The sequence below is a fragment of the Deinococcus seoulensis genome, from assembly GCF_014648115.1.
Classification (GTDB): Bacteria; Deinococcota; Deinococci; order Deinococcales; family Deinococcaceae; genus Deinococcus; species Deinococcus seoulensis.
This window is the reverse complement of the sequence record NZ_BMQM01000013.1, coordinates 1-55473: the sequence shown is the minus strand read 5'-3', so window position 1 is coordinate 55473 and position 55473 is coordinate 1. Positions and strand designations below refer to the sequence as shown.

General features: G+C 70.9%; 54 protein-coding genes and 1 tRNA gene (1 of these 55 only partly in view). 34 read left to right on the top strand and 21 right to left on the bottom strand.

Annotated elements, in window-relative coordinates; genetic code table 11:
* Positions 1-488, top strand: partial view of a CAP domain-containing protein gene (locus IEY70_RS10735; RefSeq protein WP_229777839.1) — the final stretch only. The gene continues 526 nt to the left of window position 1, outside the view; only the last 488 of its 1014 coding nucleotides appear in the window; its start codon lies off the left edge, out of view; it ends in the stop codon at positions 486-488.
* Between the two features lie 175 nt (positions 489-663).
* Here the strand turns inward: IEY70_RS10735 and IEY70_RS10730 are convergent, their stop codons facing one another.
* Positions 664-1269 (bottom strand): RNA polymerase sigma factor, encoded by a 606-nt coding sequence (locus IEY70_RS10730; protein ID WP_189065009.1) that lies wholly within the window; start codon positions 1267-1269, stop codon positions 664-666.
* A gap of 136 nt (positions 1270-1405) precedes the next feature.
* Here IEY70_RS10730 and IEY70_RS10725 point away from each other — a divergent pair, with 136 nt between their 5' ends.
* Positions 1406-1780 carry an FUN14 domain-containing protein gene (locus IEY70_RS10725; RefSeq protein WP_189065008.1) on the top strand — a complete coding sequence of 125 codons (375 nt, stop codon included), beginning with the start codon at positions 1406-1408 and terminating at the stop codon, positions 1778-1780.
* Positions 1781-1849: 69 nt separating this feature from the next.
* On the opposite strand, the gene IEY70_RS10720 is transcribed toward IEY70_RS10725, so the two are convergent.
* Entirely contained in the window at positions 1850-2851 is a 1002-nt protein-coding gene (locus IEY70_RS10720; protein ID WP_189065007.1) for a LacI family DNA-binding transcriptional regulator, read from the bottom strand.
* Positions 2852-3140: 289 nt separating this feature from the next.
* On the opposite strand from IEY70_RS10720, the gene IEY70_RS10715 reads away from it, so the two are divergent.
* The 6 genes from IEY70_RS10715 to IEY70_RS10690 are packed head-to-tail and all read left to right on the top strand — an operon-like array spanning position 3141 to position 7762.
* On the top strand, positions 3141-3752 hold the full coding sequence (locus tag IEY70_RS10715) for a copper chaperone PCu(A)C (protein WP_229777837.1): 612 nt from the start codon (positions 3141-3143) through the stop codon (positions 3750-3752).
* A gap of 30 nt (positions 3753-3782) precedes the next feature.
* The gene (locus IEY70_RS10710; RefSeq protein WP_229777836.1) at positions 3783-4466 is read left to right on the top strand and encodes an SCO family protein; all 684 of its coding nucleotides are present in this window, start codon (positions 3783-3785) and stop codon (positions 4464-4466) included.
* The gene (locus IEY70_RS10705; RefSeq protein WP_189065006.1) at positions 4463-5356 is read left to right on the top strand and encodes a cytochrome c oxidase assembly protein; all 894 of its coding nucleotides are present in this window, start codon (positions 4463-4465) and stop codon (positions 5354-5356) included. Before IEY70_RS10710 ends, IEY70_RS10705 begins: the two co-directional genes overlap by 4 nt.
* A gap of 47 nt (positions 5357-5403) precedes the next feature.
* Complete coding sequence (locus IEY70_RS10700; protein WP_189065005.1) at positions 5404-6666, top strand: NAD(P)/FAD-dependent oxidoreductase; 1263 nt, start codon at positions 5404-5406, stop codon at positions 6664-6666.
* Positions 6663-7298: a VOC family protein gene (locus IEY70_RS10695; RefSeq protein ID WP_189065004.1), complete on the top strand. Its 636-nt coding sequence runs from the start codon at positions 6663-6665 to the stop codon at positions 7296-7298. Before IEY70_RS10700 ends, IEY70_RS10695 begins: the two co-directional genes overlap by 4 nt.
* Complete coding sequence (locus IEY70_RS10690) at positions 7295-7762, top strand: NUDIX domain-containing protein (RefSeq protein WP_189065003.1); 468 nt, start codon at positions 7295-7297, stop codon at positions 7760-7762. Before IEY70_RS10695 ends, IEY70_RS10690 begins: the two co-directional genes overlap by 4 nt.
* Here IEY70_RS10690 and IEY70_RS10685 read toward each other — a convergent pair.
* Positions 7738-8373, bottom strand: a complete 636-nt coding sequence (locus IEY70_RS10685) for a rhomboid family intramembrane serine protease (RefSeq protein WP_189065002.1) — start codon at positions 8371-8373, stop codon at positions 7738-7740. The genes IEY70_RS10690 and IEY70_RS10685 overlap by 25 nt on opposite strands.
* A gap of 217 nt (positions 8374-8590) precedes the next feature.
* On the opposite strand from IEY70_RS10685, the gene IEY70_RS10680 reads away from it, so the two are divergent.
* A complete protein-coding gene (locus IEY70_RS10680; protein ID WP_189065065.1) occupies positions 8591-9496 on the top strand; it encodes an aldo/keto reductase in 906 nt (301 codons plus the stop codon).
* Positions 9497-9624: 128 nt separating this feature from the next.
* Here the strand turns inward: IEY70_RS10680 and IEY70_RS10675 are convergent, their stop codons facing one another.
* Positions 9625-10644, bottom strand: a complete 1020-nt coding sequence (locus IEY70_RS10675; protein WP_189065001.1) for an aspartate-semialdehyde dehydrogenase — start codon at positions 10642-10644, stop codon at positions 9625-9627.
* Between the two features lie 258 nt (positions 10645-10902).
* Between IEY70_RS10675 and IEY70_RS10670 the strand changes: the two genes are divergently transcribed.
* Positions 10903-11439 (top strand): hypothetical protein, encoded by a 537-nt coding sequence (locus IEY70_RS10670; protein WP_189065000.1) that lies wholly within the window; start codon positions 10903-10905, stop codon positions 11437-11439.
* Here IEY70_RS10670 and IEY70_RS10665 read toward each other — a convergent pair.
* Complete coding sequence (locus tag IEY70_RS10665) at positions 11422-11721, bottom strand: hypothetical protein (RefSeq protein ID WP_189064999.1); 300 nt, start codon at positions 11719-11721, stop codon at positions 11422-11424. The two genes, IEY70_RS10670 and IEY70_RS10665, sit on opposite strands and share 18 nt — an antisense overlap.
* A gap of 96 nt (positions 11722-11817) precedes the next feature.
* The gene (gene plsY, locus IEY70_RS10660) at positions 11818-12429 is read right to left on the bottom strand and encodes a glycerol-3-phosphate 1-O-acyltransferase PlsY (RefSeq protein WP_189064998.1); all 612 of its coding nucleotides are present in this window, start codon (positions 12427-12429) and stop codon (positions 11818-11820) included.
* 110 nt (positions 12430-12539) lie between these two features.
* Here plsY and IEY70_RS10655 point away from each other — a divergent pair.
* Both IEY70_RS10655 and IEY70_RS10650 read left to right on the top strand, forming a co-directional pair.
* Positions 12540-12629, top strand: a tRNA-Ser gene (locus IEY70_RS10655).
* A 285-nt stretch (positions 12630-12914) separates the two neighbouring features.
* Positions 12915-14204 carry a hypothetical protein gene (locus IEY70_RS10650; RefSeq protein ID WP_189064997.1) on the top strand — a complete coding sequence of 430 codons (1290 nt, stop codon included), beginning with the start codon at positions 12915-12917 and terminating at the stop codon, positions 14202-14204.
* Between the two features lie 235 nt (positions 14205-14439).
* Here IEY70_RS10650 and IEY70_RS10645 read toward each other — a convergent pair whose 3' ends face one another.
* Positions 14440-15645, bottom strand: a complete 1206-nt coding sequence (locus tag IEY70_RS10645; RefSeq protein WP_189064996.1) for an MFS transporter — start codon at positions 15643-15645, stop codon at positions 14440-14442.
* A gap of 197 nt (positions 15646-15842) precedes the next feature.
* Positions 15843-16268, bottom strand: a complete 426-nt coding sequence (locus IEY70_RS10640; RefSeq protein ID WP_189064995.1) for a cobalamin B12-binding domain-containing protein — start codon at positions 16266-16268, stop codon at positions 15843-15845.
* A gap of 203 nt (positions 16269-16471) precedes the next feature.
* Here IEY70_RS10640 and IEY70_RS10635 point away from each other — a divergent pair, with 203 nt between their 5' ends.
* Positions 16472-17674: an META domain-containing protein gene (locus IEY70_RS10635; RefSeq protein ID WP_189064994.1), complete on the top strand. Its 1203-nt coding sequence runs from the start codon at positions 16472-16474 to the stop codon at positions 17672-17674.
* Between the two features lie 71 nt (positions 17675-17745).
* Here IEY70_RS10635 and IEY70_RS10630 read toward each other — a convergent pair whose 3' ends face one another.
* Both IEY70_RS10630 and gltX read right to left on the bottom strand, forming a co-directional pair.
* Positions 17746-18099 carry a DUF1304 domain-containing protein gene (locus IEY70_RS10630; protein ID WP_189064993.1) on the bottom strand — a complete coding sequence of 118 codons (354 nt, stop codon included), beginning with the start codon at positions 18097-18099 and terminating at the stop codon, positions 17746-17748.
* Complete coding sequence (gene gltX / locus IEY70_RS10625) at positions 18096-19517, bottom strand: glutamate--tRNA ligase (RefSeq protein WP_189064992.1); 1422 nt, start codon at positions 19515-19517, stop codon at positions 18096-18098. Before gltX ends, IEY70_RS10630 begins: the two co-directional genes overlap by 4 nt.
* A gap of 92 nt (positions 19518-19609) precedes the next feature.
* Here gltX and IEY70_RS10620 point away from each other — a divergent pair, with 92 nt between their 5' ends.
* Complete coding sequence (locus IEY70_RS10620; RefSeq protein WP_189064991.1) at positions 19610-20203, top strand: flavin reductase family protein; 594 nt, start codon at positions 19610-19612, stop codon at positions 20201-20203.
* Positions 20204-20264: 61 nt separating this feature from the next.
* On the opposite strand, the gene mutL is transcribed toward IEY70_RS10620, so the two are convergent.
* The 4 genes from mutL to mutS all read right to left on the bottom strand — a co-directional run bounded on the left by mutL (position 20265) and on the right by mutS (position 26364).
* Positions 20265-21905: a DNA mismatch repair endonuclease MutL gene (gene mutL / locus IEY70_RS10615; protein ID WP_189064990.1), complete on the bottom strand. Its 1641-nt coding sequence runs from the start codon at positions 21903-21905 to the stop codon at positions 20265-20267.
* Positions 21906-21978: 73 nt separating this feature from the next.
* A complete protein-coding gene (locus IEY70_RS10610) occupies positions 21979-23370 on the bottom strand; it encodes an FAD-binding oxidoreductase (RefSeq protein WP_189064989.1) in 1392 nt (463 codons plus the stop codon).
* A 37-nt stretch (positions 23371-23407) separates the two neighbouring features.
* Positions 23408-23809 (bottom strand): hypothetical protein, encoded by a 402-nt coding sequence (locus tag IEY70_RS10605; RefSeq protein WP_229777834.1) that lies wholly within the window; start codon positions 23807-23809, stop codon positions 23408-23410.
* A gap of 14 nt (positions 23810-23823) precedes the next feature.
* Complete coding sequence (mutS, locus tag IEY70_RS10600) at positions 23824-26364, bottom strand: DNA mismatch repair protein MutS (RefSeq protein ID WP_229777833.1); 2541 nt, start codon at positions 26362-26364, stop codon at positions 23824-23826.
* A gap of 586 nt (positions 26365-26950) precedes the next feature.
* On the opposite strand from mutS, the gene IEY70_RS10595 reads away from it, so the two are divergent.
* Positions 26951-27283 (top strand): 4a-hydroxytetrahydrobiopterin dehydratase, encoded by a 333-nt coding sequence (locus IEY70_RS10595; RefSeq protein WP_189064986.1) that lies wholly within the window; start codon positions 26951-26953, stop codon positions 27281-27283.
* Entirely contained in the window at positions 27280-27768 is a 489-nt protein-coding gene (locus IEY70_RS10590; RefSeq protein ID WP_189064985.1) for an acyl-CoA thioesterase, read from the top strand. The genes IEY70_RS10595 and IEY70_RS10590 overlap by 4 nt, the downstream gene beginning before the upstream one ends.
* Positions 27769-27787: 19 nt before the next feature.
* Here IEY70_RS10590 and IEY70_RS10585 read toward each other — a convergent pair whose 3' ends face one another.
* Positions 27788-28447, bottom strand: a complete 660-nt coding sequence (locus IEY70_RS10585; protein WP_189064984.1) for a cyclase family protein — start codon at positions 28445-28447, stop codon at positions 27788-27790.
* A 114-nt stretch (positions 28448-28561) separates the two neighbouring features.
* Between IEY70_RS10585 and IEY70_RS10580 the strand changes: the two genes are divergently transcribed.
* From IEY70_RS10580 to IEY70_RS10570, 3 genes are all read left to right on the top strand, one after another.
* Complete coding sequence (locus IEY70_RS10580) at positions 28562-30988, top strand: AfsR/SARP family transcriptional regulator (RefSeq protein ID WP_189064983.1); 2427 nt, start codon at positions 28562-28564, stop codon at positions 30986-30988.
* A gap of 59 nt (positions 30989-31047) precedes the next feature.
* Complete coding sequence (locus IEY70_RS10575) at positions 31048-32742, top strand: S8/S53 family peptidase (protein WP_189064982.1); 1695 nt, start codon at positions 31048-31050, stop codon at positions 32740-32742.
* Between the two features lie 92 nt (positions 32743-32834).
* Positions 32835-35201: a hypothetical protein gene (locus IEY70_RS10570; RefSeq protein WP_189064981.1), complete on the top strand. Its 2367-nt coding sequence runs from the start codon at positions 32835-32837 to the stop codon at positions 35199-35201.
* A gap of 63 nt (positions 35202-35264) precedes the next feature.
* On the opposite strand, the gene IEY70_RS10565 is transcribed toward IEY70_RS10570, so the two are convergent.
* The gene (locus tag IEY70_RS10565; RefSeq protein ID WP_189064980.1) at positions 35265-37280 is read right to left on the bottom strand and encodes a DNA gyrase subunit B; all 2016 of its coding nucleotides are present in this window, start codon (positions 37278-37280) and stop codon (positions 35265-35267) included.
* 287 nt (positions 37281-37567) lie between these two features.
* Here IEY70_RS10565 and IEY70_RS21295 point away from each other — a divergent pair, with 287 nt between their 5' ends.
* The 3 genes from IEY70_RS21295 to IEY70_RS10550 all read left to right on the top strand — a co-directional run bounded on the left by IEY70_RS21295 (position 37568) and on the right by IEY70_RS10550 (position 41708).
* Positions 37568-39589, top strand: coding sequence for a vWA domain-containing protein (locus IEY70_RS21295; RefSeq protein ID WP_189064979.1), 2022 nt, complete (start codon positions 37568-37570; stop codon positions 39587-39589).
* 42 nt (positions 39590-39631) lie between these two features.
* A complete protein-coding gene (locus IEY70_RS10555) occupies positions 39632-40114 on the top strand; it encodes a hypothetical protein (protein WP_189064978.1) in 483 nt (160 codons plus the stop codon).
* A 226-nt stretch (positions 40115-40340) separates the two neighbouring features.
* The gene (locus tag IEY70_RS10550; RefSeq protein WP_189064977.1) at positions 40341-41708 is read left to right on the top strand and encodes a LysM peptidoglycan-binding domain-containing protein; all 1368 of its coding nucleotides are present in this window, start codon (positions 40341-40343) and stop codon (positions 41706-41708) included.
* Positions 41709-41892: 184 nt separating this feature from the next.
* Here the strand turns inward: IEY70_RS10550 and IEY70_RS10545 are convergent, their stop codons facing one another.
* The gene (locus tag IEY70_RS10545) at positions 41893-42048 is read right to left on the bottom strand and encodes a hypothetical protein (RefSeq protein WP_189064976.1); all 156 of its coding nucleotides are present in this window, start codon (positions 42046-42048) and stop codon (positions 41893-41895) included.
* Between the two features lie 196 nt (positions 42049-42244).
* Between IEY70_RS10545 and rbfA the strand changes: the two genes are divergently transcribed.
* The 10 genes from rbfA (at position 42245) to IEY70_RS10495 (ending at position 50547) form a co-directional block, all read left to right on the top strand.
* Entirely contained in the window at positions 42245-42532 is a 288-nt protein-coding gene (gene rbfA, locus IEY70_RS10540) for a 30S ribosome-binding factor RbfA (RefSeq protein ID WP_189064975.1), read from the top strand.
* Between the two features lie 32 nt (positions 42533-42564).
* Positions 42565-42966: an acyl-CoA thioesterase gene (locus tag IEY70_RS10535; RefSeq protein WP_268243909.1), complete on the top strand. Its 402-nt coding sequence runs from the start codon at positions 42565-42567 to the stop codon at positions 42964-42966.
* 33 nt (positions 42967-42999) lie between these two features.
* Positions 43000-43476 carry an NUDIX domain-containing protein gene (locus IEY70_RS10530; protein WP_189064974.1) on the top strand — a complete coding sequence of 159 codons (477 nt, stop codon included), beginning with the start codon at positions 43000-43002 and terminating at the stop codon, positions 43474-43476.
* Positions 43477-43488: 12 nt separating this feature from the next.
* Positions 43489-45027, top strand: a complete 1539-nt coding sequence (locus IEY70_RS10525; RefSeq protein ID WP_229777832.1) for a M1 family metallopeptidase — start codon at positions 43489-43491, stop codon at positions 45025-45027.
* A gap of 114 nt (positions 45028-45141) precedes the next feature.
* The gene (locus IEY70_RS10520) at positions 45142-45879 is read left to right on the top strand and encodes a LysM peptidoglycan-binding domain-containing protein (RefSeq protein WP_189064973.1); all 738 of its coding nucleotides are present in this window, start codon (positions 45142-45144) and stop codon (positions 45877-45879) included.
* Positions 45880-46002: 123 nt separating this feature from the next.
* Positions 46003-47736, top strand: coding sequence for a sensor histidine kinase (locus IEY70_RS10515; protein ID WP_189064972.1), 1734 nt, complete (start codon positions 46003-46005; stop codon positions 47734-47736).
* On the top strand, positions 47733-48761 hold the full coding sequence (locus IEY70_RS10510; RefSeq protein ID WP_229777831.1) for a DUF4097 family beta strand repeat-containing protein: 1029 nt from the start codon (positions 47733-47735) through the stop codon (positions 48759-48761). Before IEY70_RS10515 ends, IEY70_RS10510 begins: the two co-directional genes overlap by 4 nt.
* Positions 48758-49426 carry a response regulator gene (locus tag IEY70_RS10505; RefSeq protein ID WP_189064971.1) on the top strand — a complete coding sequence of 223 codons (669 nt, stop codon included), beginning with the start codon at positions 48758-48760 and terminating at the stop codon, positions 49424-49426. The genes IEY70_RS10510 and IEY70_RS10505 overlap by 4 nt, the downstream gene beginning before the upstream one ends.
* Before the next feature lie 40 nt (positions 49427-49466).
* A complete protein-coding gene (locus IEY70_RS10500; RefSeq protein WP_189064970.1) occupies positions 49467-50033 on the top strand; it encodes a helix-turn-helix domain-containing protein in 567 nt (188 codons plus the stop codon).
* A 4-nt stretch (positions 50034-50037) separates the two neighbouring features.
* Positions 50038-50547, top strand: a complete 510-nt coding sequence (locus IEY70_RS10495; protein WP_189064969.1) for a GNAT family N-acetyltransferase — start codon at positions 50038-50040, stop codon at positions 50545-50547.
* Between the two features lie 55 nt (positions 50548-50602).
* Here the strand turns inward: IEY70_RS10495 and IEY70_RS10490 are convergent, their stop codons facing one another.
* The 3 genes from IEY70_RS10490 to IEY70_RS10480 all read right to left on the bottom strand — a co-directional run bounded on the left by IEY70_RS10490 (position 50603) and on the right by IEY70_RS10480 (position 53208).
* On the bottom strand, positions 50603-51349 hold the full coding sequence (locus IEY70_RS10490) for a chlorite dismutase family protein (protein WP_189065061.1): 747 nt from the start codon (positions 51347-51349) through the stop codon (positions 50603-50605).
* Positions 51350-51453: 104 nt separating this feature from the next.
* Entirely contained in the window at positions 51454-52491 is a 1038-nt protein-coding gene (locus IEY70_RS10485) for an aldo/keto reductase (RefSeq protein WP_189064968.1), read from the bottom strand.
* Between the two features lie 51 nt (positions 52492-52542).
* Positions 52543-53208, bottom strand: a complete 666-nt coding sequence (locus IEY70_RS10480) for a hypothetical protein (RefSeq protein WP_229777830.1) — start codon at positions 53206-53208, stop codon at positions 52543-52545.
* 25 nt (positions 53209-53233) lie between these two features.
* Between IEY70_RS10480 and IEY70_RS10475 the strand changes: the two genes are divergently transcribed.
* Positions 53234-53590, top strand: a complete 357-nt coding sequence (locus IEY70_RS10475) for a VOC family protein (RefSeq protein WP_189064967.1) — start codon at positions 53234-53236, stop codon at positions 53588-53590.
* A 610-nt stretch (positions 53591-54200) separates the two neighbouring features.
* A complete protein-coding gene (locus IEY70_RS10470; protein ID WP_189064966.1) occupies positions 54201-54767 on the top strand; it encodes an RBBP9/YdeN family alpha/beta hydrolase in 567 nt (188 codons plus the stop codon).
* Positions 54768-54984: 217 nt separating this feature from the next.
* On the opposite strand, the gene trxA is transcribed toward IEY70_RS10470, so the two are convergent.
* Complete coding sequence (gene trxA / locus IEY70_RS10465) at positions 54985-55338, bottom strand: thioredoxin (protein WP_189064965.1); 354 nt, start codon at positions 55336-55338, stop codon at positions 54985-54987.
* Positions 55339-55473 lie beyond the last annotated feature (135 nt).

Here is a 55473-nt window from a genome sequence, read left to right as displayed (position 1 = left end):
GCACCGGGCAGACCGTGGACCGCCGCGTGACCTTCACCGTGCCCGCCCAGCCGTGGCAGACCAGCCTGCCCTTCGACAGCGAGGTGCTGCGCCTGACCAACCAGGCCCGCGCGCAGGGCTGGAACTGCGCGACCCTCCGCACCGGCGGCCCCGCCCTGCCACCCCTGAAACAGCACCCCACCCTGGACCTCGCCGCGCAGGCCCAGTCGGTCGCCATGGCCCTGTACGGGTACTTCGATCACACCAGCGCCCTGGACGGCAGCACCCCCGCCCGCCGCCTGAACGCCGCCGGGATGATCCCCACCAGTTCCGCCGAGAACATCGCCGCCGGGCAGGAAACACCCGCCGAGGTCGTGGACGGCTGGCTGCGCAGCCCCGGCCACTGCCGCAACATCATGGGCAACTTCACCCTGATCGGCCTGTCGTACGTGAACCGCCCCGGCAGCCCCTACGGTCGCTACTGGACGCAGGTGTTCGCGCGCCCCTGAACGGAGGGGGCCGTGCCAGCGAAACCAACGGAGTCGGTATCATACGGATTCCGTTTGTTTCGTTAACAGATCGGAACACCACCGATCTGTTAACTCCACGTCCGGAACCCGCTTCGACTCCTACTCGCTCCGCTCGGATTGAACGGCTTTATAAGCCATTCAATCGGAGTCGGTATCAGTTCACATCTGAAACGCCGGCCAGCAGTTCGGCCAGTTGCTCCTTGGCGCGGAACACGCGGCTCTTGGCGGTGCCGAGGGCCACGCCCTGCACCTGCGCGATCTCGTCGTAACTGAGGTCCTCTACAAAGCGCAGCACGACCGCCTCGCGGTACTCGGGCGGCAGGCGCAGCAGGGCGCGCTGCACGCGGTCCTGCGCGTCGGCGCTCTCGGCCGCCTGCACCGGGGAGCGTTTCTCGCTGGTGACCTCGAACCCCACGTCCTCACGCGCCTGCTCCAGCGAGAAGCGCTGCAACTGCTTGCGGCGGTGAGATTCGATCTGCGTGTTCCTGGCCACCTGATACAGCCACGGCAGCACCCGCTCGCCGGGCCGGAACGTGCGGATGCTGCGCCACGCGCGGTAGAACACCTCCTGCGTCAGGTCCAGCGCGTCCTCGCTGTTGCCTTCCAGGCGGTACAGGTAGCCGTACATGCGGCCCTCGTACTCCTGCACGAACTCGAACCACGCGGCTTCCTCGCCCGCCGTGAGCCGCGCCAGTAACTCCGGCGAGATCAGGTCGGCGGGAACGGGTTCAGGAGAGGCAGGCTCGGTCGGAAGGTCCACGGTGCTCCTACCATAGCGCCCGCAGGCCGCCCGCGCCGCCCAGGTCCGGGCCGCACCGGCGCGCGAACAGCGGAAAACTGCGCTACCATGCGCGAACTGACCGCCGCGCGGCCCCTGCGCCCGGCGCTTTCTGCCGATGACCACACCTGCCCCCGTTCCCACCCCCCCGCCCGCAGACCCGACCGGCAGTCCGCTGGGCGACGCCCTGCACGCGCTGCTGCCGGACCTGAGCGTGGGGGCCGTGCTGGGCTTCGCGACCGGCGTGGCGATCCGCTACGTGGGCCGCGTGGCGCTGATCGTGCTGGGCGTGCTGTTCATCACGCTGCAACTGCTGGCGTACTTCGAACTGATCAGCGTGAACTGGTTGCGCGTGCAGGCCATCACCGAGCCGTGGCTGCGGCAGGGCAGCGAGCAGGGCGGCGCGTGGCTGACCCGCCTCCTGACCGCGAACCTGCCGTTTGCCGGGGCGTTCACAGCCGGACTGCTGCTGGGCCTGCGAGTCCGGGTGTAGACAGTGAACGGTTGACAGTTGATAGACGCACCCCCTCTATCAACCGTCAACTTTCAACCATTGACTTCTTTACGCGCTGCCGCGGACGATCAGGCGCGGCTCGAAACGGCGCGCGCGGGGCGGTCCCTTGTAGCCGTTCAGGCGCGAGAGCAGCAGTTGCGCGGCCTCGTAGCCCATGCTCTCGACCGGCTGGTGCAGGGTGGTCAGCTCGCGCTCGGCGGCCCAGGGTTGATCGTCGAAGCCGATCACGCGGACGTCCTGCCCGATCTTCAGGCCGCGCAGGCGCACCTCGTCGAGCAGCGCTCCGGCGAGCATGTCGGCGGACGCGAACACCGTGCAGGGCAGCCCGGCGGCCTGCGCGTCGTCCAGCAGGGTCGCGGCGGTGTTGCGGGCCGTCAGGGAATCGAAACTGGACGTGAACTCGCGCTTCACGCTGCGTCCGGCGGTCTGCACGGCGCTCAGGAAGCCGCTGCGGCGGTCCTCGAACACGCGGGTGGTGAACAGGTGATCGAGTTCCGTCTCGACCCACACGGCGTACAGGTTGCCGGGCAGGCTCACGGCGTACTCTCCGGCGAGGCGGCCGCCGCTGACGTTATCCATGAACGAGGAATCCACGGCGTCCGAGAAGGCGTCGACCAGCACGGTGGGCTGCTGGGTGCGCAGGCGCCGCTCGTGGAACATCTGCGTGAGGTTGTACGTCGCCATGACCAGTCCGTCCGCCTGGTACGCCAGGGTGTGCGACCCCAGGTACCGTTCCAGCCGCGAGCGGTCCAGCAGCGGGAAGATCGCCACGTCGTACCGCGCTTCCTGGAACGCGCTTTCCAGTCCGTCGAGGAGGCGCACGTAGAATTCGGTGGTCAGGACCGGCAGCAGCACGCTGATGGTGTAGCTCTTGCCGCCGGCGATGCGGCGGGCGTGCGGGTTGGGCGTGTACTCGAGGTCGGCGATGGCCTTGAGGACGGTTTCGCGGGTGGCACCCTTCACGGCCACGTGATTGTTCAGCACGCGGGACACGGTGCCGACGCCGACCCCGGCCTGCCGGGCAACATCCTGAATGGTGGGTTTACGCATGGTCTCTGCCTCACCATACCCTGTTTTTGGAACGGGTTCCACAAACGGGTTTCACAGAGGCGACCGTGAACCGCGCCCCACGCCCGACCGGTCACGGCGGCGCGGCGTCCGGCGGACCGGGCCGGGAACACTGCCGGAACACTGCGGGGACAATGCGGCCCGCCGCGCGGCCTAGACTGCCCTCTGAACGCCGCCGGACCCGTCCACACAACCGGCCAGCCGGCAGGGAAGGGGCCGCCCCGGCGCCCCACCCACCGACCCCCGAGACACGACACCTGAAAGGAGCGTCATGACTTCAACCTCCAACCCGCGCCGGATGCGGACCGTGCTGATGGTCGCCCTGGGCGCGATGATCCTGCTGGGCGCCTACCTGTACCTGAATCCCGCCCCGGACCCACAGACCACCACCCAGACGAACACCACGCCGACCACGGCCGGGCAGCCCATGAGCAGCGACATGGACCACACCAGCATGCCCGACCACACCCCCGGCAGCGCGGCGGGCACGCAGGCCGCCGCCCCGGCTGGCAGCACGCTGCCGCTGACCGTCTGGGACGCCTACGCGGTCGCCGTGCCGCCCGGCATCCGCGACACCAGCGTGTTCGGCACGCTGGAGAACACGGGCGCGGAGCCGCTGATGATCACGGGCGCGGCCAGCAGCGACGCCACGAGCGGCATGCTGATGGTCACGCACACCGACGCGCAGGGCCTGACCGGCATGAGCATGACCGACACCCTGACCGTGCCCGCCGGGGGCCGCCTGACCCTCAGCGACACCGGCGACCACGTGATGCTGATGGGCCTGCGCGCCCCCGCCGACGACGGCGGCACCCTGAACCTGACCCTGACCGACTCGCAGGGCCGCCAGCTGACCCTGACCGTGCCCGTCCGCAAACCCTGAGGGTCCCCTCACCCACTGCCGGAGGTCACCTTGACCGCACCCACCCCACCTGAATCCACCCACCCGGAATCCGGCCCGGCCGCGCGCCCCTGGTACGTCTCGGCGCTGCTGGCCGTGGCCGCCGTGACGCTGCTGCTGCTGGCCGCCTGGGGGTACGCCCGCCTGCGCAGCCCCTACCCGTACTACGGGACCAGTTACCCCGCCGGGACGGCCGCCCAGCCCTTCAGCGGCACCGACCAGCGCGGCCAGCCGTTCACGTTCACGCCCGGCGCGGGCGCCGACGCCGGGCAGGTCACGGCCGTGTTCTTCGGGTTCACGCACTGCCCGAACATCTGCCCGCTGAGCCTGACGTACCTGAACAGGGTGCGCGCCGCCCTGACCCCCGAACAGCAGGCCCGCTTCCGGATCGTGCTGGTCAGCGTGGACCCCGACCGCGACACGCCGGAGCGCCTGAACGAGTACGTGTCGTTCTTCGGGAAAGGCAGCGCGGGCGTGCGCATTCCCGAACCGGCGCTGGCCGCCGTGGCCCGCGATTACGGCGTGGGATACCAGAAAGCCGACGTGAAAGGCCCCGACGACTACCAGATCAACCACACGACCGCCACGTACCTGATCGGCGCGGGCGGCCAGCTGATCCTGGTCTGGGACTACACCCAGCTGACCGACGTGCGGCGCGTGCAGACCGACCTGGAACACGTCCTGGAGGCCTCATGAGCGCCCCGGCCCCCCTGACCACTGCCGGGACCGCCGCCGTGAACACTGCCGGGAACCTGAACCCCACCCTGGCCGACCTGCTGGCCCCCACCCCGGACCCCTGGCTGCTGATTCCCACGCTGCTGGCCGCCGGCGTGTACCTGTGGCGGTTCAGCGCCTCACGCGGCACGCCCGCAGGCCGGGCGGGCTGGCCGGTCTGGCGGGCCGCGCTGTTCGCGCTGGGGACGGTGCTGCTGCTGATCACCACCCAGAGCCGCGCCGCCACCATGACCCAGAGCAGCATGGCGCTGTACATGGGCCGCCTGATGATCCTGGCGGAACTCGTGCCGCCCCTGCTGGTGCTGGGATTGCCGCGCAGCCTGCACCTGAACGCCCGCACCGGCCTGGGCCGCGCCCTGAACGTCCTGCTGGACCCCTGGGTGGCGCTGGCCGTCTGGACGGCCGTGATCGTCTTCTGGAACGTTCCCGCCGGATTCAACGCCAGCGTCGTCTCGAACACCGCCGGGGCGCTGCTGCCCGCCCTGTACCTGCTGAGCAGCCTGATGGTCTGGAGCGTCATCCTGCGCCCACTGCCCAGCGTGCAACCCTCCGGCATCGGCTCGCGCGGCTGGTTCGGGCTGCTCGCGGCGCTGCCCATGATGGCCGTCGCCAGCGTGTGGCTGTACTCCCCCCAGGTGCTGTACACGCCGTACGTGAGCGCCCTGTGCCTGTGGAACTACACGCCGCTGCAGAACCAGCAACTGAGCGGCTGGATCATGATGCTCGCCGGACTGCCCGCCCTGGCCCTGGCGTTCATTCAGCTGTTCGCGTGGCTGATCAAACTCTCCGAGGGACAGGGCATGCCGCCGCAACCTCCCACCCGGCCGCCCGCGCCGCCCACCCGACCCTGAATCCCCTCCACCCCGCCTGTCCGTCCGCCCTGCGGTAGCCTGCGCGCATGCATGACGCAGTGGTGATCGGCAGTGGGCTGGCAGGACTCACGGCGGCGCGGGTTCTGGAGCGCGCCGGGCAGCGGGTGCGGGTGCTGGAGGCCGCGCCGTTCGTGGGGGGCCGCGTGCACTCGCGCGCCGTGAACGGATTCACGCTGGACGCCGGGTATCAGGTGCTGTTCCCGGCGTACCCGGCCGTGCGGCGGCACCTGGACCTGGGCGCGCTGGACCTGGTGCCCGTGCCGTCGTCGGCGGTCGTGCGGCGCGGCGCGCGGACCGACACGCTCGGCAGTCCCCTGAGCGACCCGGCGGCGCTGCCCTCGACCCTGCTGAGCGGCGTGCTGAGCGTGCCCGACAAGGCGCGCGTGGCGGCGCTGGCCCTGAAGCTGCGCGCCCCGGCACCCCACACGCTGCTGCGCGGCGAGGACCAGTCCACCGAGGCGTTCCTGCGGGAGTTCGGGTTCAGTGAGGGCGCGCTGGACCGCTTCTTCCGGCCGTTCTTCGGGGGGATCTTCCTGCGGCGCGAACTGGACACCAGCGCACGCCTGTTCCGTTACTACTTCCGGATGCTGATGGACGGCGGCGCGGCCCTGCCCCGCGCGGGCATGGGCGAGGTGGCGGCGCAACTGGCGGGCGGGCTGGACGTGGTGACCGGCGTGCGCGCCACGCACCTGAAATCCCACGCGTCGCACGTGACCGTGACCACCAGCGCCGGGGAACTGGACGCGCGGCAGGTGATCGTCGCGACCGACCCGGACGGCGCCGCCGCCCTGACCGGCCAGCCCACCGGGCGCGGCAGCCTGGGCAGCACGTACCTGCACTACGCCGCGCCGCACGGCCTGGACCGCGAGACGCGGCTGCTGCTGAATGCCGAGGCGGGCTTCATCAACAACGCGCACTGGCTGTCGAACGTGATCCTGCAGCGCGCCCCGCAGGGCCAGTCGCTGCTGACCGTGACCGTCCTGGGCCTCCCGGACCTCGACGACGACGCCCTGGACGCCCGCGTGCGCGGCGAACTGGACCGCTGGTACGGCCCGCAGACCGCCACGCTGCGGACCCTGCTGGTCGAACGCATCCGCCACGCGCAGTACCCGCAGCCTGCCGGGTACGCCGCCACGCTCGCCGGTCACGCCACGCCCCTGAGCGGCGTGATCCTGGCGGGCGAGGCGACCTCCATGAGCGGCATCCAGGGCGCCATGGAAAGCGGTGAGAAGGCCGCCGCCATCGTCCTGAACGACCCGGCTGGCATGAGCCGCCCCAGGGGCGCATGACCGCCCGCCCCGCCCCGACCCGACCGGGTGCGCGACTGGATCATCTGGTCATCGCCGCCCGCACCCTGGAGGAAGGCCGCGCGTGGCTCGAAGGCCGCCTGCGCTGCCCACTGGAACCGGGCGGGGAGCACGAGCTGTTCGGCACGCACAACGCCCTGCTGTCCCTCGGCCCCGACGCCTACTTGGAAGTGATCGCCGTGAACCCGCACGCACCCGCCCCAGGGCGCCCCCGCTGGTTCGGCCTGGACACCCCCGACATGCAGCGGCGCCTGTCGCACGGCCCGGCCCTGATCCACTGGGTGGCGGGCGTGCCGCACCTGCCGGCCGGGCCCGACGTGCTGGCCCTGTCACGCGGCGCGAACCGCTGGACCCTGACCGTCCCCGCCGACGGTCACCTGCCCGGCGGCGGCCCCCACCCGTCCCTGATCTGCTGGGAGACCCCGCCGCCCCCCACCCGCCTGCCCGACCGGGGCGTGCGCCTGGGCACCCTGCACCTGGGCACGCCCGACCCTGACGCGCTGCGGGCCGCGCTGGACACCCTGAACTTTATAGGCGAGGTCGAGGTTCAAAGGGGCCCGCAACCCGAACTGCGCGCGGTCCTGACCACCCCCGGCGGCCCGGTCGAACTGTGAGTTCTCAAGGGCCACTGCCACCCCCGGACGCCACCCACTACCGCCGCCCGGACGGTGTGCCACCGCGCCCCAGCGTGGGCGGGGTCATCCTGCGCCCCGTCGCGCTGGTCGTGGAACCCGGCCCCTACCCGCAACTGCCCAAGGGTGGTCTGGAAGGCAGCGAAACCCACCGGGACGCCCTGCAGCGCGAACTGCGCGAGGAGGCCGGACTGGAGGGCGTGCAGATCCTCCGCGAACTGGCGACCCTGGAACGCCTGAACTACGCCCGCACGAAGTGGCAGGTCACCCGCTACTACCTGGGGATCAGCACCCAGTCGGTAGTCCTGCCCCCGCTGGAGCCGGGCTACCGGCTGGAATGGCACCCCCTGCTGGGCGGGCAGGTGCCGGACCTGTTCTGGCCCGAGCAGACGCAGTTACTGCGGCAGGTGGCCCGCCAGCTTCAGCGGAACGGCACGCCGTTCTGACCTTCCGCCCGGCGGGGCCGCCGCCCGTGCAGCAGCGCCGCCGCCAGCAGGCCCGCCAGGAACCCGAACAGGTGCGCCTCCCACGACACGTACGGGTTGCCGGGCAGCACGCCCCACAGGATGCCCCCGTACAGCGCGAACGCCGCGACCGCCACGCCAATGGCGACCGGCGTGCGCTCCCACCAGCCCACGCCCAGCAGGTACGCCAGGAACCCGAACACCAGTTCGCTGGCGCCCAGGTGCACGCTGCCGCCCCGCCCGAACAGCCACACCAGCGCGCCCCCCACCAGCACGATGATCAGCGTGGCCGCCACGAAGCGCGCCACGCCGCGCACGGCGCCCATGAACGCCAGCACCGCCAGCGGCACCGTGTTCGCCATCAGGTGCCCGAACCCCGCGTGCAGGAACGGTGCGGTCAGGATGTTCCAGAACGACCCCCCGTCGCGCGGGAGGATGCCGTAGCGGTCCAGCGACCCGCCGAACAGCAGCTGATCGGCCACCTCCTGCCCCCAGATGCCCGCCACGAGCGCCGCCGTCAGGCCTGCCGCCGGTCCCAGCTGACCCACGCGGGAGGGAGGGCGCGCAGAGCGGAACCGGTCGGGTCGGGTCATGCGTCCAGTGTGCCGCATGTGGGCCGGGCGGGGCATCCACCGGAGGGTGCAGGCGGCAGGCTCACCCGGCTCCCTCCCGGCCTTCATGAGCTTCGCGGTCAGCCTCACGGACCGCGCGTTACCCTGACCGCATGACCAACCCGGAAGCAGGCGCCCACGCGGCAGGCACCCAGGCGGCAGGCAGCACCCCGCCCACAGAACCCTCGGGCACAGCGGACTGAGCGTCTCGGCAGTCGGACTGGGCTGCAACAACTTCGGCGGTCGCCTCGACCAGACCGCCACCACCGCCGTCGTGCGCCGCGCACTCGATGCGGGCATCACGCTGTTCGACACGGCCGACATCTACGGCAACCGGGGCGGCAGCGAGGAAATGCTGGGCCGCGCCCTCGGCCCGGAACGCCGGAACATCATCCTGGCCAGCAAGTTCGGCATGGACATGGGAGACGGCCAGCAGGGCGCGCGGCCCGACTACATCCGACAGGCGCTGGAGGCCAGCCTGCGCCGCCTCGGCACGGACTACCTGGACCTGTACCAGCTGCACCGCCCGGACCCGAATACGCCCATCGAGGACACCCTGGGCACCCTGAACGACCTCGTGCAGCAGGGGCTCGTGCGGGCTGTCGGCGTGAGCAACATGCCCGCCGCCGACGTGCGCGCCGCCGACGCCCTGGCCCAACAGCACGGCTGGGCACGCTTCACGTCCTGCCAGGACGAACACAGCCTGCTGGTCCGCGACATCGAAACCGACCTGATCCCCGCCGCCCGCGACCTGAACCTGGGCCTGCTCCCGTACTTCCCGCTCGCCAGCGGCCTCCTGACCGGCAAGTACCACGCCGGGCAACCCCTCCCGGACGGCGCACGCATCACGGGCAGCCAGGGCGCGCAGGACCGCTACCTGACCCCGCAGAACTGGACGGTCGTCGAGAACCTCCGGACCTTCGCGCAGGCCCAGGGTCACACGCTGCTGGAACTGGCGTTGGGCTGGCTGCTGTCCTTCCCCGAAACCAGCAGCGTCATCGCCGGGGCGACCCGACCCGAACAGATCGACGCGAACGTCGCTGCCGCCACCTGGACCCTGAGCGCCGACGAGCGGGCCGAGGTGGACCGCATCACGCGCGCGTAGGCAGTGGGGGGTGGGTGGGGGAGAGTTGAATCCCCGCCGACTGGACGCCAGCAGAAAAGCCGGGGCATGACGCTCCGGCTTTCCTGGGCCTGGGTCGAGTCGGGAAGCAACCCGCCCCCACTTCCCGCTTACGCCCGCTGCCTGGCTGTCAGCGCACCTTTCTGCTGGAGGTACTCGGCGATCTGCACGGCGTTCAGGGCCGCGCCTTTCAGGAGCTGGTCGCCCGCCACGAACAGGTCGATGCCGCCGTCGAACACCAGCGACTCGCGGATGCGGCCCACCTCCACGTCGTACTTGCCGCTGGCGGTCAGGGGCATGGGGTACAGCTTGCCTTCCGGGTTGTCGCGCACCTCGACCCCGGCAGCCCCGGCCAGCAGCTCACGCACGGCCTCAGGCGTGGCGGGGCGTTCGAGTTCCAGGGTGATGGCCTCGCTGTGCGTGCGCAGGGTGGGAATGCGCACGGCGGTGCAGCTGATCTTCAGGCTGTCGTCCCCGATGATCTTGCGGGTCTCCCAGGCGACCTTCATCTCTTCCTTGGTGTACCCGTTGTCCTGGAAGGAATCGATGTGCGGAATCACGTTGAACGGGATCGGGTGCGCGAACACGCTCGCCTGCGCCTGCTCACCGTTCAGTTCCGCGCGCGTCTGGTCCAGCAGTTCCTCCATGCCCTTGGCCCCGGCGCCGCTGGTGGCCTGATACGTGCTGACGATCATGCGCTTCACGCCGTACGCGCGGTGGATGGGCGCCACGGCGACCACGGCGATGGCCGTCGTGCAGTTCGGGTTGGCGATGATGCCCTTGTGGCCCAGCGCGGCGTCGCCGTTCACCTCGGGCACGACCAGCGGCACATCCGCGTCGTACCGGAAGGCGCTGCTATTGTCGATCACGACCGCGCCGCCCTCCACCCACCTGGGCGCCAGCGCCTTGCTGATGCTGCCGCCCGCCGACGCCAGGATCACGTCCGCGTCGATCGCCCCTTCCGGCGTGACCTGCACCGTCAGGGATTGGCCCTTGAAGGTCAGCTGCGTGCCCGCGCTGCGCGGACTGGCAAACAGGAGCAGCTCATCGAATTGCAGGCTGCTGCCCTCCAGCACCTTGAGAAGTTCGTGCCCCACCGCTCCGGTCGCCCCGACAATCGCTACGCGCATACCCGTCTCCTTCCCACAAAAAAACCGCCCGGCGTGTCTCGCGGGGCGGCTGCCATCAGGACACCGCCCTCACGGGGTAATGGTGGTCATGACGGCGTTCATGCCCCCCAGCGTAGGCGCTGCCCCTCCGGGGGTCAAGGCTGCCTGCCTAGCGTGAAGGGACCGTGGGGGGCCAGTCCAGTGGAGACGCAGGTGCCACGCAGTCTGCGGAACGAACCTGATCTCCGCCGCCTGAAACCGATTCAGTATCCTCTGACCATGTCACACCGCTGCCATGTCGCGCTGATCTCGGACGGTCAGGTGAGCTTTCATTCCGACAGGTGGGGTGCGCTGGGTCTGGCTGACATCCTGGTTGCTGGCCCGGCAGTCTTCGTGGCCTGGTTCAAGGAACAACGTGACATCTGGCCAGACGCCGTCGGCCCGAACACCATGCGGCTGATTCCTGAAGACTTCGCTGTCGTGTACATGGATCACCGGCAGTTGAAGATTTCAGAGTATGCGGGCTTCGGGCACTGGGCAGAGCGGGCGAAGGGCCGGGCACCTGAACTCCGCGAGCATCTGTCCCGCATGACCCCGCCGTTGAGGGGGGCGGCCCTGGAACTTCTGAAGGAACGGTGGCCGGGATGGGAGGTCTCTTACGCGGATTCGCCGCAGCCGCAGGTGGACTGGGGGCATCTGCCGGAGGCATCAGCGGATGAGGTGTGGTCGGCCTTCGAGGTGACTCCACTGCCTGACCTGCCGGACGCCGTGATTCGGCGACTCGTGCGGAGCCTGACGTTACTTGCGCTTGCGTAGGAAGCTCAGCCATCCGGCGCGTTCGGGTTGCCGGGCCGGGGCGAAGTCCTCCATCTTGATTTCCGCTTCCGGGTGCGGCGCGGCTTCCCAGCCGTACTCGGTGGCGATCAGGCCCCCGAAGCGTCCGGCGGCGTACAGCGCGTGCGTGCGCTCCTGCTCCTCGGTGACGGCGCGCGGGTCGGCCAGCGCCTGCAGCATCGCCTGGAGGCTCTCGTCGTCGCACTGCCACGCGCCCTGCGTGAACACCGCTTCCTTACCGTAAACGCGAATCCTGGCCGACATGCACTCCTCGCAACGTGACGGGGCCGGGGTCCCGCCGTTCAGTTGTCTTGACCCGCCCAGCATAGCGCACGGACGGCCCCCGCCGGTGCGCGGGGCTCAGCTGGCCTTCTCGCCGCCGACTTTCTCGCCGAAGCGGCGTTCGTTCCCGGCGTGCAGTTTGCGGATGTTCTCGCGGTGCTGCCACACGATCAGCGCGGCCAGCGCCGAGACGACCAGCGACAGCCACAGCGGCGCGCCCAGCAGGTACGCCGTGAACGCGCCCGTCAGCGCGCCCAGGATGCTGCCCGCCGACACGAACCGCGTGAGCCACACGGTCGTGATGCCCATCAGGAAGAAACCCAGGCCCGCCACGGGCAGCAGCGCGCAGATCGTGCCGAACGTGGTCGCCACGCCCTTGCCGCCCTTGAAGTTCAGGAACGGACTGAAGTTATGGCCGATCACGGCGGCCACCCCGCACGCCGCCTGCATGGGCGCGTCCAGGCCCAGGGCGCGCGCCAGCCAGATTGCCAGCGCGCCCTTGAGGATGTCGAAGATCGCCACGACAATCGCCGGTCCCTTGCCCAGCGTGCGCAGGACGTTCGTGGAACCGCTGTTGCCACTCCCGACTTTCAGGATGTCCACGCCACGCGTGCGCGCCACCCAGGCCGCCGCCGGAATCGCCCCGACCACGTAAGAAATCAGCACCGCCAGCACGGCAAGAAAGGTCACAGTTGCATTCTAGGGCATCGGCGGGCCGCGCATCCCTCCGGGCCGGACGGCACACGGGTCGGCACCCAGATTTGATTTTCCTGCCCTGACCCGCTAATCTGCTGTGCGCTGGAACGGTGCCCGAGTGGTTGAAGGGGCACGCCTGGAAAGCGTGTGTACGGGCAACCGTACCGAGAGTTCGAATCTCTCCCGTTCCGCCAGCCAGAATCAGAGCGTCGCAGTCGGCCCCAGGCCTGCTCGGCGCTCTTTTCATTGCTTCGATGCCTCTGCCGCCCCCCACACCGGGGGGTTTTTTCATGGGCCGGGATTGTTGAACTGCGGGGACTGTTTTCAGGCCAGCAGGGTGACGTATGGTGCCGCTTGCACCTACAACTTCAGTTTCCGGCCGGCGCGCCGTTGCCCGGCCCATCCCTGTTCGGCCTATCCCTCTTCGGCCTATCCCTGTTCGGCCCGCCGTGTTCCGCTCTGCCCGGAGGAAGTCCCGTATGCCCAGATCGTTCCTGTCGTCTGCCCGTCTGCCTGCCGCCCTGATCCTGAGTGCCGTGCTGGCGGCCTGCTCGTCTGCCCCGCAGCCGCAACTGGCGGCCACTGCCGGCCTCCCGGCGGGGTTCAGTGAGGCGCAGACGGCGCTGCTGGCCGAGGGTGGCCGGGGCGGTGTCCTGAGTGCCCAGGCGGCCTCCTGCGCCACGCAACTGGCCCTGCCGTTCGGTCAGAGCGGCCTGGATACCGGCGTGTACTGGTACGCCAGGGGCGAGAGCGGCAGCCCCGGCGGGGTGGGCTGCAAGGCCCGCGCGGACGGCGCGGCCATCAGCGGCTACTACGACCCGGCAAAGCCCGTGATGCTGTTCGTGCACGGCTGGCAGGACGGCAGCACGGTGGCGGGCGTGCGAGACAACTTCTACTTCAGCGACGGCAAACTGAACGTCGCGGACGCCTGGATCAACGCCGGGTGGAACGTGGCGCTGTTCCACTGGACGCAACTCGCCGACGACGAGGGCACCGTCAGCGTCCCGTACCACTCGCAGGCGAAGATCTGGACGGCCGGGTACTCGTACCGCGACACGCTGGGCCGAACGCAGAACATCGGCATGCGCTACCGCACCCCGACCGGCGCGTACTCGGTGACGGGCGCCCCCACCGTCAGTGCCGGGCAACTGTTCTACAACGCGTACCGCAGCGCCCTGAGCCAGTGGACGTACAGCGGCGCCGAGGGTGTGCGCGTCATGGGGCACTCGCTGGGCGCGCAGATGGCCCTCGCCATGACCGAGAAAGCCTACGCCGACCCTGCCCTGAGCGCCGCGAAACGCCCCCGGCGCGTGATCCTGGCCGACCCGTTCTGGTCGCCCGCCACCGCCGACTACGGTCACTCGTACGCCTACCTGAGCCCCGACGCGAACCCCGCCGCCCGCAGCGCCCGCATCGCGCAGACCCTGAAAAGCAGCGGCGTGGCCGTCGAATGGATCAAGACCAGCCGCCTGCTCGACCTGGGCGGCGACAACAACCTGAACATGGCGAAATTCATCAGCCGCACCGAGGTCTTCCCGGACTACGTGTTCGACCTGAACCCCGCCAGCGGACTGGCCCGCAAGCACGGCGCCGCGCCCCGCTGGTACCTCTGGAGCCGCTCGTTCGCCGCGAACGGCGCCGTCAGCGCCGCGAACACCCAGTCGGTCGCCGTGACCCGCATGAACAGCGGCGTGCGCTACGACCAGAACGGCGGCAAGAGCAGCGCCACGCCCGGCGACGACACCTTCGTCAGCGCCCCCAACCCCTGACCACTCCAGAAACATGACCGGTGGGGAAGAGGGAGTTGACCCTCGCCCCCTGCGGGAGAGGGTGCCCCGAAGGGGCGGGTGAGGGGGCCGGTCACGGGTCATACGGGTTCCGTTTGTTTCGCTGACAATCCGGAACTTCACCGGATTGCCAACTCCACGTCCGGAACCCGTTTTGCTCCTACTCGCATCCGCTCGGATTGAAGGGGCTGCAAAGACCCTTCAATCGGAGTCCGTATCAGGCAGCCCGGACCCGCCACGCGCTGATCAGCGGCAGCAGTGCCAGGACGGCGCAGCCTGCGGCCAGCACGGGGAAACCGGCGCGGGCGATGATCACGCCGCCCAGCGCGGTCCCCACGCCCGCCGCGACGTACCCCAGGCCGTCCGTGACGCCCTGCGCGGCCGGGAAGCGGGTCAGGGCCTTGCTGCCCGCCACGAACGCGAGGTTCCAGCCGAGGCCCAGCCCGAACATGCTGACGGCCAGCCACGCCGCGCCGCTCAGGGGGGCGCACAGGGCGGCGGCGGCCAGCAGCAGCGCGCCGCCCACGTACCCGAAGCGCAGGCCCAGGCGGTCGATCAGGGGTCCGGTCAGCCAGCCGAAACCGAACATGCCCAGGATGTGCCCGCTGATCAGCGCGGCGACCGCGCCGTGATCCATGCCCATGTGGTGCGCCCGCAGCGGCGTGAGGCTCATCAGGGTGACCATCAGGCCCTGCGCGGTCGCCAGGGCCAGCGCGGTGCTGCGCACGCCGGGAATGGCGAAGGCCGCCCGGACTGTCAGTTTCGCGGGGGCGGCGGTCTGGGCGGGCAGCGTGGCGTGCGCAGGGAAGGAAGCAGTGATGGAAGCAGTGGTGGGTCGCCACAGGCGGATCAGCAGGGCCGCGACGCCCAGCAGCGCGCCGCCCACCAGCCACCCGGCGACCTCCGGGGTGCTGCCCAGCGCCGCGCCCAGCGCCTCGATGGGCCGGGACGCGCCGGTCATCAGGAACGACCCGAGCACGCTCATGAGCATCAGGGCGCCCAGCGCCGCGCCGCGCCGGTCGTCGGGCACACTCTCGGCAGCGGCGTAACGGGCCTGCTGGTAGCCGCCCTGCGCGGCGCCCATCATGCAGGCTCCCAGCAGGAACACCGGCAGCAGCGCCCAGCGGGCACCCACGAAGCCCACGGCGGCCCCCACGGCGCCCAGCACGAAGGCGGCACTCAGGCCGGTGCGGCGGCCCCGGCGGATCATCAGCGCCCCGAACGCCCCGGCCGACAGCGCCGCCGACGTGCTGATCAGGGTGCTGGGCAGGCCCACCAGCGCCTCGAAGTGCAGGCCGCTCATGATCAGGCTGGCCAGCACGGTGCTGACGGTGGTCGCGCCGGTCGCCAGTGCCTGCGCGGAGTACAGCGGCGCCAGTCGCCCGATGTCCAGGGCCGGGCGGGGCAGCGCGGCGTCACTCATGGGCGGGTCCGGGGGCAGTCATACGGACTCCGGTTGAAGGGCTTACAAGGCCTTCAATCCGCGCGGATGCGACTCGTAGAGCTGCGCCGCAGAGGAGGAGCGAAACGGGTTCCGGACGTGGAGTTGACGACCCGGCGCCCTTCCAGGTTGTTAACGAAACAAACGGAATCCGTATCATGCCCGGCATCATGACAGGCTCACGCCTCGCCCTGCGCCTGCCAGCGGGCCTGCACGGCGCCGCGCAGGTACGTGGCGGCGTCCTCGGTGCTGGCGCCGGGCGTGAACACGCGCCCCACGCCCAGTTCCGCCAGGGTCGGCAGGTCCTGATCGGGGATGATGCCGCCCCCGAACACGATGATGTCCTGCGCGTCCTGCTCGCGCAGCAGGGTCATGACCTCCCGGAAGTAATGCATGTGCGCGCCGGACAGCACGCTCAGGCCGATGGCGTCCACGTCCTCCTGCACGGCGGCGCTGACGATCATCTCGGCCGTCTGGCGCAGCCCGGTGTAGATGACTTCCATGCCGGCGTCCCGCAGGGCGCGCGCCACGACCTTCGCGCCCCGGTCGTGGCCGTCCATGCCGGGCTTGGCAATCAGTACTCGAATTCGGCGGTCCTGTGTCATGTCGTTCCTCCTGCCCCCGTCCCGGACAGGCCGGGCGGCGCACACTTGCATTCAGAGGGGCCGGAGGACGGTTCGCGCCGCACCTCCCGGACCCTAACGGGCGTTTGGGTGCCATTCTACGCACTGCCGCACCCGACTGTCCCGCCCCGCCGTCCTGACCGCCCGTCACGCGCCCATCAGGAACGCGGTGTACAACCGTTCTCATGAGCGCCCTGCTGCCCCTGACCCTGGCCGTCCTGACCTCGCTGCCCGCGCCCACCCCGGCCTCTCCCGCGCTGGTCGGCACGACCTGGACCCTCCAGACCGTGCAGCCCGCCGGGAACGCACCCATCACGCCCGGCGCGCCCCTGACCCGCCCCACCCTGACCCTGACCGGCAGTGGCCCGGACCTGACCGTGGGCGGCAGCACCGGATGCAGCGCCCTGACCGGCGCGGCCCGCCTGGGCGCTGCCGGCCCGCTGAAAACGGCCACGCTGCTGCTGCGCGGCGTGCAGGGCGGCGACACCGACCACTGCACCGACGCCGCCCTGGCCCTGCGCGAGGATTACCTGAACCTGCTGCGCGCCACCACCCGCTACGCCCTGAACGGCGACACCCTGACCCTGAGCGCCGGGAAGGGCCGCCTGACCTTCCGCGCGCTGGAGGCCCGTCCCGCGGCCCCTGTGAACATCAGCCTGAACGGCGCCTGGACCGTCACGCGCCTGAACGCCGCAGGGCGCGACCTGCCCACGAGCAGTCTGCTGAACGTCAGCTTCGACGGCCCGAAAGTCACGCTGGGCGGCGCGGTCGGCTGCAACGCGCTGCGCGGCACCGGGGCGCTGCTGGGCGGCCCGGCGCGCGTGACCTTCGGGCCGGTCAGCTCGACCCGCATGGCCTGCCCGGTCCCCCAGGCGCAGGCGGAAACGGCCCTGCTGGCCCTGCTGCGCGCCCCCCTGAGCGTCACGCAGGCAGGCAGCAGCCTGACCCTCAGCGGCGCGGGCGGCACCCTGACCCTCACGCGCGGCCCCCAGCCTGCCGCGACCCCGGCGACCACACCCACTGCGCCCGACCCGGCCGCCACGTACACCCTGACCCGCGTGAACGGTGCGCCCGCCCCCGCCACTGCGCGGCCCGTCAGCCTGACCTTCCGGGACGGGCGGGTGGGCGGTGTGGACGGCTGCAACAACGTGGGCGCCCCCTACGCCCTGCGCGGCGCCGTGTCGGGCGGCGCCGTGCTGACCCTGACCGGCCCGGCCTTCACGACCCGCGTGGCCTGCCCGGAAACCGGCGTGAACCTGATCGGCCTGCTGGACCGCGCGCCCACCCTGACCGTGCAGGGCGCCGCCGGACGCGGGCAGACCCTGACCCTGACGGTGCCTGCCACGGCCGACGCGCCCGCCGAACGCTGGGAATTCCAGGCCCGCTGAAGGCAGGCCCCATACAACCGGAAGGGCGGCGCTCCCCGTTGAGGAATGCCGCCCTTCCGGTTGTGCCGTTTTCAGCGGGCCAGCAGGACCGCCAGGATCGCCAGCGCAGCGGGCACCGTCTGAATGAACAGGATGCGGCGGTTCGCGGTCGCCGCGCCGTACAGGCCCGCAACCGCCACGCACGCCAGGAAGAACAGCTGAATGGCCGCCGAACCCGTGATCAGGCCCCAGATCAGGCCCGCCGCCAGGAAGCCGTTGTACAGGCCCTGGTTGCCCGCCATGACGCGGGTCTGCGCCGCGAGTTCCGGCGTGGTCCCGAAGGCCTTCATGGCGCGCGGGGTGGTCCACAGGAACATCTCCAGCACCATGATGTACACGTGCAGCAGGGCAATCAGGCCCACCAGCATGGGGGCGATCAGCGTCATGCGCCCAGCCTAGCGATCCGGGCGACCACGCGCTCGCGGCCCAGCGTGGCGAGCAGGTCCGGCAGGTCCGGGCTCTCCATCGTTCCCGCCACCGCCGCGCGCACGGGCGGCATGACCTTCCCGAGCTTCAGCCCGCGCCCCTCGGCGAACGCCGCGAAGGCCGCCTTGATGGACGCCGCGTCGAAGGTCGGTACGTTCTTCAGCGTGGCGGCCAGCTCGGGCAGCAGCTCCCGCGCGCCGTCGATGGCGGCCTGCGCCTTCTCGGTCACGGGGTACTCCTCGGACCAGAAGTAGGGCGTCTTCTCCATGAACTCGCTGAATACCTCGATGCGCGGCGTCATCAGGCGCACCACCGAGCGGAAGTAGTCGTCGTTCGGCAGATCCACCTTCTGATCGGCCAGGAAGGCGTGCAGGCGCCGGGCGACCTCGTCTGTGCCCAGCACCTCGCGCAGGTACTTGCCGTTGTACCAGCGCAGCTTCGCCTGATCGAACACCGGGCCGCCCAGCGTCACGTCAGAGAGGCGGAACACCCGCTCGAACTCGGCCAGATCGAACACTTCCAGGCCGTCCGGGTGCGTCCAGCCCATCGTCGCCAGGAAGTTCAGCATCGCCTCGGGCAGGAAGCCCTGCCCCTGGTACCACTCCACGCTCGTGGGGTTCTTGCGCTTGCTGATCTTGGACTTGTCCGAGTTGCGTAGCAGCGGCATGTGCGCGAACACCGGCTCAGGCCACCCGAAGGCGCGGTACAGCAGAACGTGAATGGGCGTGCTGGTGATCCACTCCTCGGCCCGGACGACGTGCGTGACACCCATCAGGCGGTCGTCCACCACGTTCGCCAGGTGGTAGGTGGGGAACCCGTCGGCCTTGAGAAGCACCTTGTCGTCGATCTCGCGGTTCTGGAAGTGAATCGGGTCGCGCAGCAGGTCGTTCACGACCGTCTCGCCCTCACGCGGCACCTTCAGGCGGATCACGGCCGCCTCGCCCGCCTCCACCCGCGCCTGCGCCGCCGCCGGGTCCAGGTCACGGCTGGGCACGGCGATCACGCGGCCCTCGGCCTGCGCCGCCTCGCGCAGCGCCGTGAGCTCATCGGCCGTCTCGAAGGCGTAGTAGGCGTGCCCGCCCGCCACGAGCTGGCGGGCGTAATCGCCGTACAGGTCGAAACGCTCGGACTGACGGTACGGGCCGTTCGGGCCGCCCTGAAGCGGCGACTCGTCCGGCGTCAGGCCCAGCCACGCCATCATCTGGAAGATGCGCTTCTCACTGTCCGGCACGTAACGGTTACGGTCGGTGTCCTCGACGCGCAGGATGAACTTCCCGCCCGACTGGCGGGCCAGGGTGTGGTTGAACAGCCCGATGTACGCGGTCCCCACGTGCGGGTCACCGGTCGGGCTGGGAGCAATACGGGTCACGACAGACATGCCGCACAGCATACGAGGCGGCGAGGTGTTCCTGCCTTCCCGCACGTCCCGCCGCCCGCCCCCTCGGCTGCCAGGACCTATGCTGCGAGGGCATGTCCCCGCACTCCCACCCGTCCCTGACCGATCACCCGGCCCCCGCCACGCGGCTGACGCAGACCACCACCCGCCTCTTCGGGTACTACCCCGGCACGGTCGCGCTCGTCACGGCCGCGCACGCCGGAACGCGCAACGTCATGGCGGCCGGCTGGCACACCGCCCTGAGCGAGACGCCCCCCCTGTACGGCGTGTCGCTGGGCCGCGAGCGCGCCACGTACCCGCTGATCCGCGCGTCCGGGGCGTTCGGCGTGAACTTCCTGCCGCTGGCCCGCGCGGACGCCATCCACGGCAGCGGCCTGCACAGCGCCCACGACGGCACCGACAAGCACGCCCTGCTGAACCTGCCCACCCTGGGCGAGCAGCCGCTGGCGCTGAGCGGCGCGTACCTGCACTACACCTGCCGGGTCACGCAGGTCATCCCGGTCGGGGATCACGACCTGATCGTCGGGCACGTGCAGCAGGTCCGCTTCGACCCGGACGCCTTCGACGCGCGCGGCCTGCTCGCCGCCCCGCCCGCCCTGTACCTGGGCCGCAGCGTGTACGCCACCCTGGGCGCCGACCGCCACGACACCCGCCCGGACGGAACGTAGCCCGCAGCCGCTACACCCGGCCACACCCGGCGCCGCGCCCCTCCGGTCAGCGGTCCCCCGGTCAGCGGCTCACGCCGGGCGCCGCGTCCCGCCCGCGCGGCACGTCCCGCACGCCGCGCCGCCCGAACGAGTGCGCCAGATCACGCTCACTCAGGCGCAGCGCGGTCGGGCGGCCGTGCGGGCAGGCCCACGGGTGCTCGCAGGCCGCCAGTGCCCGCAGCACCCCCTCGCCCCGCGCGTGATCCAGCATCCCGGCCTTCAGGGCGGGCGCGCAGGCCAGCCGCGCCAGCACGTCCCGGCGCGGGTCCGGCCCGTCACCCAGCGCGGCCTCCACGATCTGCTCGTGCAGGCGCGGCACGCCCAGCGCCGCCAGCGTGGCCGGCACGGTCCGCAGCCGCGCCAGTCCCGCCCCGAAATCCTCGATGGTCAGGCCCCAGCCCTGTAACTCCGGGGCGCGTTCGTGCAGGCGGGCGGTCTGCTCGGGTGTCAGGTGCAGCAGTTCCGGCTCGGGCAGTTCAGTGGGCGGCCCGGCCAGGGTGCGGGTCAGGTGCTCGAACAGGGCGCGTTCGTGCGCGGCGTGCGCGTCCACGATCCACAGGTCACCCTCGCCCTGCGCCAGCAGGTACAGTTCCTGGTACACGCCCAGCAGACTCAGCGCCGGGAAGGACTCGTTCGCGGTCACGGCAGGTTCCGGCGCGGCCGTCAGGGCCGGAACCGCCCGCGCCAGCGGATGTGCGGCCAGCGCCGTCGCGACCGCCGCACGCACCCGCGCCGCCACGCCTGGCAGGTCCGCCAGCGCCACCACCTGCTTGGCCGGATGCACGTTCGGATTGTGATCCTCCGGCGCGACCGTCAGGTCCAGCACGCACAGCGGCGCCGCGCCCGCCGGGAGCAACTCCGCGAAGCCCTCGATCACGGCGCGTTCCAGTTCCGGCGGGGCCAGCACGGGCCGCCCGTTCACGCTGAAATGCATCCGGTCGCGCCGCGCGCGCGTCAGCTCCGGGCGGGACACCACGCCCCGCACGCCGTCGGCCATGACGGTCAGCACCCGGTTCGCGCTGAGCGGCCCGTAGACGCTCGCCACCGCGCCCCGGTGATCGCCCGGCGCGTGCGTCAGGCGCACCTCGCCGTCCACCGACAGCCGCCAGTACAGGCCCGGATGATGCAGCACGTACCGGCCCAGCAGCGCCGTGATCTCCCGCACCTCCGAGGCCGCCGGAACCTGCGTCCGCAGCCGCGCCGGAAGCCCCGCGAACAGACCACGCACCGACACCGTCGTGCCCGCCGGAGCGGACGTGCGCGACACCAGCACCTCGTCCCCGCAGGCCAGCACCTCGCACGCGCCCACCTGCGCCGCCGGACGCGTCACCAGATGCACCTCGCCCGCCTGCGCCGCCGCCCACAGCGCCTCGCCCCGGAAGCCCAGCGTCGTCACCGCGTCCACCGACGCCGCGTCCGGCGCCAGCTTGCTCGTCGCGTGCCGCCGCGCCGCCAGCCCCGCCGAGCCTGCCGGAATGCCCGACCCGTTGTCCCGCACCCGCACCAGCCGCAACCCCCCGCCCTCCACCTCGACCTCAAGGCGGGTCGCCCCGGCGTCCAGCGCGTTCTCCACCAGTTCCCGCACCACGTCCAGCGGCCGCGACACCACCTCACCCGCCGCGATCAGACGCGCAACGTGAGGAGGCAACACATGAATCGTCATCGTGCCCCGAGGCTAGCGCAGCCCCGCCCCACCAATCCCGCCCCGCACCGCTTTTTCAGGGACGACCGGGTGTTCAGCGTTCGTCCGGCAGCACCTTCCCTGGATTCAGGATGTTCAGCGGGTCCAGCAGCGCCTTGATCTCGCGCATCAGGTCCAGCGCCTCGCCGTGCTGCGCCCGCAGGAATCGCCGCTTGTGCAGGCCCACGCCATGCTCGCCGCTGCACGTGCCGCCCACCCGCAGCGTCTCGGCCACCATCCGGTCGTACGTGACCCCGATCCGCTCCCAGGTGCCTGTGTCACCAGCCGGGGCGTGGAACAGCACGTGAAAATTCCCGTCCCCCACGTGCCCCAGCACGCTCGCGTCCAGCCCGGCCTCCTGAAGCTGCGCCCCGGTGAACGCGATCACGCCCGCCAGCTCATGCAGCGGCACGCACAGGTCCGTGCTCAGGAACACCTCGCCCGGATACAGCGCCCTGAGCGCATAGAACGCCTGATGCCGCGCCTCCCACAACCCCTCCAGTTCAGCCGCGCCGCGCGCCACCTGCACGTCCCGCGCGCCCGCATCCCGGAACAGCTCCGCGCACAGCGACAGCGCCTCCTCCAGCGCCGCCCCGGACGGCCCGGTCAACTCAGCCCACAGGGTCGGCACCTCCGGGAACGCCCGGCCCAGGTGCCGGTTCACGGCCCGCAACCCCTGCGCGTCCATCAGTTCCAGCCGCTCGGGTTGCAGGGCCGCGCCCATCACCCGCGCCGCTGCGTCCGCCGCCGCCGTCACGTCCGGGAACGCCCCGCGCAGCGCCGCCCGGTGCGCCGGAAGCGGCCACAGCCGCACCGTCAGCTGCGTGATCACCCCCAGCGTGCCCTCCGCGCCCAGGAACAGGTGCCGCAGGTCGTACCCGGCGCTGCTCTTGCGCGCCCGGCTGCCCAGGCTCAGCACCCGCCCGTCCGCCAGCGCCACCCGCAGCGCCAGCACGTTCTCGCGCGTCGTGCCGTACCGCACGGCCGCCGTGCCACTCGCGTTCGTGGACGCCATGCCGCCCAGCGTCGCCTCCGCCCCCGGATCCACCGGAAAGAACAACCCGTGCGGCCGCAACGCCCGGTTCAGCTGCGGGTACGTCACGCCCGGCTCCACCACCGCCAGAAACCCGGCCGGACAGACCTCCACGATGCCCGTCAGGCCGCTCAGGTCCAGGCTCAACGCACCGGGCGGCGGAATCAGCTGCCCCTCCAGGCTGCTGCCCGCCGCGAACGGCACCACCGGAAAGGCGAACTCGCGCGCCAGCGCCAGCAGCCGCACCACGTCCTCCTCGCCCCGCGCGAACAGCACCGCGCCGGGCCGCGCGAACTCCAGCCCGCTCTCGTCGCGGCCGTGCGCGTCCAGCACCGCGCCCGCCGTACTCAGGGACTCCCCGAACGCTTCCCGCAACGCCGCGAGCGCCGCCTCTCCCAGCTCCGGTGCTGTCATTCGACCATTTTGCGCCCGACAAGTGGACGGATGATCGTCAGAGTTCGGTGGAGTATGGAACGAGTGTGGTGAACCGCCGCGTGCTCAGGTTGAGGTCGTACACGCCAGCCTGATCGGAGTACACGTCGGCCACCAGCCGGACATGCCCAGCTTCCTGCTGATACACGGCCTCGAACCACCATGGTTCAGACGGGTCGGCTCGGAGGTGAATGGCCGGGCTGTCCGGGCCGGGCGCGATGGGTTCGCCGAACCGTCGGAGGTCCGCCACGATGACACCGTAGCCGACGACGACAGCGTATGTGCTGTCCCATGTGATCACGGCAGCCTCGGGATTGCCGTACATCCAGCCGATCTCCCAGCGTGCCCCGTCCGGGCGCTGGACGGTGACGGTCTCGAACTCGGCGAGGACACTCCAGCCGGCGGCAGAGGTCAGCGTCACTGAGCAGTCAACGGTCATGTAAGGACTTCTGCGCCCGCGCCCAGTTCGCGTTGCCAGCGGTGCAGGGTTTCCAGGGCCTGCATGGGCGTCAGGCGGCCGAGGTCCAGCGTGGCGAGTTCGCGCCTGAGGCGGGTGTCGTCGCCCTGCACGCTCAGGGCGCCCAGCAGCCTCGCGGCGCGGGTGGTGACCGCCCCGGGCAGTCCGGCCAGCCGCGCGACTTCCACGCCGTAGCTCTGTCGGGCGGCGCCGGGCACGACCTGATGGTAGAAGGTCAGGCCGCCGCTGCCCGCCGCATCCTCTTCTGCCGCCACGTGCAGGTTGATCAGGCCCGGCAGGTCGGTTTCCAGGCGGGTGAGTTCGAAGTAGTGCGTGGCGAACAGCGTGTGCGCGCCCGCCGCGTGCAGGTGTTCCAGCGCGGCCTGCGCGATGGCGAGGCCGTCGAGGGTGCTGGTGCCGCGCCCGATCTCGTCGAGAATCACGAGGCTGCGGGGGGTGGCGCCGTGCAGGATCGCGGCGAGTTCGCTCATCTCGACCATGAACGTCGAGCGGCCCCCGGCGAGGTCGTCGCTGGCGCCGATGCGGGTGTGGATGGCGTCGTAGACCGGCAGTTCGGCCCGGTCGGCGGGCACGAACGACCCGATCTGGTGCAGCAGGGCGCACAGGGCGACGGTGCGCAGGTACGTGCTTTTCCCGGCCATGTTCGGGCCGGTCAGCAGCAGCGTGCGGCGGTCCTCGCCGAGCCGCGCGTCGTTCGGGACGAAGCGGCCGCCCAGGCTGCCCTCCACGACCGGGTGCCGGGCCTGGGTCAGGTGCGTGTGGCCGGGCGTGGTGGCGGGGCGCACCCAGCCGCCCAGGGCGGCCATCTCGGCCAGGGCGGCCAGCACGTCCAGTTCGCTCAGCGCCCCGGCCGCCTCGGACAGCGCCTCGGCGTGTTCGGCCAGCGAGTCGCGCAGTCCCGTGAACACCTCCAGTTCCAGGCGTTCGCTGGCGGCGTCCAGGCGGGCGATCTCGCGTTCGCGTTCCCGCAGATCCGGGCGGGTGAAGCGCGCGCGGTCCTTCAGCGTGGCGATCTGCCGGTAGTCGGCCGGGACCTTGCCCAGGTGCGCGCCCGTCACCTCCAGGTAGTAGCCGAACACGCCGTTGAACCCGACCTTGAGGCTGGGGATGCCGGTGCGGGCGCGTTCGCTGACTTCCAGTTCCGCCAGCCACGCGCGGTGCCCGATGGCCTCGCCGCGCAGGGCGTCCAGTTCGGCGTGGAAGCCGTCGCGGATCAGGCCGCCGTCGCCCGCGCGGATGGGCGGCTCGTCCACCAGGGCGGCGCGGATGCGGGTCACGACGTCCGGCAGGCCCGTCAGGCGCGTGCGGACGCTGCCCAGCAGGCCGCCCTGCCCGTCCAGCAGCCCGGCCGCCTCGGGCAGCAGGTCCAGCGTGCGGGCCAGGGACGCCACCTCGCGCGGCGTGGCCCGGCGGGTCGCCACGCGCGCCGCGAGCCGTTCCAGGTCGTGCGCGCGGTACAGCAGGGACCGGGCGGCGCCGCGCAGGTCCGGCGCGCGGGTCAGGGCTTCCACGCTGTCCAGTCGCGCGCGGATGCTCAGTTCGTCCAGCAGCGGGGCGCGCAGCCACGCCCGCAACCGCCGCCGCCCACCGGCCGTGCGGGTGTGGCCCAGCGTGTCGGTCAGGGTGCGGCCCTGCGGGGACTGCGCCGTGAACAGCTCCAGCGCCCGCACGGCCGCGTCCGGCAGGCGCATGTGCGCGCCCGGCTCGAAGCGCACCACGCGCCGCACCATGTCCAGCCGCCCCTGCTGCGTGACCCGCGCGTAGCCCAGGACTGCCCCGCAGGCCCGGCGCAGCGCCGCCGACGCCAGTTCCGGCGACACCTCGCCCAGCACGGTCAGCAGTTCGGAGTGCGCGGCGTCCTCGTCGAAGGTGGCGGGCGAGAGCATCACGGGAAACCGCGCCTGGAAGTCCGCGAGCAGCGCCGCGTTCCCCGACAGTTCCGGCGCCAGCAGCACCTCCCGCGCCCGCCAGCGCGACAGCTCGTCGTACAGCGCCAGGCGCGTGTGGAACGCCGCGCAGCGGAACTCGCCCGTTGACACGTCCAGCAGCGCCAGCGCGTACCCGTCCCCGGTGGCGACCGCCGCGAGGTAATTCTCGTCCGCGCCCAGGTGCCGCTCCTCGGTCACGGTGCCCGGCGTGAGCAGCTGCGTGACCTTGCGCTCCACCAGCCCGCTGCCGGGTTCCTCGACCTGATCGGCGACCGCCACGCACACGCCCGCCGAGAGCAGCCGCTCCACGTGCCCGTCCAGCGCGCGCAGCGGAATGCCCGCCATGGGCGTACTGAAGTCCCGGCTGCTCTTGTGCGTCAGGGCCAGCCCCAGCAGGCGGGCGGTGCGCTCGGCGTCCTCGCCGAAGGTCTCGTAGAAATCACCGACCTGAAACAGCAGCAGCGCGTGCGGCAGCTGCGCGGCCACCTCGTCGCGCATCCGCACGTACTGTTCCAGCATGGGCGGGAGTGCTCCCGACCCGGTTCCCTTCAGGACGTTCTGAGCCCGCATCCCGCGCAGCATAGCGGCGGCGCGCCCCACCCGACAGCGGCGGCGGCACAAACGGAGACGTGGCAGGGGAGAGGCGGGCGCGGCGCAGCGAAAACGCCCGGAATGACCGGGCGCAAGGGGCAGGGGAATCTGTTTTATACGGACTCCGATTGAATGGCTTATAAAGCCGTTCAATCCGAGCGGAGCGAGTAGGAGTCGAAGCTGGTTCCGGACGTGGAGTTAACAGATCGGTGGTGTTCCGATCTGTTAACGAAACAAACGGAATCCGTTTTACTCGTCGCAGCCGAGGGCGCGCAGCAGGTCCAGTTCAGTGATCACGGGGCGGGCTTGAGGGGCCGGGGCTGCCAGGGGTGCGGGGGGGGTAGAACGGAAAAACAGACGGCGCAGCAATGCAGTCATGGGGCTCCTCCTGGGTTGAAACTGAACTGACTCTGACTGTACATGAAGGAACCTTCATTTCGATGTGAAGAAACTCACCGTGCAGCGAGTCTATCCGGGCGGTCAGGTCCGGCCAGCAGGCCTGTTTCCGCTGAACCGTGTCCCGGATTGCCCGCCTGGGCCACCCGCGCCGCCTACCATGCAGGGCATGGCCTACGATCCCCGCATGAACTACGACCCCGCCCGCAAACTGACGGACGGGGACGTGCAGGACCTGAAACCCGACGGCTGGTACGGCGACGACGGCAAACTGTTCCGCGAATTCGAGTTCGGCACGTACCAGCAGGGCGTGGACTTCGCCACGCGGGTCGCCGCGCAGGCCGAGGAACGCGGCCACCACCCGGACCTGCACATCTACTTCCGCAAGGTGCGCGTCAACTTCTTCACGCATGACGCGGGCGGCGTCACCCAGGCCGACATCGACGGCGCGCACGCCGTGGACACCCTGCTGCCCGCCCCGGCGCAGGCAGGCCAGGATTGAAACTCCGCATTCCCGACGCGGACGTCCTGTGGGACAGCCTGCTGCCCCAGCGCCGCCACGAACTGACCCTGCACGTCCACGAGCATGACCTCGACGACCTGCACCACGTGAACAACACCGTGTACCTCGCGTGGTGCGAGCAGGTGGCCCGCGAGCACGCCCTGCGCCTGGGCATGGGCACCGACGCCCTGAGCGCCCTGGGCGCCGTGCCGGTCGCGCGCCAGCACATCATCACGTACCACCGCCCGGCCATGCTGGGCGACCTCGTGCGGGTCCGCACGGCCCTGACCCTGCACGCCGGGGTGCGCAGCGTCCGCGCCTACGCCCTGGACCGCGTGAACCCCGGCGACCCGGAAGGCGGCGTGCGCCTCGCCGAATGCCAGACCGAGTGGGTATGGGTGGACCCCCACTCGGGCCGGCCCAAACGCGCGCCGGAAACCGTGAGCGCCCGCTTCGGCTTCAGCGACGCCGTCCTGGGCCGCTGAAGCCTGCGCGCCTGTCCGCTCAGCCGTTCAGGCCGTCCAGCGTTCCGGCGGGCAGCAGCACCGCCCGCGCCGGGGCGCCGTCCATCTCGGCCAGTGGCAGCGGCAGGCACATCAGGTCGTACTCGCCGTCCGGCACGCCACTCAGGTTCAGGCCCTCCAGGATCAGCAACCCCGTCTCCCGGCAGGCGTGATGCCCGTCCAGGGTCTTGCTGGTCAGCGGGTCCACGCTGGGGCCGTCCGTGCCGATCAGTTGCACGCCACGCCGCGCGAGCTCCCGCACGAAGGCAGGGGAGAGCGCCGTGAAACGCGTCGGGAACTCCTCCCAGTGGGCGGGCTGCCCGGTGTTCAGCAGCACGCGCGGCGGCAGCGTGTCCGGCAGGCCCGCCAGGGCGCCGGGTTCCAGCGTCAGCGGCTCACCGCTGCCCTGCACGCTCACCACGCGGCACCGGCCGATGTACGTGCCCAGCGGCACCTCGTGCAGGCGGCGGCCCGCGTCGTCGTAATGCCAGGGGGCGTCCACGTGGGTGCCCGTGTGCGTGCTCGTGCGGATCTCGCCGGTGTTCACGCTGTCGCCCCGTGCGATGCGCGCCTGCGGTTCCACGCGGAAATCCGGGTCGCCGGGCCAGGTGGGATGGCCGGGCGTGAGCTGACGGGAGATATCCACAGGGAATGACGGCATGCCCCACCATAGACCATTCCCCCTGAACCCCTCCTCTTGAAGTCCTGCTGCTGGTGCGTGAACTGCGGCCCGCCCCGTTGCGCCCGGCGCCGCTTATCCGGAACAATGGAAGGCATGAACCTGCGGACGCTCGGGGACCTGTCCGTGGAAGGCGTCACCTTCCGCCGCGAGAAGGTGCTGCTGCTGCTGGCGTTCCTGTGCGTGGAGGGACCGCAGCCCCGCCGCCGCCTCGCGGACCTGTTCTGGCCGGACGCGGCGAACCCCATGAACTCGCTCGCGCAGCACCTCGTTCACCTGCGCGGCCTGGGCGGCGCCCTCACCGAGGACGGCCCCCGCGTCGGGGCCAGCCTGACCGGCAGCGGCACGCAGCCCACCCAGGACGGCGGGGGGCTGCGCTGCGACGCCTGCGACCTGCGCGAGGCCGTCCGCCGCGGCCGCCCGCAGGAAGCCGCCGACCTGTACCGCGGCCCGTTCCTGGACAGCCTGACCATCCCGCTCGGCGCGGACCTCGAAGAATGGGTGTTCGACACCCGCGAAACCGTCGCCCGCGACGCCCGCACCGCCCTGACCACCCTGGCCGCGCAGGCCGCCGCGCACGGGAACGCCGCGCACGCCGGGGACCTCGCCGCGCGCGCCCTGACCCTGCCCGGCGCGCCCCCCGCCGACGAAATGGAACTCCCGCGCCTGCACCACCTGCTGACCCTGGCCGGACACCCGCTGGCCGCGCAGGTGGAACGCGAGGCCCGCACGCTGGGCCTGCACCTGGACGCCGTGCAGGTCGCGCCGCCCGCCCCGTTCGCCGGGCGGGAAACCGAACTGGCCGCGCTGGGCGCCCTGATGCCCGGACAGGTCGCCTGGATCACCGGGCACGCCGGCATGGGCAAGACCGCGCTGCTCGACGCCCTGGCCCGCGCCGGCGGCTGGACGGTCCTGCCGGGCCGCGCCGACCTGCCCTTCGGCACGCTGGCCCCCCTGAGCGCCGCGCCGCCCACCAGCACCCACGCCGCCCTGAATGCCCTGCGCGACCCCCAGGTGCGCGTGGCCGTGGACGGCTGGGAAGGCACCGACCCCGGCACGCAGGCCACCCTGACCCTCGCCGCGCAGGGCCGGGACGCGCAGGTGCGGCCCGGCGCGGCCCTGCTGATCACGGGCCGCACCCACCCGCCCTTCGACGTGGACCTGCACCTGCACCTGGGACCGCTGGAGCCGGGCGACCTGACCCCCTGGCCGGGCCTGCACGCCCACACCGACGGGCACCCCACCCTGGTCGGCGCGGCCCTGCGCGGCCAGCCGCTGGACCTGCAATTCGGGGCGCGCGTCCGCTCTTACCCGGACCCCGTCCGCGACACGTTCCTGACACTCGCCATTCAGGACCAACCGAACCTGCGCGCCACCCGCGCCGCCATGAATCTGGGCGCGCAGGACTTCGCGCGGATCCTGTCCTTCCTGACCACCGAGGGCCTGACCACCGAGACGGGCCGCGCCTACGCCGCCGCCGCCACCCGCGACGCCCTGGCGCAGATTCACGTGCACGCCGCCCTGATTCACCTGCAACTGGCCCGCGCCCTGCCCGACGAGGACGCCTGGCCGTTCTACGACCGCAGCCGCGACCTGTGGGAAGACGCGGACGAACGCCGCGCCGCCCGCGCCGCCCGTCTCCGCGCGCACGCCCACCTGAAACGCGGGTACCCCGGACAGGCCGCCGAGCTGCTCGACACGCTGCCGGGCCTGCCGGAACTGGCCGTCCCGCACGCCTGGGCCCTGATCGGCGTGGGCCGCTACCAGGACGCCCTGACCCGCCTGACCACCCTCAGCCCCCACGACCAGCAGGTCAGCGACGCCCTGGCCGCCCGCGCCGTCGCCCTGGTCTACCTCGGGCGTGCCGAGGAGGCGGTGGTGCTGGCCGACCGGATCAGCGGCAGCGGCCCCGACGCGGCCCACGCCGCCAGCGTCCGCGCCCACGCCGCCCGCATGCGCGAACAGTGGGACGCTGCCCGCCGCCACAGCCAGATCGCCGCCGATCTCTGGAATCTCCACGGGGACGACGAGGCGCACCTGACCGAGTTGGGCATGGTCGCCCGCGCCCAGGTGGGCCTCGGGGCGGACCCCGGCACCGTCTTCGGGCCGCTGCTGGACCGCGCCCGCGAGATTCCCAGCGCCCGCAGCCGCCTCCTGATGAACTACGTGATGCTGCTCGGCACCCTCGGCCAGCGCCCGCAGGCCGAGGCGCTGTACCCCGCCCTGATGCAGGCCCTCCAGGAGGCCGGCGACACCTTTGGTTTGGCGAACGTCCACATCAACCGGGGCGTGGACGCCCACGAGAACGGCCAGCACACCGAGGCCGCCGCGCACTACCGCGCGGCCATCACCCAGCTGCGCGGCACTGGGAACACCCGCCTGCTGGGCGTTGCCCTGAGTAACCTCAGCGAGATCGACGGCAACCTCAGCGCCTTCGAGGACGCCCTGACCCTGCTGGCCAGCGCCGGGCAGCAGGAACTGGTCGCTCAGATTCGCCGCAACGCCCAGCCCCAGACACCATGAATTCCTGATCATGCCCTGGTCACGACCCACCTGACATGCTGCCCCCCGGAGGGACACCCATGATTCGATCCGCACGCCGCATCCGTCTGACTGCTTTTCTGCCCCTGCTGTTACTGGGAGCTGCGCAGGCCCAGTCTGGCGCGACAGCCGTCACCGCTGTCCGCACAGCCGGGGTCTATCCGGCCGCCGCCGCGCCCGGCGAGACCGCCTGGATCTTCGGGCTGAAGGGCGTGGCTCCGGAAGGCAACCTGAATGTGGGTGGACAGGCGACCGGGTACCGCCTCGACCCGGCCAGCGGCTGGCTGGCCTTCCAGGTGCCGAAGGCCGCCGCCGGGGGGCCGCAGACCCTGACCCTGCGCGGCGCCCCGCAGAACCTCAGATTGAACGTCCTGACCGTGCCGCCCGGCACCGACGCCCTGATCTATGTCCGTCCCGACGCAGCAAAGACCGTGCAGGCCGAGTACACCCGGCGCCTCCAGACCCTGTCTGAGACATGCGCGAAAAGCTGCCCGGCAGAGGTTCAGACCGTCCTGAAACGCCTGAGTGCCCAGCCGTCCCCCGCCCTGACTCCCGTGACGGCACCTGTGAAGGGCCAGAGCGTCACGCCGGGACTGGCGGCGCGGGTCACGGCCCCCACGCTGGCCGCCCGCGCGCCCCTGGTGAACTTGGCCACCCTGAAAGCCGCGAACCTGCCCCAGCTGCTGAACCCGGCCGCGCGCGCCCCCACCGCGCCCACTGACTCCATCTGCTCGGCGCTGGCAGGCACCGTCCCGACGGCCGGGCTTCCGCTGGGGCAGGTGCTGACCCTGCTGGAACTGATTTTCGCCGGTGACCTGCAGACCGACCCCACGCGCGTCGGCTGGCCCAATCAGGGACGCGGCACTCGCAACTGGCCGAACCTGCCCCAGCCGGGCGACCCACCCTACGCGAAAACGCCCCCTGCCGACGTGCTCGGCCGCCTCCTGAACCTCAAGAGCGGCAGCGGCAAGGGCGTGACCATCCACGTCCTCGACACGGCCAGCGCCACAGAGGACACCTTCACGTACAGCGGCCAGTATTACAACGTGCCCTTCACGGATCGCCCCCACCACGGCCGGGCCATCGGCGAGATCGCGCAGGCGGTCGCACCCGGCGCGGCCGTGCAGTACCGGCAGGTGTGCGACAAGGACGGCACCTGTTCCACCCTGAAGACCGTGCAGGCCCTGTGCGCCGTTGCGGCCGAGGCCCGGCGCGGCGGGCGGCACGTCGTGAACCTCAGCGTGGGCGGCCCGAACCCCACGCGCGGCCTGGAACTCGCACTGCGCGAGGTGGCCGCGCTGGGCGTGCCGACCGCCGCCAGTTACGGCAACCGCGACGACTGCGCCGGGCTGGTCGCCGGGGACCGCTGCAACCATTACCCTGCCGACTGGACCCGCGCGTTCGATTTCGGTCCGGCGGTCAACCTCGCGTCCCGCAGTCTGCGGCCCACCATGCTGCTCAGCGTGGCCGGGTGGGACATCGCGGGGCAGCAACTGGCCACGTACAACCGGGGAGTGGGGAACCCCGGCGTGCTGACCGAACCGCCCAGCGTGCAGGCCCCGGGCGAATTCTGGCTGGGCGCTTACCCGTACTTCGGCACCAGCTTCGCCGCGCCGGTCGTGAGTGGCGTGCTGGCAAACTGGATGAGCTGCCAGCCCGGCGTGCCCCTGCTGCCGCTGATCACCACGCCCGGACAGGCGCCCATCGCGGCCAGCGTCGTGAACGCCTGCCCCTGATACGGATTCCGCCATGCCCCCCGTGACCCGCCACCTGGGCAGGTGGTCATAACCGCTTGACCACCCTACCGGGTGTATCTCTACAATGCTCTATGAAACTTCTCACACTCGGTGGAGCGGCGGTCGAGGGCGTCACGTACCGCCGTGAGAAGCCACTGCTGCTGCTGGCGTACCTGTGCCTCGAAGGCCCGCAACCCCGCCGCCGCCTTGCCAGCCTGTTCTGGCCGGACGCAGCCAACCCCATGAACTCACTGGCGCAGAACCTCATTCGCCTGCGCGCCCTGCCCGGCGCGGTCCTCGAACAGGGGGGCCGCGTCGAGGCCCTGATCCCCAGCGACGCCCAGGCCTTCCGTGACCACTGCCTCGCCGCCCGCCCCGCCGACGCCCTGGCCCTGTACCACGGCGCGTTCCTCGACGGCCTGAACATCACCCTGAACCCCGACCTCGAGGAGTGGTTGCTCGACACCCGCGAAACCCTGGCCCGCGAAGCCCGCGCCGCGCACCTGACCCAGGCCGAACACCACCACGCCCACGGCGAACATCCCCAGGCGCACGCGCACGCCACCCACGCCTACCACGTGCCCGGCGCCCCCCCCTGCGACCCCGAGGACCTCCTGCGCCTCTGGCAGATCCTGGGCCACACCGACCACCCACTGACCCTCACGCTGCGCCGCGACGCCAGCGAACTGGCCCTCACCCTCCCCGCACCCGCCCCCACGCTGCCTGCCACCCCCCTGATCGGCCGCGCCGCCGAACTCGCCGCCCTGGCCGCCCTGCCACCCGGACAGATCGCCTGGATCAGCAGCCCTCCGGGCCTCGGCAAGACCGCCCTGCTCGACCACCTCGCCGGGCACGGCTGGCGCGTCCTGCCCGCCCGCAGCGGCCCGCCCCTGGCCACCCTGCAACCCCTCAGCGCCCACCCCCTGAGCAGTGCCGCCGACGCCTTGAACCTCCTGCGCGACACCCGCCTGAAACTCGCCCTCGACGACTGGGAAGACATGGACGACGCCACCCGCACCGTCCTGACCCTCGCCGCCCGCCAGCACCCCGGCGCGACCCTCGCCATCACCGCCCGCCAGCCCCCCGCGCTGCCCACCCCCCACCACCTGCCCCTGCACGCCCTGACCGAACACGACCTGCAGGCCCACCCCGGCGCGCACGCCGCCACCGGCGGCCACCCCACCCTGCTCGCCGCGCACCTGAACGGCACCCCCCCCGAACAGACCCTCGACGCGCACCTGACCCTCCTCGGCCCGGACCACCGCCACCTGCTGATCGCCCTGGCCGCGCAGGAACCCCCCAACCTCGCCGCCACCCGCGCCGCCCTGAACCTGACCCCCGACACGCTGGCCGCCACGCTGCACACCCTGACCCGCGAGGGCCTCACCACCCCGGACGGACAGGTGCTGACCACCACCGCCCGGCAACTCCTGAACGCCCACCCCCTGACCACCACCCTGACCCACCTGCACCTCGCCCGCCACCACCCCAGGGAAACCGCCTGGCCCCACTGGCTGGCCGCCCGCCACTACTGGGAACCGCACGACCTCCCCGCATGCGCCGCCGCCGCCCACTGGCACGCCGACCAGCAGATGAAAAGCGGCCACCCGGCCAGAGCCGCCAGGACGCTGGAAAGCGCCCCGCAGACCGACGCCGTGAACCTCCTGCGAGGCTGGGCGGAACTGAGAACCGGCAACGCCACCGCCGCGCAACGCACCGTGGACGACACCCACCCCACCCCCACCCACCGCCCCCGACCCTGGCAGATCCTGGCCGCCGCCTGCGCCCTGAAACTCGGCCACCTGAACATCCTGCGCGAACTGCTGGACACCCTCGACCACACCGGCGCCCCACCCGAAGCCCGCACCGTTCACCTGCGCGGCATGCTCGCCCTGCGCGAAGCGCGGGACGCCGAAGCCAGAACCCTCTTCCGGCAGGCAGGCCTGCGCTTCCGCAGCGAAGGCCTGCCCGGCGACGCCGTCATCGCAGAATCCCTGGTCGCCATGCTGAACGTCAGGCAGGGCCAACCCGTCCACGCCGCCTTCAGGGACGTCCTGCACGCCTCACGCCCATTCCCCCGCGAACGCGTTCACGTCCTCACCAACTACGTGTACTCCCTGACCGCCACGCACGCCCCCGACACCGACGTGAACGCCGCCTACGAAGAAACCGTCACCCTGGCCGAACAGACCAACGACCTCGAAGGAGGCGCCGCCGCCTGGAACACCTGGGGCGTCCACGCCCACCTCGCCCGCGACTACGAACAGGCCGCCCACCGCTACCGCCGCGCCCTGCACCTCGTCGAAGGCACCGGCAACCTCAGACTCCACGGCCTCATCCAGAGCAACCTCAGCGAACTCACGGACGACCACGCCCAGCTCGCCGCGACCCTCGACCTCCTGAGCAGCGCAGGCCACGACACCCTCAGCCAGACCATCCAGAACAACATCCTGCGCTGAACCGCCACAGAAAAGGGGATTCGAGCGTGTCGATGCTCGAATCCCCTTTGTGGTACTGGTGCTTTACACGCTGATTTCTGCGAACCTCGCGTTTTCCTGGATGAAGGTTTTGCGGGGGGCGACTTCGGTGCCCATGAGGTTCTCGAAGACTTCGTTGGCGACGATGAGGTCTTCGATCCCGACGCGTTTGAGGACGCGGGTTTCGGGGTTCATGGTGGTGTCCCAGAGCTGGTCGGCGTTCATCTCGCCGAGGCCTTTGAAGCGTTGGATGTCGTACTTCTTGCCTTCGCGGGTGGCCTGGGCGACGGCGACTTTCAGGGAGTCGTTGTCGTACAGGTAGGTGCCTTTCTTCTCGCGGCCGATCATGATGCGGTACAGGGGCGGCTGGGCGATGTACAGGTACCCGGCTTCGACGATGGGGCGCATGTAGCGGTAGAAGAACGTCAGGAGCAGCGTGGCGATGTGCCCGCCGTCCATGTCGGCGTCGGTCATGATGATGATCTTGTGGTAGCGGAGGTTGCTCAGGTCGAAGTGCATGCGGTCGCCGGTGCCTTCGACGCCGGCGCCGATGGTGCCGATCAGGGCGCGGATTTCGGCGTTCTTGAGGATCTTGTTCAGTTCGGATTTCTCGACGTTCAGGATCTTGCCGCGCAGGGGCAGGATCGCCTGGAAGCGGCGTTCGCGGCCGCCTTTGGCGCTGCCGCCGGCGCTGATGCCTTCGACGATGAACAGTTCGCTTTCGGTGGGGTCCTGTGACGAGCAGTCGGCGAGTTTGCCGGGCAGGTCGTCGTTTTCCAGGGGGTTGCTGCGGCGGACGATGTCGCGGGCCTTGCGGGCGGCCTCCCGGGCGCGGGCGGCTTCGGCGGCTTTCTCGACGATGGTCTTGCCGACCTTGGGGTTCTCTTCGAGGAACTCGGCGAATTTCTCGCCGACGACGGCGTTCACGGCGGTCTGCGCTTCGCTGTTCAGCAGTTTGACTTTGGCCTGCGATTCGAATTGCGGGTCCTCGACTTCCACGCTGACCACGCAGTAGATGCCTTCGAGGAGGTCGTCGCCGCTGGGCATGGGGTTCCCGGCTTTGATCATGTTCTTGTCTTTGGCGTACTTGTTCAGGATGCGGGTGTACGCGGTTTTGAAGCCGGTCAGAGGGGTGCCGCCGTCGCGGGTGCGGATCATGTTGGCGTACGTGAGGATGTTGTCGCTGGCGTAGGTGTTGGCGTGGATGAACGCGACCTTGACGTTCACGCCGCTGTGGTGGCCGGTCATGACGATGGGCTGGTCGTACAGGAGTTTGGTGTCGTCGGTGACGAGTGCGCGGGCGAAGTTGGCGATGCCGCCTTTCTCGTGGAAGGTTTCTTCCTTGATTTCGCCGCCGTGCAGTTCGGTGCGTTCGTCGCGGATGACGATTTTCAGACCCGTCAGGTACCCGAGTTCACGCAGGCGGTTGCGGATGCGGTCGTAGTTGAACTGGTTGTCGAATTCCTTGAAGACGGTGGGGTCCGGCTGAAAGGAGACGCGGGTGGCCCAGGTGACGCCTTCGGGGGTGGTGCCTTCGTCGCGCAGGGGTTTGACGAGCATGCCCTTCTCGAAGCGGACGTTGTGCAGGTGGCCGTGTTTGTTGACGGTCACGTCGAGGTAGGTGCTCAGGGCGTTCACGACGGTGCTGCCGACGCCGTGCAGGCCGCCGGAGACCTTGTAGGCGCCCTGGCCGAATTTGCCGCCGGCGTGCAGTTCGCTGAAGATCACTTCGATGGCGGGGCGGCCCTTGCTCTGCATGATGTCGATGGGGATGCCGCGTCCGTCGTCGGTGACGGTGGCGGCGCCGTCGGCGTGCAGGATGACGTGGATTTCGGTGGCGAATCCGGCGAGGCCCTCGTCGATGCCGTTGTCGATGATTTCGGTCAGGAGCTGGTGGTAGCCGTCGATGCCGGTGCCGCCCTGCACGTACATGCCGGGGCGTTTGCGCACGGCGTCCATGCCTTCGAGGACGCTGATGTCGGCGGCGGTGTAGTCGGCGCTGGGGCCGGCGGTGGTGGTGAGATCCTGAACGGCGGCGTTCTTGTCGTCGGTTTGGGTCATGGGGCTCCTGAACTGCGCGGCCCCTGGTGGGGGGCGGCGCGTGGGGGTGGGTGGGTGATGGTGGGGCGCTGCGTGCGCCTGCCGTGTCTGTTCAGTATACTACCAGGGTTGAAAAGGGTCAAATATATACGTATATAGCGTAATACGCCGGGCAACTCGTGCCGCTGCCCCACCTGCCAGAAACACCGTCTGGGCCGCGCCGGAACCCACAGCGCACAGACGCGCCCACGCCCGCACCGCCACGCTGCGCCCACACCCGGCCTCCCAGACCGCAGAATAGAAGCCCGATGCACCGCGCCCACCTGATGACCAGCCTCCTGCTGCTGAGCCCCGCCGCAGCCGCGCAGGACACGGCCCCCGGCCCGGCCGCGCCCCCACCCAGCGCCTGCGCCCTGCCCGGCACGCCCCTGCCCACCCGCACCCGCAGCGTGTTCATCCTCGACACCAGCGGCAGCATGCGCGGCATCGGGGACGGCCGCGCCGACATCTTCAGCCGCGTGCGCAGCAGCATCGACCGCTACGTGCAGACCCACCAGCCCGACGAGGCCGAACTCCTAACCTTCGACGCCGGACTGCGCAGCCGCGCGCACTTCGAGCAGCCCGCCCGCAACCCCGCCTGGACAGCCGCGCTCGGCGCCCTGAAAGCCGACGGCAGCAACACCCACCTGTACCGCAGCCTCCAGGCGGCCCTGACCCCCCTGAACGCCGAACCCGGCCGCGCCACCACCGGTGAGGCCGCCCCCCTGACCACCGTGTTCGTCCTGACCGACGGCATCGACAACGACACCGCCCGGCCCGCCGTGACCGCCAGCGCCGCCCTGGACGCCTTCCGCGCACGCGGCCCGCTGGACCGGCTGTACTACGTGGCGCTCGGCACCGACATCCCCGCCGACGCCCGCGCCGCCCTTCAGGCCAGCGCCTACGCCAGCGGCCTGACCCTCCCGGTCGGCACGCCCCCCACCCTGGACGCCCCCGGCCTGGAAGGCGGGCTGCTGACCATCACCGACCCGGACGCCGCGCCCAGCCCCTTCCCGGACACCACGCCCCTGACCCTCACCCCAGGCACCGGCGCCTCCCGCCTGCGCCTGAACGACCCACCCGTCACGGGCGGCCAGCTGAGGCTCCTGAACCTGCCCGCCCGCAGCGGCGCGGCCCTGCTGTGCGCCCCGCCCGTGACCGGCCCGGACCGCGTGGCCCCCCGGCCCCGGCAGGTGCTGCTGCGCCTGAACACCCAGCCCCCCCTGCGGTGGCTGAACCCCGGCGCGGACCGCACCCTGAAAGCCGGAGAGGACGTGATCCTGCGCTACCGCACGCCCCCCGGCCTGAGGCTGGACCAGGTGACCCTGAGCGGCGCGGCTGGCCTGCGCGCGCAACTGCACACCCAGCCCGGAGGCCGCGAACTGGCCGTCCAGCTGACCGGCGACGGCCTGAACGCCGGACAGACCGTCACCCCGGTCCTGTCCATTCCGGGCCTGCCGCCCCACCCCCTGCCCGACGTGACCGGCGCGCCCGGCGGCCGCCTGCCACCCGCCCCCGCCACACCACCCGTGCCCACCTCGCCCACCGCCACCCCACCCGCGCCCGACCGACCGACGCGGCCCATCCTGGTCTGGATCACCGGACTGGCCCTGGCCGCCGCGCTGCTGCTCGGCTGGCGCGCCCGCCCCCACCGCGCCGCCCCCGCCCCGCGCCCCGCCCGCCCGACCGCCCCCACACCCGTCGAGGGCCTCGAGTACCGCGACGACCGCACCATCTCGCTGGTCGGCGCGGACGGCGAGGTCAGCAGCATCCCCACACCCCTCGGCGGACCCTTCGACCTGGGCCAGATGGCCCGCGTACCGCACCTGAGCGGCCTGCGCGCCGAACAGCACCGCGACGGCCTGCGCATCCTGCGCATCCCCACCGACCTGGAAGTCAGCCAGGGCGCCCGCCTGCTGCAACCCGCCGACGTGGTCCGCCCCGGCACGCTGCTCGGCGTGGCCGTCGCCCGCCGCGCCCGCGCGCCCCACCCCACCCTCGGCAGCCTCGCCGGACTGGGCCTCCCGCTGGCCCTGCACAGCCGAGGTTCCGTCCTGCACGTGCGCGGCCCGTACGGCGAGCACGCCCTGCGCGTCCACGCGCCCATCACGGACCTCGGCGCGGCCCTGCACGCCCCCGCCCTGGAAGGCCTGAGCCTCAGCCTCAGCGGCCGCGACCTGCTGCTGCACCGCGTGCCCGACACCCTGCAACTGCGCGTCGCGGGCGAGAACACCGTCCTCACGCCCGGCACCCCCCTGCCCCCGCACGCCGTCGTGGACTTCCTGAACTGACCATCCTCACGCACCCCCTGAGCGGCGCGCTACGCTGCGCGTATGGAGTTCCTTCGCCTGATTCACGGGTATCAGTTCCCCAGTGGCCTCGCCCTGCTGTTTCCCACCCCGTACGCACTGGCGACCCTGATTCTGTTCGTGTGGAGTATCGCGCCCGCCGTGAAAATGCGGACCGGTGCGGGATTCATGCTCTGGTTACGGGTCACGTGGGTACTGACGCTCCTGCCGGCCGTGACGGGCGTGATTCTGGCGCTGGGCGGCGCGAAAGTCCCGAGCGCCACCGACGTCGGCGGCGGCCTGAGCAAGTACAACTACCCGACCGACCCCAGCCGCGACTGGGAGCACTGGATGTACGCGGGCCTGTGCGTCATCAGCCTGTACGTGATCGAAGTCCTGGTCCGCGGCCGCCTGATCGAGCACCGCGTGGGCCTGCGCTTCCTGCCGGTCGCCACGCTGTTCCTGTACGGCTGCGCGTACATGATCGGGCGGGTCGCGGTGTTCCCCGGCAGTACGCCCGGCACCTGACCCCCGGCACCTGACCCCCGGTACCTGAGGCCGGGCGGGGTTGTCTGCCACGGTCAGACGCGTGGCAGAGTGCGCGTGGCAGGGTAGAGGCATGACGGACTCCCGCCAGAATGACCGTGGCGTTCCGTGCAGCGCCACAGACCCCAGTGAACTGACCGGCGCACATGAACTTCGCGTCAGGGGCCGTTCACACGCGCCCGCTCCCGCTGTGGTCAGGTGTGACCCCATGCGCCGACTTTTCCTGACCCTCCTGACGCTCGGCAGCGTAGCTGGCCCGACCGTGGCTGGCCTGACCCTGACCGGCCTGACTCTGGCTGGCCTGACCCTGACCGGCGTGGCCCGTGCTGCGCCCACCCCTGCCACCGTCACCGTGAAATCCGGCGACACCCTCTTCCTGATCGCGCAGCGCAGCGGCGTCAGCGTGAACCAGTTACGCGCCCTGAACGGCCTGAAAGGCGACCTGATCCGCGCCGGGCAGGTGCTCCGCATAAGCGGAAGCGCTTCCGCCCAGGCCGCGCCCGCCCAGCGGCACACCGTGAAGAAAGGCGACACCCTCAGCCTGATCGCGCGCCGCTACGGCGTGACCGTCGCCGCCCTGAAAGCCGGGAACAGCCTGACAGGCAGCGCCATCCAGGTCGGGCAGATCCTGAAGATCCCGCCCCGGCGGGCCGCTCCCACCCGCCCCCCGACCTCGGAGGTCCGCACCGTGTACCGCTACGTGCGCGTGACCGCCACCGACACGGCCGCCGTCCTGGCCGCCCGCTACCGCCTGAGCGTGGACGAACTGCGCCGCCTGAACGGCCTGAACACCGCGCGACTGATCGTGCCGGGCCGCAAGATGCTGGTCCCGTCGCGCGTGCCGGTGCCCATCCCGCCCCGGCCCATCAACAAGGCCGTGACCTTCAAACGCCTGACGCCCCTGAACGTACCCGTCGAGATCGCCAACGTGGACCTGCGCCACCGCAACACGCTGATCGCGCCGGTCCTCGCCAGTTCCCGCGTGGCGTTCGGGACCGGCGCGCGCGTCAGTCAGCTGGCCCGCAGCAGCGGCGCGAAAGTCGTGATCAACGGCAGTTACTTTCACACGCAGACGTACGCGCCCGCCGGGGACATCGTCATGCAGGGCCGCCTGCTCACCTGGGGCCGCATTCCCATGGCGCTGGCCATCACGCCCGACAACCGAGCGTCCATCCGTGTCAGCAGCACGCCCGTCCTGGGCCGCCCCTTGGACAGCAGCTGGGCCGGCATGGAAACCGTGATCGCCACCGGCCCCCGCATCCTCAGCGGCGGGCAGGTGAACACCCGGTACAGCAACGCCTTCCACGACCCGGCCCTGTTCGGCCGGGCGGCCCGCAGCGCCGTCGGCCTGATCGGGAACCGCGACCTGGTGCTGGTCAGCACGCAGGTGAAACTCACGACCACCGAGATGGGCCGCGTCATGGCCCGCCTGGGCGTGAAAGACGCCCTGCTGCTCGACGGGGGCAGCTCGACCGGCATCGCCTGGAACGGCCGAGCCGTGATCGACAGCGTCCGCAAGGTCAGTTACGGCATCGGGGTGTTCACGGACTACACCGGCCGCCGTTACGTGCGCTGACCCGACCGCATCGTCTGGTCGGGTCACACGGACTCCGTCTGAATGGGCTGCGAAGGCCGTTCAATCCGAGCGGGAGAGAAACGGGTTCCGGACGTGGGGCTGGCAACCCGGTGGGGTTCCGGGTTGTCAGCGAAATAAAACTTCAGGGCAGACCAGCGATGAACACGCAGCGCTTACCTCTCGTTTACCCCTGCGCCTTGAGGGGGGAGGCTGGGAGGGGGTGAGCAGGAATGGCGTTACAGAAGACGTTTCCGGCCAGCAGCGGCAGGCGGCGGGCGCGGACAGTCGGCGCGGCGGTCAGGGAGACGAGGACCGGCGAGCGGGTCGGGGTGCGGCGCATGGGTGTTCCTCCTGCCCGCCCGGTGGGAGTGACCGGACCCATGCCCGCATCCTGTCTGCCTGCGGGCCGTGCCTGTTCGGGCCTGCGTTCGGGCCTGCCGCTGCGTGACGGCGTTCCGGCGGGCCTGCCGGGGCATGCTTTACCATGCGCGGATGTTGACCTTCTCCTGCCAGTCTCGTTCCGTTCCGGTGCGCGCATGAAACCCGAGCAACTTCAGTCGCAGCTGACGCGCGTGCTCAGCGAGGCCATCTCGGGCCTGCGGGACCCGCGCGTGCCCATGATCGTGACCGTCGAACGGGTCAGCCTGACCAGCGATTACGGCATCGCGCGGGTGTACGTGAGCGCCATGACCGGCGACATGGACGACCTGCTCGACGCGCTGCGCGGCGCGCGCGGGCACCTTCAGCGGCAGGTGGCGGATCAGGTGAAACTGCGCCGCACGCCCACCCTGGAATTCCACGCCGTGTCGGACACCATCCTGTGACCGCGCCCGCCAGCCCTCCAGTCGGTCCTTCATTGACCGGGCCGACCGTGATCCGCGTGCGCTACGCCGAGACGGACGCCATGGGCGTCGCGCATCACGCCACGTATCCGGTGTGGTTCGAGGTGGCCCGCACGGACCTGATGAACGCCCTGGGCCTGCCGTACCGGGAGGTCGAGGCGCGCGGTTACTACCTGATGCTCTCGGGCCTGAACGTCGAGTACCGCCGCGCCGCCCGTTACGACGACACGCTGCACGTCCTGACGCGCGTCACGTCCGTGCGTTCCCGCACCCTGACGTTCACGTACGAGGTCCGGCGCGGCGACGAACTGCTCGCCACGGGCGAGACGCGCCACATCGCCACCGATCACGCCTACCGCCCCGCCCGCCTGCCCGACGACGTGCTGGCCTCGCTGTCCGGCCCGCCCGGCGCGTGACCGGCGCCTGCCGTGCGGTAGACTGCGCCGCACATGAGTAACCTGTCGCGCACCCTGCCCATCAAGCGCGCCGCGCACGTCTACCTGATCCGCGACGGGCACCTGCTGCTGGTCGAGGAACGCATGGACGACGGCAGCATCTTCTACGGCCTGCCCGGCGGGAAAGCGAACGCCGGAGAGACCCTCGGGGACGCCGCCGTGCGTCAGGTGCTGTACGAGACGGGCCTGACCGTCACGGACCTGATGTTCGTCAGCCTGCTCGAGGGCGAACTGCTGCCCGGCACCCGCAACGAGTGCTACGCGATCTTCGGGCGGTTCACCGCGACCTTCCACGGCGAACTGGACCCCACCGACCCCGAGGTGGTGGGCGTCAAGTGGGTGCCGTTCGAGCAGGTCGAGGCGCTCGTCCGCTACGGCCCGCCGCCCGAGGTCGAGGAACGCAACCCGCTGATCTGGGTGCCCACCCGCGACTTCGTGCGCGGCCAGCCCCGCGCGTACTACCCGATCTAGGCCCGGTTCCCGGTGCGCCCGGCTGCCCGCCCGTCCAGTCTGCGCCCCTGCCGCCTGCACCGGTGGGTACTGGCCGGACTGCTGCTGACCGGCTCACTGCTGACTGATCCGCCGCTGCTGACTGGCCCACTGCTGTCGGCCGCCGCGCAGACCACGCCGGCAGCGGCGCCCGCCGCGCAGGCCCGCCCGGTGGGGGACACCCTGTACCCCACGCTGGGGCAGGCAGGACTGGACGCCGTGCACTACGACGTGCACCTGAGCGTCACGCAGCCCGGCACCCGCGCCCTGAGCGGCGACGTGACCGCCCTCCTGCGCGCTACGCGTGACCTGCCGCTGATCAGCCTGGACTTCCTGGGTCCGGCCGTCACCGTGGCCCTGTGGAACGGCCAGCCCGTCCCGTTCCGGCAGGACCACACGGCCGGGAAACTGCTGGTGCTGCGCGCCCTGCCTGCCGGTCAGGAGGCCCGCGTGACCCTGCGCTACGCGGGCGTGGCGGGCGTCCTGCCGGACCCGGTGTTTCCGTTCACGCTGGGCTGGCAGGCCGTGCCGGACCCGCTGAACGTGGGGGGCGGCGCGAACTTCGCGTTCAGCGAACCGGACGGCGCACGCACCTTCATTCCGGTCAACGACCACCCCTCGGACCCCGCCACGTTCACCGTCACCCTGACCGTCCCGCCCGGCACGGCCGCCGTCGCCAGCGGCCAGCGCGTACGCGTGACCGACACGCCCGCCTCGCCCGACAGGCCCGCCGCGCACACCGTCACCTTCGACCAGACGCGGCCCATTCCCACCTACACCCTGGCCGTGCACATCGGCCCGCTCGAAGCGGTGGACCGCCCGCCCGTGAACGTCGGTCCCGGCGGCGCGCCCGTCGCCCTGCGCGACTACTTTCCGCCCGGCACGCCGGACACGGTCCGCGCCCCGTACCGGCGCACCGGCGAGATCCTGACCTTCCTGAGCGACTGGTTCGGACCGTACCCGTTCCGCACGTACGGGTCGGCGGTCGTCACGCCGCGCCTGCCCGCCCTGGAAACTGCCGGCCTGTCCACCATGCCCGTCACGTCCAGCAGTGACCGGGTGCTCGTGCACGAGACGGCGCACCAGTGGTTCGGGAACAGCGTCCTGCTGCGCGACTGGTCCGACGTGTGGCTCAACGAGAGTTTCGCCACGTACGCCGAACTGCTCTGGCAGGAACACCAGGGCCAGAACACGCAGGCGCTGACAGACGCGTGGTACGCGACCCTGCAACGGCGCGGCACCCGGCCCCTGGTCGCCGCCACCCCCGCAGAGATGTTCGACAGCACCGCCTACCAGCGCGGCGCCCTGGCCCTGCACGCCCTGCGCCGTCAGGTCGGAGACGACTCCTTCCGCACCTTCCTGCGCGGCTACGCCCAGGGCGGCGCAGCGACCCCGTCAGCCGCTCCGGAAAGGGCCGCTCAGGTGGTCGGCACAGGCGACCTGCTGGCCTACACCCGCCGCACCCTGGGAGAGCAGGCTGAGCGGGTCCTGAGGGACTGGGTGCAGAGTTCCGCGCTGCCGCCGGCCCCCTGACAGAACCCCCTGACCGAGCGGTGGCCTTGAAGGACCCCTCAGGGAATCCTGATCAGCCCTTAAGGAACGTGGGGTATCTCACGTTAGCGGCTGCTGGCGGTGTACGCTCGGCTCATGTGGCCATTTGGAAAGAGCACCGCTGACCGCGTCAAGGACGCCATCAACGAAAACCCCGTTCTCGCCCCCCTGGGCCTCAATGTGAGTGAAAGCCGTGGCACCGTCACGGTCACCGGGGAGGTGCCGCGTCAGCCGGTCGTGGGCCTGATCGGCGCCGTGGTCGAAGGCATCAGCGGCGTGAAGACCGTGGATACCAGCGGCGTGACTGTCCTTCAGCAGGCCAGCGCGCCCGTGCAGCCCGCGCCCGACGCACCGGCCGCGACGGTCAGCACGCCCGACCTGAGCCCGGCCGACGCGAAGCTGGACGCCGAGGTCAAGGAGATGGAGGACCGCAGCCGGATCGCCAAGGCTGTCCTGAAGGCCCTGCGCGGCAACGTGGAACTCGCCGACGATCCCATCGACGTGCTGCAGAGCGGCAAGAGCGTCATTCTGCGCGGCGTGGTGGACAACGAGCACGAGCAGCGCCTCGCCGAGAAGCTCGCCCGTGAAGTCGATGGGGTCGCCTCCGTGGACGCCAGCGGCCTGCGCGTCGCGGCCGGCGCGAAGGAACTCGCCAAGGAGAAGGACACCAGCACGGGCGACACCGTGTACACCGTGAAGTCCGGCGACACCCTGGGCGCCATCGCGCAGAAGTACTACGGGAACGCCGCCGAGTACAAGAAGATCGCGCATTACAACAACATCAGCAACCCGGACCTGATTCAGGTCGGGCAGAAGATCCGCATTCCCGGCTGATACGGAGCAGTCTTCAGGGTGGGCCGGTCTTCACGGGGACCGGCCCGCCTGCTGTCAGCGTGCGGGCCGGGTCCGCCTTTGGTGGGACGAGCGGGTGGGGTGCGCGGCGCTACGCTGGGCGGCATGATGAAGGTCATGGGAGCGGTTCGGGAACCGGGCGGGTCACGCGGGGTGCGTGGCGGGCCGCTGCGTGACCTGACCGACCCCGGCACGTACCGCGCGGCGGCGTACGTGCTGCTGACCCTCCCGGCGGGCGCGCTGGTGGCCGCGCTGCTGACGGTGGTCGTGGCGGGCGGCCTGCTGACCCTGCCGGTCCTGATCGGCGCTCCGGCGCTGGTGGGGGCGGTGTGGCTGGTGGGGGCGCTGGGTGACGTGCAGCGGCGACTGGCGGGCGTGCTGGGCGTGTCGTTCACCCGTCCGGCGCCCGGTTCGTACGCCGGGGTGCTGGCGTGGCTGGGCGCGCAACTGGCGTCCCCGGTCACGTACCGGACGCTGCTGTTCCACGCGGTGCAGTTGCCGCTGGGGGCGCTGTGCTGGCTGGTGCTGGCGGCGCTGCTGGTGGTGGCCCTGATGGGTCTGTCCGCTCCGGCGTGGGCGTTGGGGTCGGTCGTGCCGATCGTGTGGAACGAGTGGACCGTGCAGCCCGGCCCGGTGGCCGTGGCGGGCCTGACGCTGGCCGGGCTGGGTGTGCTGATCGTCACGGCGGGTGTCCTGAACCTGATGGGCCGCATGTGGACCCGGCTGGCGGCGGCCCTGCTGACCCTGGACGTGGGTGACGAGGCGGCGCGGCGCGAGGTGATCGCCCTGCGCCGCGCCGCCGGGCGGGTCGCGCTGGGTGACGACCTGACCGCCACGCTGGGCGACCTGACCGCGCAGGCGCTGGCGGCCAGCACGGCGGCACAGGTGGCGGTGTACGCCCCGGACGGCACGCTGCGGGCCGCCACCCCGCAGGCGGATCTGGGCGCCGCGCCCGCTGAAGTGGCGCCGTGCTGGCCGTCGCCGGGCGAGGCGAACGTGCTGCCCCTGCCGGACGGCGGGTTGCTGGCGGTGCTGCCCGTGTCGCTGCCCGCGTCGGCCGGGACGCTGGAGGGGGGCACGCTGCGCGCCCGCTACCGTCCCGGTGTGCGGCCCGGCGCGGATGAACTGGCGTTCCTGCTGAGCATCGCCGATCACGCGGGGACGGCCCTGCACGCCGCGCAGTTGATCGAGCGGGCCGGAGCGCGTGCCGGAGAGCAGGAACGCGCCCGGCTGGCCCGCGAACTGCATGACAGTGTCGCGCAGGCGCTGTACGGGATCACGCTGGGGGCCAAGACGGCGCGCGCCACGCTGGAACGCGATCCGGCCCGGACGCTTCAGAGCCTGGATTACACCATCCGGCTGGCCGAGGGCGGCGTGTCCGAGATGAAGGCGCTGCTGTTCAGTCTGCGCCCCGACGCGCTGGAGGAAGGTGGCCTGATCGCCGCGCTGACGCAGCACGCGCACGCCATGGAAGCCCGGCACGGCCTGAAGGTGCACGCCGAGTTGCGCCGCGAACCGGACCTCGCGCCGGACGTGCAGGCCGCCGCGTACCGCGTGGCGCAGGAGGCGCTGCACAACGTCGTGAAGCACGCCCGCGCCTCGCAGGTGTGGGTGTCGCTGGTGCAGGACGGCCCGCTCGTGACCCTGACCGTCCGTGATGACGGGCGCGGCTTCGACCCGCAGGCGCAGGGGCGCGGCACGCTGGGGCAGCGCAGCATGCGTGAGCGGGCCGCCGGGGCCGGAGGCACCCTGAGCGTGGAGTCCGCGCCGGGAGAGGGCACGGCCGTCACCCTGACCATCCCGGCGGCCGTTCCTGCTGCGGGCGAGGTGGGCGCGTGACGACCGTTCCGCCCTCGCGGCCGCTGCTGCCGGTGCTGGCGCGCATGGCGGCCGGACTGCTGCTGGCCGGGGGGGGCGCGTTGCTGGCGTGGCAGAACGTCACGCTGCACCCCACGCCCGGCATGAGCGTGCTGGACACGCCCCTGAGCGTTCCGCTGGACGGGCCGCTGCCACTGGACCTCGCGCAGAGCGCCGCCCTGACCTTCAGCGGCGACCTGGTGGACGTGACCCTGCGCGCACTGCCGCCGGGCAGCGCCCTGGCCGTGCAGGGCCGCGTGCATCACCGCGCCCGGAACCCCGTGCAGGCCGACGTGACCCGCCAGGGCCGCGCCCTGAGCGCCGCGCTGACCCTGCGTGTGCAGCCGCTCGGGCAGCGCGGCGTGATCGTCACCGGGCCGGAACCCGTGCAGCACACCGCCGCGCTGACCCTGTCGCGCGACGTGCCGTTCACGCTGGGGAGCCGCACCACGTACGGCGACACGACCGCCGACCTGAGTGCGCTGCGGGTGCGGTTCCTGACGCTGCGCAGCGACAGTGGCCGTCAGACCCTCACGCTGCCTGCCCGTCCTGCCGGGCCGCTGAGCGTCGTGACCCGCAGCGGGCAGGTCAGCGTGACCGCTCCGCCCGGTTCGGCGCCGGACGCGCTGCGCGTGAACACCGCCAGCGGCAACCAGACCCTGGACCTGGCTGCCATGCGGACCCAGACGCTGGGCGTGGGGACCGAGAGCGGCGACGTGCGCCTCACGCTGCCGACCGTCACGGGCCGCGCCACCCTGACCACCGACAGCGGCAACCTGACCGTGACCGCCACGCCCAGCACGCGCGGCAACCTGGACATCCGCACCCAGCGGGGCGACGTGACCCTGCGCGTGCCGCCCGCCCTGAAGGTCCGGGTGCGGTTCACGGACCGTGATTCGCTGTCCTGGCCGCGCGGCGCGCCCGCCCCCCTCGCCCCGGACCTCGACGTGTTCGTGGACGCTCCACGCGCGAATTTCACCCTGACCCCCCTGGAGGACACCCCATGACCCCATCCACCCCACCCGCCCAGGCCGTGCGCGTCCTGCTGGTCGACGATCACGCGGTCGTCCGCCAGGGCCTGCGTCTGTTCCTGGGCCTCGACCCCCTGATCGACGTGATCGGCGAGGCCGCCAACGGCGAGGAGGCCCTCGCGCAGGTCGCCGCGCTGCAACCCGACGTGGTCATCATGGACCTGATGATGCCCGTCATGGACGGCATCACCGCCACCCGCGCCCTGAAACGCGCGCATCCGGACACCGAGGTCATCGCCCTGACCAGCACCCTGGAGGAACACAAGGTGAACGGCGCCATCGAGGCCGGGGCGATCAGTTACATGCTCAAGGACGCCTCGTCAGACACCCTGGCCGACGCCATTCACGCCGCCGCGCGCGGCGAGGTGCGCCTGCACCCGGAAGCGGCCCGCCGCCTCGTGCGGGACTTCCGGGGCGGCGAGATGCGCGAGACCCTGACGCCCAAGGAAACCATCGTGTTGCAACTGATCGCGCACGGGTACAGCAACCGTGACATCGCCGCCGATCAGAACGTCAGCGAGGCCACCGTGAAAACCCACGTGTCGCGCCTGCTGGGCAAACTCGGCCTGGACAGCCGCACCCAGGCGGCGCTGTACGCCCTGAAGAACGGTGTCGCCAGCCTGGACGGCGTGGACCTGTAACCGCCTTCTTCGATCCCCCTTTGTCGCGTATAGTGGATGAATGTCCACTGTGCGCGACGAGACGACAGACGCCATCGCCCAGCGGTTGCGCCTGGAACGCGAGGCGCGCGGCTGGTCCCTGGCCGACCTCGCCGCGCGTTCCGGCGTGGCCCGCGCCAGCATCAGCCGCATCGAACGCGGCGAGATGAGCCCCACGGCGGCGCTGCTCGTACGCCTCGCCGGGGCCTTCGACCTCACGCTCGCCGGACTGCTCGTCCGCGCCGAGGCCGCCGCCAGCCGCCTGACCCGCGCTGCCGACCAGCCCGTCTGGCGCGACCCGGCCACCGGCTACACCCGCACGCAGGTGTTCATGCGCCCCGACCACCCGGTCGAACTCGTGCAGGTCACCATGCCCCCCGGTGGGCAGGCCGCGCTGCCCGCCTCCTCGTACGCCCTGATCCGGCAGGTGATCCAGGTGCAATCCGGCCAGCTCACGGTCACCGAGGGCGGTGAAATCCACCACCTGCATGCCGGGGACAGCCTGGGCTTCGGCCCGCCCGCCGACGTGGTCATCGCCAACACGACCGCCAACCCCTGCACGTACCTTGTCGCACTCGCCCGGAGCTGACCCCATGACCGACCTCCAGATCACGCCGCTGACCCACGCCGCCCTGCCCCAGCTCGGGGAACTCCTGATCGAGACCGTCGCCGCCGGAGGGTCCGTCAGCTTCATGCACCCACTGCCAGAGGCACAGGCCCGCGCGTTCTGGCAGGCTTCCCTGACCGCCGCCGAGGCAGGCGGACGCGTGCTGTACGGCGCGTGGCACGGCCCCGAGCTGATCGGCACCGTCACGCTGCTGCTGGACTTCCCGCCCAACCAGCCGCACCGCGCCGAGATTGCCAAGATGATGACCCGCACGGCGTGGCGCGGCCAGGGCGTCGCCACCCGCCTCCTGAGGACCGCCGAGGCCGAGGCCGCCCGCCAGGGGCGCACCCTGCTGACGCTGGACACCTCCGTGGACGGCGGCGCCAGGAAACTCTACGAGACTGCTGGCTACACCCTGGTCGGCGAGATCCCCGACTTCGCCCTCACGCCGGACGGCCGCCTGAACGGCACGCTCATCTACTACAAGCGCCTGTAACCAGCAGAGGAGGCGGCGGGCCGCGTGTGCCACACCGCCTCCCCTCTGGGTCCGCTCAGCCCAGGTCGTCCAGCACGCTGCTCAGGTCCTTCTTCACGCAGGTGAACATTGGGGTGTCCTGCAACGTGAACATGCTCGCCTCGGTGTAACGCAGGCGGTGCACCAGATCCACGAACTCCTGCGGGTAATCGCTGTCGAAGCTCACCACGAACTCCTGATCGTCGATGCCGTACGAGTAACTGGTGTTGATACGCACGCCCTTGAACGGCACGCTGGCGTTGATGTGCTCGTCCATCATGCCCTGGCGGGAGTGCGGCGTCAGGTCGTACCACGCGCGCGTCTTCACGAACGGGTAGATGAACAGGTACTGACCCTGGCCGGGCAGGATTTCCAGGCCGTGCCCGCTGCCCTCCACGCGGTTCACGTACTGGCTGCGTTTGTTCATGGAGATGAAGTTGAACGGCTGCGTCAGGTACCCCATCAGGCGCGTGCGGTTCAGGCGGGCCTGCGATTCCTGGAAGTCGCGCACGTCGAACGCGATGCGCCACAGCATGAAGTCAACGTCGCCACGCACGCCGACCAGCGAGTACGGACGCAGGATCAGGCCCTTCTCGGCGGGCGCGTCGGTCACCCAGCCGTTCGCGGCGGCGAGGAACTCGGCCTTCAGTTCGTCGCGTTCCGCCTGCGGCAGGCGCCGGAAGGCGGGGTCCAGCTTGAAGAACGCGTAGTTCAGGAACTGCCGGTTGGCGCGGTCGGCCTCGCGGCCCGTCACCTGACCGCTCGGGTCGAGGTCCACCATCATCTTCGGGCGACCCGGACGCGCGGCGGGCGCGGGCGCTCCCGTCTCGGCGGGCATCGCACCCGCGGGGCGGGTGCCTCCGGGACCGGTGCTTTCAGGACGGCCGCTCACTTGGCACCCCCCGCGACAACCTCGCCGCGCAGGTCATGCGTCAGGCCGAAGTTCTCCCGGTACAGCGCCTGGATCGCCCCGAACTCCTCGTCGGTCAGCGGCGCGGCGTCGAAGGTCGCGGCATACTCCTCGAGGTTCTGCGCCGAGTAGATGTTCGGCAGGACGCTCGCCATGACCGGGGAACGCAGCGCGAACTGAATCGCCAGCTGCCCGATCGTGCGGCCACGGCCCTCCACGAACTGCGCCTGAAGCTGCTCGACCTTCTTCAGGCCGTCCTCCATCCAGGCCTTGCGGCGGGCGTTGGTGGTCATGCGCCAGTTGCGGTGGTCACCGGGCTCGAACTCGGTGTCCAGCGTCATGTACCCCTCCAGCAGCCCGGAGGCGTGCGGCACGCGGGCCATCACGCCCACACCCGCCGCCTCGCCCGCCGGGAGGATCGCCTCGCCCAGCATCTGCTCCAGAAGGTTGTAGATGATCTGCGTGGGCGCGCGGCGGTCCCGCACGCTGGCAATCCCTTCCTCGATCTGCCGTTCGTTCAGCGCCGGCCCCAGCGCCGTGCCGTACGCGCGGATCAGACCCTCGGATTTGGCGCGGTCCAGTTCGGCCCACAGGTCGTCGTTCAGCACGGCGTCCATGCGCGGGTTGTGCAGCTGGTAGTAGTCGATGTAATCGGTGCCCAGGCGTTTCAGGCTGCCTTCCAGCGCCTTACGCAGGTAAGCGGGCGTCCAGTCGTGCGGACGCTCCTGCTGCCCCGGACGGTCCGGGTGATTGTAGATGTCGTACCCGAACTTCGTGCCGATCACGATCTGATCGCGCACGCTGCCCAGCGCCTCACGCTGAAGCTCCTCGGCGCGGCCCGACGCGTACGTGTCCGCGTTATCGAAGAACGTGACGCCCAGATCGAACGCCCGGCGCAGCAGCCCCTTCCCCATCTCCTCGTCCTTGACGCCCCACCAGGTCGTGCCGACCGTCCACACGCCAAACCCGACCGCGCTGACGGTCAGGTCGGTGCCCTGCAACTTGCGGTATTCCATGACCGGCACTATGTCACCACCGGCCGGGGAGGGATGACCCCGAACGACCGGTCAGGCAGGCCGCCCGTCCTCCCGCACCACGCGCGGCACCGGGAACACCATCCGGAATTCCGGCGCCGCCAGCGTCAGCAGGGGCCGCGCCCCGGTCAGGGCCGGATGAAACGCGCCCTGCACTGCGCTCAGGCGGGCCGCCTGCACCTGCCCGCGCGCCTGCACGGTGGTCAGCAACGTCCTGCGTGGGCCTGCGGCGTCCGGTTCCGGCGTCAGGTCCGGCTGGGCCAGCGTCCGCCACGCCCCCGGCACCACTCCCGTCCACACCGGCACGCGCGGCCCGCCCACCCGGAATCCCAGGTGCGCCAGCATCTCACCCCCGGCCCCCGTGACCCGCACCTGCCCACCCTCGCCACGCCAGCCGTCCGGCCCGCCGCCCAGTCCACTCCCCGACCACCCGAACGCCGCGAGTTCCTTCGGAATGCCCCAGTTCCGGCGGCCCCACACCACGCTGGCCTCCGTGCTCACCACGATCCGCGTTACCTGCGGGCGCAGCCCCACCGGACTGCCACGCACCTCCGCCCACAGTAGTTCGTCATACGGCCCCACCGGCGACGACACGTACCGCACCAGCATCAGCACGCCCCGCGCGCCGAACACCGCGACCAGCCCCGCCCCCCGCAGCGTCCACGGCGGCCCGGCCCTGTCCAGCGCGGCAGCCATCATGCCGCCCAGCGTATACCCTGACCGCATGCTGAAACACGTCTCGTTCCTCACCCGCGACCTGAACGCCACCGTCGCCTTCTACGAAACCCTGGGCGCCGTCACCGAGAAGAACCTCACCACCCCCGAAGGCTACCGCCGCGCCGTCCTGCGCCTCGGCGAGGGCCGCCTCCAGTTCTTCCAGATCCCGGAACAGGCCCCCGCCCCGCACCCCCACTGGGCCGAACACATCGCCCTGCACGTCACCGGCCTGCGCGCCCTGCTGCCCACCCTGCGCGCCAGTGGCGTCACCGTCACCCGCGACCTGCAACCCAGCCCCGGCGGACGCGACATGGCCTTCGTACAGGACCCCGACGGAAGGCAGGTCGAACTGCTCGAAGGCTGAGATGCACAAAATCACCTTTTTGTTTCTCTGTAGATCAAGGAGTAAGATGGCGCCAAGCCCAGTGAATTAAATTGCTATGGAGGGATGATATGAGCCAATGGCGTGGATTTCTGTGTGTGCTTTGTCTGGCAAGCAGCTCGTCTGCCATCGCTGGAAATCTTAGGGGCGCCATGATTGTGGCCGCCGATGGTAATTTCCTTGGAACCTGCGACGGTGCGTATGGTGCGAATAGCATATCAAATGACTACAGCCGATATGGCAGCCCTTACGGCACCCACAGTATGTTTAATAAATACGGACAGTATGGTAGTGAATATGGGCAATATAGCCCGTTCAATAAATATTCCACAGTAGCGCCTTACATCATTGCTGCTGATTCTGCTTTGTTGGGAATGTTTACGAGTATTTCATATAGGCCAACGGCTGCTATTTCCCAAGCTCTTCGTAATTCTGGAGGTGCTCGAGTTACATCAAATCGCTCGGTGGCGGGAGGGATAGACCCCAACGTCCTACGGGTTGCCTGTGAGATGCCCTAAGTGAACATGTAAGCGAAGTATTGGATGCCGATCAACCTGTAGTCACTCATCCACCCAGGCGGTAGCCTGAGCGCATGACACCGACCATCGTGATCGTGCCGGGCCTGGGGGACAGCGGCCCGGAGCACTGGCAGTCCCTGTGGACCGAGAAGTTCGGCGCGGCGCGCGTGCGGCAGGACGACCCGGACCGCCCGACCCCGGCGGCGTGGTCGCAGCGGCTTCAGGAGGTGATCGAGGCGACGCCGGGTGATCTGGTGCTGGTGGGGCACTCGTGCGGGGTGCTGAACATCGTGCACTGGGCGGCCCTGACGGGCGGGCACGGGCGGGTGAAGGGCGCGCTGCTGGTCAGTCCGACCGACGCGGACCGGGCGTTCGATGAGTACCCGGCCGTGGCGCAGATGGCCCCGGTGCCCATGCAGGAGTTGCCGTTCCCGGCGCTGGTGGTCGCCAGCGAGAACGACCCGTTCGCCAGTTTCGAGCGGGCCGAGGCGTTCGCGGACGCGTGGGGCGCGGCGTTCATCTCGGCGGGTGAGGCGGGGCACATCAACGTCGCCAGCGGGCACGGCGACTGGCCGGACGGTGAGGTGCTGCTGAGCGAGGCGCTGCACGCCTGGACGCCGCCGGACATCGTGCGCTTCTGATACGGACTCCGATTGGCGGAGCGAGTAGGAGTCGAAGCGGGTTCCGGACGTGGAGTTGACAGATCGGTGGTGTTCTGATTTGTCAACGAAATAAACGGAATCCGTATGAGGGCTTGATCCAACAGCGCTGACACAGCAGAAAGGGGCCGCCTGCCGGGTTGACCGGGGCGGCCCTTCTTTCAGGGTGCACTGAGGGTTCAGTGCGGGTGGGTGGTGTTCAGGCGCTGGGCTGGGCGGGTTCGGTCTTCTCGACCGGGGCGGCGTGCTTGTCGAGCAGCGTCTCGAAGGCGCGTTTGGGCTGGGCGCCCACGACGCCTTCCAGGGGCTGGCCGTCCTTGAACAGGATCAGGGTGGGGATGCTCATGACGCGGTACTGGCCCTGCGTGACGGGGTTCTCGTCCACGTTGACCTTGCCGATCTTCACGCGGCCCTCGTACTGCCCGGCGAGTTCCTCGATGACCGGCGCGATGATCCGGCAGGGTCCGCACCAGGGGGCCCAGAAGTCCACCAGGGTCAGGCCGCTGGCGATTTCGTCGTTAAAGTTGCTGTCCGTGAGTTCCACAGGCTTCATGTCCGTCACTATACGCCCGGGGGGCATGTCTGGGATGGGCGGCGGATGGGGGAGACGCTCACCGCTTGTTTAACTGACATCTTTCAGTTTTAAGCAGCATGCTGGCGAGTGCTGTCCCAGACGGCTAAAATCCGC

Excerpts from the sequence above, each read along its gene's own strand:
- IEY70_RS10725 (WP_189065008.1), top strand. The coding sequence starts at position 1,406 with ATGACCACACCTGCCCCCGTTCCCACCCCCCCGCCCGCAGACCCGACC.
- IEY70_RS10720 (WP_189065007.1), bottom strand. The coding sequence starts at position 2,851 with ATGCGTAAACCCACCATTCAGGATGTTGCCCGGCAGGCCGGGGTCGGC.
- IEY70_RS10715 (WP_229777837.1), top strand. The coding sequence starts at position 3,141 with ATGACTTCAACCTCCAACCCGCGCCGGATGCGGACCGTGCTGATGGTC.
- IEY70_RS10705 (WP_189065006.1), top strand. The coding sequence starts at position 4,463 with ATGAGCGCCCCGGCCCCCCTGACCACTGCCGGGACCGCCGCCGTGAAC.
- IEY70_RS10700 (WP_189065005.1), top strand. The coding sequence starts at position 5,404 with ATGCATGACGCAGTGGTGATCGGCAGTGGGCTGGCAGGACTCACGGCG.
- IEY70_RS10695 (WP_189065004.1), top strand. The coding sequence starts at position 6,663 with ATGACCGCCCGCCCCGCCCCGACCCGACCGGGTGCGCGACTGGATCAT.
- IEY70_RS10685 (WP_189065002.1), bottom strand. The coding sequence starts at position 8,373 with ATGACCCGACCCGACCGGTTCCGCTCTGCGCGCCCTCCCTCCCGCGTG.
- IEY70_RS10675 (WP_189065001.1), bottom strand. The coding sequence starts at position 10,644 with ATGCGCGTAGCGATTGTCGGGGCGACCGGAGCGGTGGGGCACGAACTT.
- IEY70_RS10670 (WP_189065000.1), top strand. The coding sequence starts at position 10,903 with ATGTCACACCGCTGCCATGTCGCGCTGATCTCGGACGGTCAGGTGAGC.
- IEY70_RS10665 (WP_189064999.1), bottom strand. The coding sequence starts at position 11,721 with ATGTCGGCCAGGATTCGCGTTTACGGTAAGGAAGCGGTGTTCACGCAG.
- IEY70_RS10650 (WP_189064997.1), top strand. The coding sequence starts at position 12,915 with ATGCCCAGATCGTTCCTGTCGTCTGCCCGTCTGCCTGCCGCCCTGATC.
- IEY70_RS10645 (WP_189064996.1), bottom strand. The coding sequence starts at position 15,645 with ATGAGTGACGCCGCGCTGCCCCGCCCGGCCCTGGACATCGGGCGACTG.
- IEY70_RS10640 (WP_189064995.1), bottom strand. The coding sequence starts at position 16,268 with ATGACACAGGACCGCCGAATTCGAGTACTGATTGCCAAGCCCGGCATG.
- IEY70_RS10635 (WP_189064994.1), top strand. The coding sequence starts at position 16,472 with ATGAGCGCCCTGCTGCCCCTGACCCTGGCCGTCCTGACCTCGCTGCCC.
- IEY70_RS10630 (WP_189064993.1), bottom strand. The coding sequence starts at position 18,099 with ATGACGCTGATCGCCCCCATGCTGGTGGGCCTGATTGCCCTGCTGCAC.
- gltX (WP_189064992.1), bottom strand. The coding sequence starts at position 19,517 with ATGTCTGTCGTGACCCGTATTGCTCCCAGCCCGACCGGTGACCCGCAC.
- IEY70_RS10620 (WP_189064991.1), top strand. The coding sequence starts at position 19,610 with ATGTCCCCGCACTCCCACCCGTCCCTGACCGATCACCCGGCCCCCGCC.
- mutL (WP_189064990.1), bottom strand. The coding sequence starts at position 21,905 with ATGACGATTCATGTGTTGCCTCCTCACGTTGCGCGTCTGATCGCGGCG.
- IEY70_RS10610 (WP_189064989.1), bottom strand. The coding sequence starts at position 23,370 with ATGACAGCACCGGAGCTGGGAGAGGCGGCGCTCGCGGCGTTGCGGGAA.
- mutS (WP_229777833.1), bottom strand. The coding sequence starts at position 26,364 with ATGCGGGCTCAGAACGTCCTGAAGGGAACCGGGTCGGGAGCACTCCCG.
- IEY70_RS10595 (WP_189064986.1), top strand. The coding sequence starts at position 26,951 with ATGGCCTACGATCCCCGCATGAACTACGACCCCGCCCGCAAACTGACG.
- IEY70_RS10585 (WP_189064984.1), bottom strand. The coding sequence starts at position 28,447 with ATGCCGTCATTCCCTGTGGATATCTCCCGTCAGCTCACGCCCGGCCAT.
- IEY70_RS10580 (WP_189064983.1), top strand. The coding sequence starts at position 28,562 with ATGAACCTGCGGACGCTCGGGGACCTGTCCGTGGAAGGCGTCACCTTC.
- IEY70_RS10575 (WP_189064982.1), top strand. The coding sequence starts at position 31,048 with ATGATTCGATCCGCACGCCGCATCCGTCTGACTGCTTTTCTGCCCCTG.
- IEY70_RS10570 (WP_189064981.1), top strand. The coding sequence starts at position 32,835 with ATGAAACTTCTCACACTCGGTGGAGCGGCGGTCGAGGGCGTCACGTAC.
- IEY70_RS10565 (WP_189064980.1), bottom strand. The coding sequence starts at position 37,280 with ATGACCCAAACCGACGACAAGAACGCCGCCGTTCAGGATCTCACCACC.
- IEY70_RS21295 (WP_189064979.1), top strand. The coding sequence starts at position 37,568 with ATGCACCGCGCCCACCTGATGACCAGCCTCCTGCTGCTGAGCCCCGCC.
- IEY70_RS10555 (WP_189064978.1), top strand. The coding sequence starts at position 39,632 with ATGGAGTTCCTTCGCCTGATTCACGGGTATCAGTTCCCCAGTGGCCTC.
- IEY70_RS10550 (WP_189064977.1), top strand. The coding sequence starts at position 40,341 with ATGCGCCGACTTTTCCTGACCCTCCTGACGCTCGGCAGCGTAGCTGGC.
- IEY70_RS10545 (WP_189064976.1), bottom strand. The coding sequence starts at position 42,048 with ATGCGCCGCACCCCGACCCGCTCGCCGGTCCTCGTCTCCCTGACCGCC.
- rbfA (WP_189064975.1), top strand. The coding sequence starts at position 42,245 with ATGAAACCCGAGCAACTTCAGTCGCAGCTGACGCGCGTGCTCAGCGAG.
- IEY70_RS10530 (WP_189064974.1), top strand. The coding sequence starts at position 43,000 with ATGAGTAACCTGTCGCGCACCCTGCCCATCAAGCGCGCCGCGCACGTC.
- IEY70_RS10520 (WP_189064973.1), top strand. The coding sequence starts at position 45,142 with ATGTGGCCATTTGGAAAGAGCACCGCTGACCGCGTCAAGGACGCCATC.
- IEY70_RS10515 (WP_189064972.1), top strand. The coding sequence starts at position 46,003 with ATGATGAAGGTCATGGGAGCGGTTCGGGAACCGGGCGGGTCACGCGGG.
- IEY70_RS10505 (WP_189064971.1), top strand. The coding sequence starts at position 48,758 with ATGACCCCATCCACCCCACCCGCCCAGGCCGTGCGCGTCCTGCTGGTC.
- IEY70_RS10500 (WP_189064970.1), top strand. The coding sequence starts at position 49,467 with ATGTCCACTGTGCGCGACGAGACGACAGACGCCATCGCCCAGCGGTTG.
- IEY70_RS10495 (WP_189064969.1), top strand. The coding sequence starts at position 50,038 with ATGACCGACCTCCAGATCACGCCGCTGACCCACGCCGCCCTGCCCCAG.
- IEY70_RS10490 (WP_189065061.1), bottom strand. The coding sequence starts at position 51,349 with ATGATGGTGGACCTCGACCCGAGCGGTCAGGTGACGGGCCGCGAGGCC.
- IEY70_RS10485 (WP_189064968.1), bottom strand. The coding sequence starts at position 52,491 with ATGGAATACCGCAAGTTGCAGGGCACCGACCTGACCGTCAGCGCGGTC.
- IEY70_RS10480 (WP_229777830.1), bottom strand. The coding sequence starts at position 53,208 with ATGATGGCTGCCGCGCTGGACAGGGCCGGGCCGCCGTGGACGCTGCGG.
- IEY70_RS10475 (WP_189064967.1), top strand. The coding sequence starts at position 53,234 with ATGCTGAAACACGTCTCGTTCCTCACCCGCGACCTGAACGCCACCGTC.
- IEY70_RS10470 (WP_189064966.1), top strand. The coding sequence starts at position 54,201 with ATGACACCGACCATCGTGATCGTGCCGGGCCTGGGGGACAGCGGCCCG.
- trxA (WP_189064965.1), bottom strand. The coding sequence starts at position 55,338 with ATGAAGCCTGTGGAACTCACGGACAGCAACTTTAACGACGAAATCGCC.